Consider the following 57,671-nt stretch of genomic DNA (forward strand, 5'->3'; position numbering starts at 1 on the left):
CCCCCCGGCCCGCGCTGCGAGCCGGGCGGAGCTGGGGCTGCCGTCAGACGGCCAAGCGACCGCTGCGGCGCGGCGGCAGCTGGCCCCCCGGAGGGCAGCCATGCAATCAGGCCGCCGCCCGCTCGTGGCCGGGGCGACGGCGGAGCGTCGACTGCTGAAGGGCCGGGGGGAGGTAGGCGGAGCGGTCGGGGGCGCCGACGTCGGTGCCCGGGGGGACGATCTGGTCGATCCGGTCGAGGATCTCGTCGGTCAGCCGGACCTCGGCGCCCGCGAGCAGGTCGTCGAGATGCTCCATGGTGCGGGGCCCGATGATCGCGCTGGTGACGCCGGGGTGTGCGATCGCGAACGCCACGGCCAGGTGCGTCATCGGCAGGCCGACCTCGTCGGCGAGCGCCGCGATCTGCTCGACGGCGTCGAGCCGGCGCTTGTCGCTGAGGCTCGTGAACATGGCGACGCGGTGGAGGTCGGTCGGCCGCCCCTTGCGGATGCGCCCGGTGAGCATGCCCTTGGCGAGGGGGCTCCAGACCAGCGCGCCCATCCCGTACCGCTGCGCGACGGGAAGCACTTCGTTCTCGATGCCGCGGTTGAGGATCGAGTAGGTCGGCTGTTCGGTGCGGAAGCGTTCGAGACCGCGCCGCTCGGCCACCCACTGCGCCTCGACGATGTCGGAGGCGGGCATCGCGGAGGACCCGATCGCGCGGACCTTTCCGCTGCGCACCAGGTCGGAGAGCGCGGACAGCGTCACCTCGATGTCGGTGTCGGGGTCCGGACGGTGAATCTGGTACAGGTCGATGTAGTCGGTCTGCAGACGACGCAGCGAGTCCTCCACCGCGGTCAGAATCCAGCGCCTCGAGTTGCCTCGCCGGTTGGGGTCGTCCCCCATCGGGAGATGCACCTTGGTCGCAAGGACGACGTCGTCGCGCCGACCTTGCAGCGCCTTCCCCACGATGCGTTCGGACTCGCCGCCTGAGTACGCGTCAGCTGTGTCGATGAAGTTGATGCCGGCGTCCAGCGCCTTGTGGATGATCCGGATCGAGTCGTCGTGGTCGGTGTTGCCGATCGACGCCCCGAACATCATCGCGCCGAGCGCGTAGGGGCTGACCTTGATACCGGTGCGTCCGAGGTTGCGGTACTGCATGTGTCTCCCTGCGCCGTGGTCGAGATGGATCTCCGGTCGTACGTGCCGTACCCTGGACCGAAACGGAAAGCCGTTCCGGTAACTATACGGAACGCCTTTCCGGTTAGCAAGGGAGGGAGCGTCGTGCCCAAGGACACCGCACCGCGGCGACTGCGCGCGGACGCGCAGCGCAACGTCGACGCTCTGCTCGACGCCGCGAAGGCCGTCTTCGCAACCTCGGGCGTGGACGCGCCCGCGAAGGAGATCGCCGACCTCGCGGGCGTCGGCGTCGGAACGCTGTACCGGCACTTCCCGCAGCGCTCCGACCTGGTCAAGGCCGTGGTCCAGAGCGAGATCGACGCCTGCGCCGACGCGGCGCCGAAGCTGAGCGCGAAGCATGAACCGGTCGTGGCGCTCACGAAGTGGCTGCACCGCTACACCCAGTTCCTCGGCACCAAGCGCGGACTCGCGCCGGCGCTCCACTCGGGAGATCCGGCGTTCGACGCCCTGCCCGACTACTTCATGCAGCGACTCGGCCCCGCCCTCGCTGCTCTGCTCGACGCCGCGGCCGCCGACGGCGCGATCGGCGCCGACGTCAGCGCCAAGGACCTGCTGCACGCCGTCGCCAACCTCTGCATGCCCGTGGACGACCTGGGAGTCGCCTACAGCCAGCGCATGGTCGCGCTCCTCGTCGACGGCCTTCGCTACCGCGCGGCGGGAGGATGTCCGGTTCCGGCGCAGTGACTCGTCCTACCAGGGACGAGAAACCGCACCGGTCACGCGAGTGAACGGGCAGATCACGGTGTGCCTACGGCGCCGACGTATCGAGACCCGCGGAGCCAGGGGCGGTGTCCCGGGCGGACGGGTCCGGACGTCCCGGGCCGGCGGGGCCTGCGAAGGCTTGGGCGATCGTCATCCAGGTGGCCGCGGTTTCGCCGACGATCGTCAGACCGGTGTCGGCGAGATGCCGCCGCTGCGTGACGACCAGGCAAAACTCCAAGGCATCGCCGACGACCTGGTCGGCCGCGTCCGCGGGGCCCCAGGTCCACCCGGAGCCGTCCGGCGCTTCGAGTTCCACACGGATCGGATCGCTCGGGACGTCCATACCGCGGACCTGGAAGCTGTACGCCCGGGCCCCGATCCCGATGTGGGCCACGTGCCGCAGCCGACCGGACGGATCGCGGGAGACGCCGAGGGCGTCCGCGATGTCCTGGCCGTGCGCCCACGTCTCCATGATCCGCGCGGTTATCGAGGAGGCGAGACTCATCGGAGGCCCGTACCAGGGAACCCGATCGGCCGGGTTCCCCGCGGCAGCGCGATCGAGCAGTTCGTTGCGAGCACGGCGGAACCACGCGTGCAGGTCGTCGACCGCGATCTCTCGTTGCCGACGAACCATCCGGTCGGCCAGGTCGGGGCTCGCCGCGGTCCGGGCCTCCTCGATGAAGCGCTCGGGATCGGTGAGCGACAGCACCGTCATGTCGTCGAAGTAGGCCAGGTGTGAGATCTGATCCCGGATCAGCCAGCCCTCAGCTGGCGTCGGCAGGTTCCAGTCCTGCTCACTCATCGACTCGAGCATGCGCTCGACCTCGTCCGTCTCCGCACCCAGGTCGGCGGCCAGGGCCGTCATGCTGATCGCCATCGAACTCCCCCTCAGCCTGTGTTCGCGGCCAGGGCCGCGGGGACGGTGACCTCCATGGAGAGCAGGTACTGGGAGAAGGTCTTGCCCTGGGCGTCGAAGCGCAGGGAGTTCGCGCCGCCGCCGCCGAGGCTCTCGTGGAGCAGGAAGTTCAGGGCGAGCAGGTTGGGCAGTTCGAAACGCTCGACCTCGCCGTAGCAGATGTCCTTGAACTGCTGCTTGACGACCTCGCTGGTGATGTTGGCCTGAATCCAGTGATAGATCTCGGGGCTGCGGGCGCGGATGCCGACGTTGCCCGTGTCGCCCTTGTCCCCAGAGCGCCCGATGCACAGCTGCATCAGCGGGACGGTCACGGTCTCCCCCTCTGCGGCCAGCTCCTCCAGCGGGCGGGCGTCGTCGGCCGGGGTGGGCTTGTTCAGCGGCGCCGGTGGGACGCGGACGTCGGTGTAGGCCGCGGCGGCCGAGGACACCGGCTCGGTGTTGCCGTCCACCGTCACGGTGGCCTTGACCGCGTCCCGGGAGATCAGCGCGGGCCAGTGGGCGACGACCTCGGCCACGCGCGGGCGGCCCTGGTCGGCGGGGACGGTCATGCCGGGCAGGGCCTGGAGCATGATGCCGACGACCATCGGGGCGAAGTGCGCCTCGATCTTGGCCTTGTCGCGGTCGCGGACGCCGAACTGGATCAGGACCTCACTGGGCTCGGTCGCGGTCAGCGAGGGGTGGGAGGCGTCCCAGCCGATGAACTGGGTCGAGGCCTCCTCGTAGAGGTCCTGACCGCCCGCGGCGTGCCAGAAGATCTCGGCGACCTTGTTGGCCTTGCGCAGGGTGTCCGGGCCCGAGAGGAGCAGTCGGCCGACCGAGCGGTATCCGTCGGAGTAGGACACGGCGACCTTGAGCAGCTCCGGCGGCGGGGCGCCGACGATGCCGGAGACGCGGACCCGGTCCGGGCCCTGCTGGGTCAGCTCGATCGAGTCGAAGCGGGCGATGCAGTCCGGGGACAGGTAGGCCGGGCCGCCCATCTCGTACAGCAGCTGCTCGGAAACCGTGTGCACCGAGACCAGACCGCCGGTACCGGGGTGCTTGGTCACCACGAACTCACCGTTCGGGTAGACCTCGACCAGCGGATAGCCCATGTTGCGGTGGTCAGGGACCAGGTGCCAGTCGGTGAAGTTCCCGCCCGTGCACTGGCAGCCGCACTCGATGATGTGCCCGGCCACCACACCCGCAGCCAGCTTGTCCCAGTCGTCGCCGGCCCAGCCGAAGCGGTGGATCATCGGCGCCATCGCCACCGAGGTGTCGGTGACCCGGCCGGCGACGATCACGTTCGCACCCAGCTCCAGGGCCCGCACGATCGCCGGCGCCCCGATGTAGACATTCGCCGACTGCACCTGCCCGCGGATGTCCGAGAGCGGCCGGCCGGTCTCCATGTTCGTCAGCGCCTGACCCGCGGCCAGCAGCTCGTCCAGGTCCGAGTACAGGTCGTCCCCGGACACCACACCCAGCTTGACCTTGTCCCGCACCCCGAGCTCCTCCGCGAGCTTCTCGACCGCCGCCGCGCACGCGTGCGGGTTCACCCCACCGGCGTTCGCGATGATCGTGACGCCCTTGTCCATGCAGGACACCAGCACGTCCCGCAACTGGGTCAGGAAATCCCCCGCGTACCCCAGCTCCGGGCGCTTGGCCTTCTGCTTCTGCAGAATCGCCATCGTCACCTCGGCCAGGTAGTCCATGACCAGGTAGTCGATCGGCCCACCCTCGACCTGCCGCCGGGCCGCCGTGGGGTCGTCCCCCCAGAACCCGCCACAGTTGGCGATGACGATCTTCTCGGTCACAGGGGATCTCCGAAGGGTTCGGGGAGAGTCACAGGGCGAACGACGTCGGGTCCGCGAGGAGGCCGCGCGCGATGACCGATCGCACGGTGTGGCGGAGAGCCGCCGGGTCCGGCCCGCCGCGATTCAGCTCATCCAGACTGGCCATCGCGACGCCGCCCATGATCAGCGCCATGACGTCCTCCACGTCGACCGGGATGAAGGTGCCTTCCCGGACGCCGTCCTGCACGATCTCGCGCAACGCACCGAAGACCACTTCCTTGGTCTCGCGGAGCTGCTGGCCGAAGTTCTCGCCCGCGAGATTGGCCCGCAGCAACGCCGAGGCCAGAGCCGGCTGTTCGGTTGTCACCCGCAGGGTGGCGTCCAGGACGGCAACCAGGCGCTCAGTCGGGCCGGTCGCTGCCGAGACCTCCTTCTGCACCGTCTCACCGATGGCCGCGAGTTTGTCGACCAGGAGGAAGCGGGTCAGCTCCTCCGCGCTCTCGAAGTAGTAGTAGAGCGTCGACCGGGAGATCCCGGTCGCGTCGACGACGTCGTTGATCCGCACCGGCCCCCCGGGCTGGACCACCTGTTCGGTCACGGCCAGGAGCTTCTCGGCCATCTGCTTCGGAACCGGCTTCGCCATAAGGCGATTGTGCCCGACGTCTGTACACCAGTTCAAACGAATGTTCAGTCTGATGTATGACATTTGCCGCTCGATGAGCTCAGCCTAAGCGATCCCCGCCTGCTCACCCGCGTGAGCGCACCCAGACACCGACCGATTCGAACTCAAGTCTGTACAGGTGTCCAAACTCATGTGTAGCCTCCGGTCCAACATTCGCCACACGTCAGGACTGGAGGCCGAATGTCGCGTTCGTTTGAAAACCGCGAGCGGCGCCGCGGGGTCTACGCCTTCATCGGCGCCTATCTCGCTTTCATGCTCACGGTCATCGCCCTGCAGGTCGCGCGCAGTCACGACCTCGGCTACGGGTTCTTCTGATCGGAGGTCAGATCGGTGAACAACGACTACCTGCCCTGGCAGGACGGCGCGTGGTACGCGCTGATGATCGGGGCCGACGTGCTCATCTTCGCGTTCTGGTGGTTCGTCATGAGCCGCCTCGGCGATCGCTGACGGGACAGGTGCACGAGATGTATGAGACCGAGAGCAACGCCTCCCCGGACCTGGGTGTCCAGGACCAGCACCGCTGGCGCGACCTCGACCCGCTCGTGAAGTTGGGGGTCGGCCTGGGCGCAGTGCTGTTCTGCGGAGTGATCCTCGAGGGCCTGTTCCTGGTGCCCTACGCCCTGATCGAAAACGGCTGGACGCCCGGGACGAAGTGAGGACGGAAACGTGACCACAACGCTGAACTCACCGGACGCAGCCAGTCCGACTCCTGAGCTCGACGCCGACGACGCCGCCATCAGCAAGGCCGAACGATGGTTCTTCGCCGGCGTGATCATCACCGGGTCGATCCTGGTCGGCCCGATCGGCATCCCGGTTCTCATCTACGGGATCTACCAGCTCCGCAAGATCGAGAAGCTGGGACGCAAGGCCGTTCGGCCCTGGCACGTCTCCGTGATCGGAGCATTCGCGATCATCGACGCCGCGGCGAACTTCGTCGGGTGGTCGTTCTGCACCTTCGCCGGTCGGACCGGCGTCGGCTGGACGATCCTCCGCGACGGCTACGGCTTCGGGTTCGACGGGTTCTACTACTCCGACTACGGCTCGAACTACCTCATCAACGGAGTCTCGGGCCCCGGCGAGCAGTCCTACATCTTCATGGCCATGTTCGTCCTGTGGCCGATGCGCCTGTGCGCGGCGTGGGCGTTCCTCCAGATGAAGCGCTGGGGCTTCCGCTGGATGATCACCACCACCTGGATGCTCGTGCTGTTCTGGGTCGGCTGGACCACCAACGGCCTGATGCACTTCGAGGAGCGCTTCGGCGAGGCCGGCGGGAGCCCGGAGTTCGGGTTCCTCGGATGGTGGCTGTTCAACAGCTTCTACATCCTCGGGCCGGTCGTGATGGTGCCGTACCTGTACACCGTGAACAAGGAGCTGTGGAGCGAGGAATGACCCGCGCGGTCAGCCTCTCCGAGCTCGCGGATGTCGTGGCGGTGCTCGCGCCGGCAATGTCGGCCGGGCGCCGCCACGGCACTCAGATCGTCTCCGGTGAGCGCGCCAACTTCGCCACCGACCTCACGACGGTCTACGTCCCCGCCTCGACGGATCCCTTGCGCTGGACCACCGTCGGGCTCGCACTCCAGTGCTCCCCGACCAAGGAGATGACCACCGGGTTCGATCTGGCTGCGCTCGCGCCGCGGGATCGCCGGGCGCTGCGGATCGTCGAGGGCCGGGCCGCGATGGGGTGGGTCATCGGCGAATGGCCGACCCTGCGTGCCGTCTTCGAGCAACTCGTGCCGGGCCAGGAATCTTGGGCCTGCACGGACGCGGCCGAGCTGGCTTCGCGGGCCGCGGAGCTCGCGGCGAGCGACGCCGTCCTGGACGTCCCGACTCTGTTCGGAGTGCTTCCTGGCGAGCGTCCGTTGAGCGCGCACCGCACCCGCGTGGTCGGGGACGGCCGCCGGCGCAGCCGTGTGTCGTGGTCGATCAAACAGACCAAGGAGAAGTTTCCGCTGGCGATCGCCGTCGGCGGTCCGGACGGTGAGGCACCGCGCCTCGTGCCTGTCGACGAGGTGCCTGACGACGAAGCCGAGACCAGCGACCACGACCGCCGGATCGGCATTCCCTACCCCGAGTGGGACTACCGGACCCAGCGCTATCGAGAGGACTTCGTGACGGTGCTCGAACGCCGGATGTCTCCACGAACGACGGGTGCAACACGCATCGATCCGAAGTTGCGCCGCTGGTTCGCCGCACCCCATCAGGTGGAACGACGCGACCGGCTGGAGGACGGCGACCAGATCGACGTGACTGCCTACGTGGACACCTACGCGCGGGCGCTCGCCGGCGAGCACACCGACGACCGGATCTACCGCGCCCTGATGCCCCGTCAGCGCGATGTCGCGACCGCGATCCTGCTCGACGCCACATCCTCACTGCAGGCCCGCGGCGGAGCGGGGTACCGTCTGCAGCTCGCATGTGCCGAGGCCCTGTCGATCGCCATGGGGTCAACCGGCGAACGGTTCGCTGTCTTCGCCTTCGCGGGCGAGACCCGTCATCGCGTCGAGGTCATGCGGTTGCGGGACTTCTCCCACCCACCCTGGATGCAACCGGCGGGAGCGACGATCCGGCCCTCCGGGTACACACGGCTGGGCGCGGCTCTGCGCCATGTCACCAGCCGCCTGCGGGCAGTTCCGGCTGAGCGCCGCGTGCTGCTCTCGATCGGTGACGCCGCTCCCTCCGACGAGGGATACGAAGGGAAGTACGCCGAGCTGGACGTGCGGCGCGCGACCGACGAGGCGCTCGGCGCCGGCGTCGTCCTTCATCAGATCGCGCTCGGCCGGGTGCACCCGGAACGGCTGGAGCGCTGTTTCGGACCAGGCCGGTTCCACTGCGTGAACCGAGCTGACGACCTCCCGGCCGTACTGAGCCGGGTGCATGAGGAGCTGACGAGGACGTGACGACAGAAGCAACGAGCGAGTCGCCCTATTACCTGGCGGCCGGGTCGGAGCAGAAGGCGATCCGCATCGCGTGCGAACGTGGGCTCGCCGTGATGCTGACCGGCCCGACCGGTTGCGGCAAGACCCGGCTGGTTCGATCCATTGCCGCCGAACTCGACCGCCCCCTGGTCACCGTCTCCTGCCACGACGACCTCACCGCGAGCGATCTGCTCGGGCGGTACCTCGTCGTGGGCGGAGACGTCCGCTGGGTGGACGGGCCGCTCACGACCGCGGTCCGGGAGGGGTCGGTCTGCTATCTCGACGAGGTCGCGGAGGCCCGCCGGGACACCCTCGCCGTGCTGCACTCCCTCCTCGACGACCGACGCGAACTCTTCCTCGACCGGACCGGCGAATCGGTGCCCGCGGCACCCGGATTCGCTTTGCTCGCCTCCTACAACCCGGAGTCGCGCAGTCTCCTCAAGGAACTGAAGCCGTCATTCCGGCAGCGGTTCGTGACGCTGTCCGTCACCTACCTGCCCCCCGAGCAGGAAGCGCTCGTCGTTCAGCACGAGTCCGGCGTTCCCGAGGACGTCGCCACCGCGCTGGTCCGCAGCGCCGTCGCCCTGCGGCGGTCCGAGCACGCCGGGATCGAACCGCCGTCCACCCGGCTCCTGGTCGCCGCCGCCTCACTGGTTGCCGCAGGGCTACCGCTGGAGAGTGCGGTGCGCATCGGGCTGGTCAACCCGCTTTCCGTCGAGGGCGCGGTGGCGCTCGCGCTCGACGAACTTCTCCGCGCCGAGGGAGTACTGACGTGAGCAGCGCAGCGATGTCGAATCCTGAACCCGCCGGCCGACTGGTTGGGCGCCGGATCCTGGTCACCGGGGGCGGCCGCGGGATCGGGCGAGCGATCGCCCTCGCGCTGGCCGCTGAGGGTGCCGACCTCGGTCTGGTGTCCCGGAGCCTGCCCGATCTGGAGGTTGCGGCCAAGGAGGTCCGCGCCCTGGGCCGCACTGCCGTCGTGGCCACCATGGACGTCACCGACCCGGACAGCGTCGAGCACGCCACCGATCAGGTGGTGGCTGAACTCGGCGGAATCGACGTCCTGGTCAACAACTCCGGCGTGATCACCGCGTCCCGACTGTTGGACACCAGCGTCGCGGAGTGGGACCGCGTGATGGACACCAATCTGCGCGGCACGTTCCTGGTCTGCCGGGCGGCCGGACGTCACCTGGTTGCGCAGGAGCACGGCAAGGTCATCAACGTCGCGAGCCACTTCGGGTTGATGGCCGCATCCGGGTTCAGCGCGTACTGCGCGTCCAAGGCCGGGATCCTGCACTTCACCAAGGTGCTGGCTCTGGAGTGGGCCCGGCACAACGTCCAGGTCAACGCCATCGCGCCGGGCTACGTCGCGACCGATCTCAACACCGACCTGCGCGAGGACGAGGCCCGCACCGCGCGGATCGTCAGCCGGATCCCGGCCCGGCGGATGGCCGAGCCGCGCGAGATCGGCCCGCTCGCAGTTCTCCTCGCGTCGCCGGACTCGGACTTCATGACCGGATCCGTCCTGGTCGTCGACGGGGGCGAGGCCACCTGAGCACGGGGTCTTAAAGTCCAACAGTTGACTGCCTGACTAAGAACCAACTAATCTCGGCCCACCAGGGCGCCCTGCCGAAGGAGTTCGCCGCGATGTCAACCACCGTCAGCTCGGAGGAGCTCCGCTCCCAGGTCTTCGCCATGTGGCGGAGCATGTTGCCGGACCGTCCGGACGTCACCATCGAGGAGTTCCGGGCCGGTTACGACCGGATGTTCCGCGACTTCCCGATCGACCCGGGCGCGTCGATCACCGAGGTCGACGCGGGGGGCGTGCGTTCTCTGCTCGTGCAGATCGGTGGCCCCGACCCGGAGCGCTACGTCGTGTACTTCCACGGCGGTGGCCTCATGTGCGGCAATCCGGAGGGAGTGCGCGGCACCGCCGCTCTGCTCGCCCGGGCCGCCGACGCGGCGGTGCTCGTGCCCGACTACCGACTCGCCCCCGAACACGCCTACCCCGCCGCCATCGACGATGCGCTCGCGGCCACCCGCTGGCTGCTGGCCTCACGGGGCGTGGACCCGAGCCGGCTCGCGGTGCTCGGGGACTCTGCCGGCGGTGCGCTCGCGGCGCTCTGCGCGCTCCGTCTCGGCGCCGAGGGACCGGGCGCCCCGGCAGCGCTCGTGGGCTGGTCACCCTGGTTGGACTGGACGGTCTCGGGCGCCACGGTGGAGACGAAAGCGGCTGTCGATCCCATCGCCAGCGGCCCCTCGCTCCTGATGTCGGCTGCCGCGTACCTGCAGGGCCACGACGCCGCCGACCCGGCCGTCTCGGCGCTGTTCGCGGACCTCGCCGAACTCCCTCCCACGTTGCTCGAGGTGGGCAGCGAGGAGGTCCTGCTGGACGACTCGGTCCGATTCGCCGCCAGGGCCGAGGCGGCCGGCGTCGAGGTGACCCTCGAGGTCGCCGACGGACTGCCGCACGTCTACCAGTACTTCGCCTCTTTCCTCGCCGAGGGCCAGGCCTCGATCGATCGCACCGGCAGCTTCATCGTCAAGCACACCGCCTGACGAGCCTCGGTCACACATCGCACCCGGTGCAGCGCTGGACCGGCGTTGCATCTTCATCGGAACGGAAAGACAGGAGGCACGTCGGTGGCCCGACAGTGCGGGATGTTGTTCGAGATGCAGGTCGACCGGGACCCCCGCCCGGGCGAGAAGCACACGGCCTTCGACTCCGAGGGGAAGGCGTACGAGGTCGAGGCGGTCTTCACACCGGAGACCACCCACCGCGCCTTCCACAACGTCGTCGACCAGATCGTGCTGGCCGAGAAGTGTGGGTTCAGCAGCGCCTGGTTCGTCGAGCACCACTTCTACGAGGAAGCCTCGCAGAGCTCGGCGCCGGACGTGATGCTCGCGCACATCGCGGCGAAGACCGACCGGATCCGCCTCGGGCACGGCGTGCGGTTGCTGCCGCACGCCTACAACCACCCGGTGCGCGCAGCCGAATCGGCGGCCGTCCTGGACCTGCTGTCCAACGGGCGCCTGGAGTTCGGAACCGGCCGCAGCCTCAGCCGCCTGGAACTTGAGGGCTTCGGGATCGATCCCGCCACCACCCGCGAGCAGTGGGAGTCGGGGCTGGAGATCATCGTGGACGCGTGGACCAAGGAGGTGCTCGAGCGCCCCGACGGTCCGATCGTCATCCCGCCTCGCTCGGTGGTGCCCAAGCCGCTCCAGCAGCCGCATCCGCCACTGTGGGCCGCCACCACCGGCGCACCCGGTCACGAACTGATGGGCCGTAAGGGTTTGGGGCTTCTCTCGTTCACGCTCCTGCTGCCCGTGGAGGAACTCGCCCGGCGCATCGGCCTGTACCGCGAAGGCATCGCCCAGGCCGAGCCGGTGGGCCACGTCGTCAACAATCAGGTCGCGGCGATGACGATGGTGCACTGCCACGAGGACGGTCAGGTGGCCCGCGAGCGGGCAGGCCAGGCGGTCATGAACTATCTCGAGTGGGCGTTCGGAGCCTTCGTCGGTGCCGCCAAGTGGATGGACCCGCGCGAAGGCACCTACAACTACCTCCAAGAGATGATGGGCTTCGACTTCGAGCAGTTGACGTTCGACTTCGTCAACGACAACGACATGGTCATCGTCGGCACGCCCGACGAGTGCAAGAAGAAGGCCGAGCGCTACTTCGACGCCGGGGTCGACCAGATGCTGTGCCAGATGACGCTGCCCGGCGTTCAGCACGAGCACATCATGGAGTCGATCGAGCTGTTCGGGCGCGAGGTCATCCCCGCGATCACCTGATCCGATCGCCGTGGCGTGAAAAGTGGCAGTCGAGGCGTGAAGGGCTGGGCAGGTGGAGGCGAAGTGACACAGGCTCAGCTGATGGTTGAGGGGCTGGCCGAGCTGTTGAAGGCAGCCGACCGACGCACCCTGGCCGCGGTTGTCACCCACCTGTCCGGCGACCCGGAGGCGATCCGGGATCTGCGTGACCGACCGGCGATCGAGGCGACGGCCGCCCAGGTCCTGCCGCCGTTCATGCTCGGGATGGCCAGTCCGGCCGCCCCCGACGACGAACTGCTGCAGGCGGCGATGGACCTCGCCGTGGGTGCGCCGATCCCACCCGAGTACCGGGACTACGCGCGGGAGCAGACCGGCATCGGACCGGTTCCTCCACTCGCCCCGATCCGGGCACCCGAGGACTTCCGGGTGCTCGTGATCGGGGCCGGCGCCTCCGGAATCATGGTGGCCCGGACCCTGGACAACCGGGGCCTGACCAACTTCCGCATCGCCGAGGCGAACGCGTCCCCCGGGGGCGCGTGGTGGAAGAACACCTATCCAGGCTGTCGTGTCGACACCCCGAGCCTGCTGTACTCCTACTCCTTCGACCAGGACCCGGGCTGGCCGGAACACTTCAGCCCGCAGCCCGCGCTCCTGCAGTACCTGCGCGGCGTCGTCGACGACAGCGGTCTGACCGACCGCCTGGACGTCGACACCCGGGTCACCTCGTTGCGGTGGAACGAGACCGAGGCGGTCTGGCACGTCGAAGCCGCCCACGGCGACGGGTCGACGTCGAGCTCCACCGCCAACGTGGTCATCGCGGCGCCCGGGCTGCTCAGCGTTCCCAAGCTTCCGGACATCCCGGGCCGGGCGTCCTTCGCCGGACCGGCTTTCCACTCGGCCGAGTGGGACCACAGTGTGGACCTGACGGGCAAACGGGTGGCCGTCATCGGCACCGGGGCCAGCGCACAGCAGATCGTCCCCGCGATCGCGCCGATCGCGGGTGAAGTCGTCGTCCACCAGCGCAGCCCGCAGTGGCTGATGCCCCATGAGAAGTACGGGCGCAAGCTCACCGGCCTGGAGCGAGACCTCTACGACCGCATCCCGATGTACCGGGAGTGGAACCGCTTCGCGGAGTCGTGGCGCTTCGGTGACGGGACCACTCCGCTCGTCACCGTTGACCCGGAGTGGGACGATCCCCGTTCGATCAGCGCGGCCAACGACCGCTTGCGGGACGAGCTCGAGAAGTACATCCGCCGGGAGGTGGGCACGCGGCCGGATCTGCTCGAGAAGGTGATGCCGTCCTACCCGCCGTTCACCAAGCGGATGTTGATCGACAACGGCTGGTACCAGGCACTGCTGCGAGACAACGTACGGCTGAACACAGCGGCCGTCATCGAGATGACACCGGACGGCGTGCGGACGACCGACGGCTTCGACGAGGTCGACGTGATCGTCTTCGCCACCGGGTTCCACGCGGACCGCTTCCTCTCCCCCATGCAGGTCACGGGCGTCGGCGGTGTCGACGTGACCGCCGAGTTGGACCGGGACCCGCAGGCGTACCTCGGACTCGCCCTGCCGGACTGCCCGAACTTCTTCCTGACCCCGGGGCCGAACGCCTATCTGGGGCACGCGGGCAACGGCATGTTCTTCGCCGAGTGCCACGCGCGCTACATCTCCGAGTGCCTACGTCTCATGCTCGAGAGCGGATCGCGCGAGATCGTGGTGCGCCCGGAGGCCGTCCGTCGGTACGCGTTGGAGACACGCTCACGGCTCGACTCGTCGGTCTGGAACAACCCCGAGGTGGACAGCTGGTTCAAGGGCGAGCGCAAGCACATCGTCACCGTCGCCGCGGGCAGCGTCCTCGACTTCTGGAACTCCTACCGGCGCGTGGACGTGTCCGCCTACGACTTCGCCCCCCGGGGCTAGCCGGCCTCGTGACGTCGACCGGCAACCGCGCCCCGCTGGAGATCGGGCTGGGTTTCTGGAGCATGCAGTCCACCTACATGCGCCCGATCCCGCGCTCCCGGGTCTACGACGAAGCCGGCCAGGAGGCTCAGCTGGTCGAGGAGCTCGGCTTCGACACGTTGTGGCTGGGCGAGCACCACATGTCCTACGACGGGTACTGCCCGTCGCTCTTCCCGGCGGCCGCCGGGCTGCTCAGCGCCACGAGCACCCTGCGGATCGCGTCCGGGGTGCTGGTCCTGCCGCTCCATCCGGCACCGCGCGTGGCGGAGGGGTGCGCCGCGCTGAACTCCCTCGCTCCGGGGCGATTCCGGCTGGCGGTCGGAATTGGGTACCGCCCGGTCGAGTTCGCCGCCGCCGGGGTCGCGCTGTCCGACCGGGCCGCTCTCACCGACGAACGGCTGGCGCAACTGCGGGGTCCGGATCTGGTGGAGCGGACGGGGCCGACCGACCTGTGGGTCGGCACCGGGGTGTCCGGCGGCGTCGCTCGGGCGGGCCGGTTCGGGGCGTCGGTGCTGCTGATGCCCACGGTCACCAGCCGACGGGTGGCGGCACTGCGCGAGGAGTGGACGGCGGCCCTGGCACAGGCGCCCGCCGCGACACCAGGTCCCCCACGGCGCCTCGGGGTGATGCGCGAGTGCTGGGTCGACACCGACCCGGCGACGGTCGAATGGGCGCGTGGACGACTGATCGAGATGTGGCGGCACTACTCGAACTTCTGGGTCGACGACCCGGTCCCACAGCGCGCCCGACGGGACGAACTCGCCGAACAGATGGGCCGTCAGGCGCTGTTCGGCTCGCCGGACGAGGTGGTCGATCGGCTCAGCCGGCTGATCGCCGCCGGAGCCGACACCATCGCGCTGCGGGTGCGCTTCGACGGCGTCAGCGGTGACGCCCTGCGCCGGTGCCTCCACCTGATCGCCGACCGGGTGCTGCCGCAACTGGGCCGGGTGACCCGGTGAGCGGACCACGGACGGGGATCAGCGCCACCGGGGCGGACGCGGCCGAGATCGTCGAACTCGCCGTGCTGGCCGAAGCGCACAACGTCGACCTGCTCGTGGTCGGCAACGTCCGCGCCGGGCGTCCCAACGGCGACGACACCTACGTGGTGACGGCGGCCGCGGCGGCCGCGGCGCGAACCCGGTACCCGCGCATCGCCGTCGTCCTCGACCTGCGGGGCTCGGCACCGCCGTTGCGGGTCGCCGAGGACCTCGGGGTGCTCGATGTGCTGTCCCACGGCCGACTCGAACTGCTCGTCCGGCAAGGCCCGGACCCGGATCCGTCCCTCACCCGCGACCTCGACTCGGTGCTCGGCGCCTGGACGGCCTGGCCGCTCGACGACGCCGCTCGGCCTGAGCGCTTCCTGCCGGTCACCCCGTCGCCGGTCCAGCCGGAGATCCCCACCTGGCTGGTGGACGCCGCCGACCCGGCGACCGGCCGGTCCTCGTCCCGGGTCGGATCACTGGTCTTTCTGGAGTGGCCGGCCGGCACACCGGTTCCCGACGCGGCCGAACTGCACCGGATCCGCAAGATCCGCGGGGCCGCGGAAGCCACGACGGTGGTGTTCGACCTGGCCGACGTTCCCCGCTCGGACCGGACCGACGCGGTGAAGCTCCTCGGCACCGTCGTCGCGCCGTGTCTGCGTTGCGCAGACGAAGAGGTGGACATCCTCGCGCTCGACTCGGCCGACTGGCTGCTGCGGCGCACCGCCCTGCACGAGCCGCCGAAGCGGAACGACTCACCCGCCAGCTTTGTCAGCCCATCCACCTCGCACCAGAAGGAGACAAGCACATGAGCGCAGTTCAGGCGGCCCAGCAGTTGCTCGACGGATTCGCGGCCGGGGATCTCGCGAAGGCTCTCGGAGCTCTTGATCCGGAACTGGAACTGACCTACTCCGACGCCGTGCCGTGGAAGGGCACCCACCACGGACACCTGGGGTTTCAGACCTTCGCCGGGATGATGCTCGAGCGTTTCGAGGTCGAAGTCGTCGACTACGAGCTCTTCCAGGCGGGAGAGGAACGGGCCGCGAGCCGTGTAGTCACGAAGTTCACCCTGCGGGCCACGGGGGAGAGCGTGACGATGCCGGTCATGGAGTCCTACTGGTCGCGGAACGGCAAGCTCCATCGGATCGAGCCGTTCTACTTCAACCAGACGTTGATCGCCGAGATGTACGCCAAGGGCGGTGCGGCCGGCTGAGCCCGCTGCCGAGGTCAGAAGCTCCGCGGCATGCCCAACGACTCGGCGACGAAGTTGAGCGCCATCTCGTTGGCGATGGGGGCCAACCGGTAGAGCCGGGTCTTCCGCCAGTTCCGGTTGACCCCGCACTCCAGGGTGTATCCGATGCCGCCCATCACCTGCATGCCGAGATCGCACGCGGTGAAGCAGTTCTCGGCGGCGACCGCCTTCGCGGCGGTCGCCTCCGGCCCGCACTCGAGGCCCTGGCTCTGCATCCAGGCGGCGCGGTAGACCATCAGCCGCGCCTGCTCGATCAGAAGGTGCATGCGGGCGACCGAGTGCTGCACCGACTGAAAGCGATCGATCGTGCCGCCGAACGCGTCACGCTGCCCGGCGTAGACGAGCACCTCGTCCAACGCCGCCTGCGCCCACCCGAGGCAGAGCGCAGCGGTGCCGATGCGCTCATGGTTGAGCATCCCGATGAGCTGGTAGAACCCGCGGTCGACCTCACCGATCACGGCGTCGCCGCCCACCCGCACGCCGTCGTAGCTGACGATGTTGGTGTCCTCGCCGGACAGCACCTCGATCGGGTCGATGGCGACACCGGCAGCGTCGGTGTCGACCAGGAACAGCGTGACTCCGTAGGCCTTCTTGCCGTCGCGAGGCGCGCTGGTACGAGCGGCCACGATGAGGTGGTGGGCCGATCGGGCGGCCGAGGTGAAGATCTTGCCGCCCTCGATCACCCAGTCCTCTCCGTCCCGGGTCGCCGTCGTCCGCATGGCGCCGAGCACGTCCGTCCCACCACCGGGTTCGGTGAGCGAGAGCGCAAACCGCCGCCGCCCGGCGACGAGCTCGGGGAGCAGCACCTTCTTCTGCGCCTCGGACCCGGCCGACGCAAGCAGGTGACCGCCGAAGCACATGGTCGGGAACAGCGGGCCGATCACGTCGCCGGCGGCGGACGCCGCCTCCACCACGAGCACCGTGTCGAGCAGATCACCTCCGGAGCCGCCGTACTCCGGGTCGATCCCGATCCCGAGCCACCCCGCACCGGCGAACTTCTGCCAGACGTCCTCGCGGTGCTCCCCCGCCTTCGAGCAGGCAGCGATCTCCTCCGGCGGGCACTCCTTGCGGACGAAGCCGCGAACGGCGTCCTGCAGCATCCGCTGCTCGTCGCTGAGCATGAAGTCCATGCGCTGCCCTTCTCACACTGCCCGACCGATTCGGTCCAATGATATACATCCACGACGACTGTCCGACCTTAACAGGAGACCTCATGCCGGGACCACTCGCAGGGATTCGAGTCGTGGAGATCGCCGGTCTCGGACCGGCACCGTTCGCCGCGATGGTGCTGGCTGATCTCGGCGCCGACGTCATCTCGGTCGACCGGGCGGCCTGGGTCGGCACGGACGAACCGATGGACGTGCTTCGCCGGGGGCGCCGCTCGATCGCGGTCGATCTGAAACACCCTCAGGGAGCGGAGACCGTGCTCCGTCTGATCGAGCACGCCGACGTTGTGCTGGAGGGGTTCCGGCCCGGGGTGGCCGAGCGGCTCGGAATCGGACCGGAGACCTGCCAGACGCGCAATCCCGCTCTCGTCTACGGACGCATGACCGGCTGGGGCCAGGACGGGCCGCTGGCCAAGGTCGCCGGGCACGACATCAACTACATCGCGATCGCCGGCGCGCTCCAGCCCATCGGCCGCGACGGTGAGCCACCGGTGCCGCCGCTCAACCTGCTCGGTGACTTCGGTGGCGGCGGCATGCTGCTCGCGCTCGGGGTACTGGCCGCGTTGCAGGAGCGGAACACCTCCGGGATCGGGCAGGTGGTGGACGCCGCGATGGTCGACGGCACCGCACTGCTGCTCAGCTTCCTGCACGACCAGCGCCACGTCGGCCTGTGGTCGGACGAGCGGTCCAGCAACTACATCGACACCGCTGCCCCCTACTACGACGTGTACGAGACGTCCGACGGGCTCTACATGGCCGTCGGCGCGATCGAGCCGCAGTTCTACGCCGAACTGCTCCGGTTGCTGGAGCTCGACCCGGCGACCCTGCCCGACCAGGAGGACCGATCGGCCTGGCCGGAGCTGAAGAAGCTCTTCGCCGACATCTTCCGGTGCCGCACCCGCGCCCAGTGGTGCTCAGTCTTCGACGGCACCGAGTCCTGCGTGACGCCGGTCCTGGCACCGCGCGAGGTGGCCGACTACCCGCACACGGCCGCGCGCGAGGGAATGATCGCGGTCGGCGACCGGACGCTGCCGGCCCCGGCCCCACGGTTCAGCCGTTCGCGGCCGGGCGTGCCGTCGGCGCCGCCGCGACCCGGTCAGGACACCGTCCGGGTCCTCGCCGAGGCAGGTTTCGACGACAACGCGATCCGCGGGCTGATCGCGTCGGGCGCGGTTGCGGGCTGAGCGAGCGAGCTCAGCGCGGGGCCGGCCGACGCGAGCCCGGGCTACATCCGGAAGACGCCGTAGCCCGGTGCGCCCTTCACCTCGGCCGAGTGGGTCGCCGACAGTGCAACGCCCAGGACGTGCCGGGTGTCGCGGGGGTCGATGATCCCGTCGTCGTAGATCCGCGCGGTGTTCCAGATCGCGGTGGACTCGTTCTCGATCTGCGCCTCGATGGTTTGCTTCATCTGCTCGTCGGCCGCTTCGTCGAACGGCTTGCCCTGCGAGGCCGCCGACTGCCGGGCGACGATCGACAACACCCCGGCGAGCTGGGGCCCGCCCATCACGGCGACCCGGGCGGTCGGCCAGGAGAAGGCGAAGCGGGGGTTGTACGGCCGGCCGGACATGCCGTAGTTGCCCGCCCCGTAGGACGCACCCGCCATGAGGGCGATGTGCGGCACCGTGCTGTTCGCCACCGCGTTGATCATCTTGGCGCCGTCCTTCACGATGCCTTTGCGCTCGTACTCGGCACCGACGATGAACCCCGTGCAGTTGTGGAGGAAGATCAGCGGCTGGTCCATCTGGTTCGCCAACTGGATGAACTGAGCCGCCTTCTCCGCCTCCTCGGAGAACAGCACGCCCGCCTGATTGGCCAGGATGCCGACCAGGTAGCCGTGGATCCGCGCCCATCCGCAGATCAGGGCCGGTCCGTAGTTCGACTTGAACTCGTCGAACTCGCTGCCGTCGACGACCCGCGCCAGTACCTCGCGCACGTCGAACGGCACCTTCGGATCGGCCGAGGCGATACCCAGGAGCTCCTCGGGGTCCTCCAGCGGTTCGGTGACCGGGCCGGGAGCCGGCCCGAGCTTGCGCCAGCCGAGGTGAGCCACGATGTCGCGCGCGATGCGAATGCCGTCCATCTCGTCGACGGCCAGGTAGTCGCAGACGCCGGAGGTCCGGGCGTGCATCTCCGCCCCGCCCAGCGTCTCGTCGTCAGAATCCTCACCGGTGGCCATCTTGACCAGCGGCGGGCCACCGAGGAACACCTTGCTCTGACCCTTGATCAGGATCGTGTAGTCACTCATCCCCGGCACGTAGGCGCCGCCCGCGGTCGCGTTGCCGAAGACGAGGGCGATGCTCGGGACGCCGGCCGCGGACATCTGCGTGAGGTGCCGGAACTGATTGCCGCCGCGCAGATAGAACTCCCCCTGGCTGGGGAGGTCGGCACCACCGGACTCCACCAGGAAGATCAGCGGCAACCGGTTCTCCCGGCAGATGTCCATCGCGCGCAGGATCTTGGTGACCGAGATCGGGTTGATCGCGCCGCCGCGCACGGTCGGGTCATTGGCGATGATCACGCACTCGGCCCCGGAGACGACGCCGATCGCGGTGACCACACTCGCCCCGGTCGGGAACGAGGTGCCCGCCGCCGCCAACGGTGACAGCTCGACCAGCGGACTGCCCAGGTCGACCAGGAGTTCGATGCGCTCGCGGGGCAGCATGCGCCCGCGGGCCCGGTGCCGTTCCACGTACTTCGGTCCCCCACCACCGAGAGCGCCGTCCAGGTGCCCCTGCAGTTCTTTGAGCGCGTGCTCGACCACCTGCCGATTGGCGGCGTAACTGCGCGATCGGGGGTCGACGGTGCTCCTGAGACGCTGCATGGCTCCCCGATCGGTCGTTGCGCGGTCCGGTTCTTGGCAATTCAACCATTGTCCGACATTATGCTGCCAGTCGCCTCTCGTCGGAGTCCATGTGTTTCAGTTCGTTCTGATCGCCAACCGGGGCGAGATCGCGCGCCGCATCGCCCGGACGTGCCGGGAGTTGGGCGTCGGGGTGGGGGCCGTGTACTCGGACCCGGACGCCGACGCGCTGCACGTCCGCGAGGCCGACCTCGCGGTTCGGCTGCCCGGTGCCACCGCGGCCGAGACCTACCTCGACATCGACCTGGTGATCGCGGCCGCGCGACGGATGGGCGCCGACGCCCTGCATCCCGGCTACGGCTTCCTGGCCGAGAACGCCACGTTCGCGCAACGCTGCGCCGACGCGGGCATCACGTTCATCGGCCCCTCCCCCGCCGCGATCGCCTCGATGGGTTCCAAGACCGAGGCCAAGCGCACCATGGCCGACGCCGGCGTTCCGTTGCTCCCCTCCGCCTACCTCAACGACGACGTGGGCGACCCGAGCGAGTTGATCGCCGCGGCCGAGCGCGTCGGCTACCCGCTGCTGGTGAAGGCCAGCGCGGGTGGGGGCGGCAAGGCGATGCGGATCGTCCACGACCCGTCCACGCTGGCCGACGACGTTGCGGCCTGCCGCCGGGAGGCGAGCGGCGCGTTCGGCGACGACACCGTGTTCCTGGAGCGCTACCTCGTCGGCGCCCGGCATGTCGAGATCCAGGTGTTCGGCGATCAGTACGGTCAGGTCGTCCACCTCGGCGAGCGGGAGTGCTCGGTCCAGCGGCGCTACCAGAAGGTGCTGGAGGAGGCCCCGTCCCCGGCCGTCGACACCGAACTACGACAGAACATGGGCGCGGCCGCGGTGGCCGCAGCCAAGGCGATCGACTACGTCGGCGCCGGGACCGTCGAGTTCCTGCTCGACGCCGACGGCCGCTACTACTTCCTCGAGATGAACACCCGGCTCCAGGTTGAGCATCCGGTCACCGAGCTCACCACCGGTCTGGACCTGGTGCGCCTGCAGTTGCTGGTGGCCGCCGGCGAGCGGCTCCCGGAGGACCTGTGGGACCTGACCACCACCGGTCACGCGATCGAGGCCCGGCTCAATGCCGAGGACGTCGAAGCCGGCTTCCTGCCGGCCTCCGGGCACCTGATCCGATTCGCCGTTCCGGAGCGGCCGGGCCTCCGCGTGGACACCGGGGTCGGGTCGGGATCCGAGGTCTCGATCCACTACGACTCGATGCTTGCCAAGGTGATTGTGCACGCCCCGACCCGCGGCGAGGCGGCGGCCGCGCTGGCCAGTGCCCTTCAGCACGCCTGCATCGACGGCGTGACCTCGAACCGGGACCTGCTCGTCGGCGTGCTGCGCGACGCCGACTACCGTGCCGGCGCCACCACCACCGGCTTCCTCGAAGAACACGACCCCGTCCGCCTCTCCCGGCAGGGGCGCGCGCCGCTCGACCGGGCTCGCCCCGCTTATCTCGCCGCCGCCGGCCTCGCCGTGCTGGAGCGCAGCCGCGCCGAGGCGCGGGTGCTCAGCAGCGTCCCGGCCGGCTTCCGCTCGACACCGTCGCAGCCGCAACAGCTCGAGCTGGTGGACGCCGGTACCGCGGTCTCCGTGGAGATCCGCCCGTTGCGCCGGGGGTTCGAGATCGCGCTGGACTCCGAGCCACTCGAGCTCGAGGTGCACCGGAGCACCCCCGCGGGGAGCGAGATCACCCTCGACGAGATCCGACGACGCCTCACCGTGGAGTTCGAGCAATCGCGGATCTACGTCAGCGGGCCGGAAGGCGTCCTGCCGCTCGCTCTGCGCAGCCGCTTCGCCGACCCGCAGGACCAGATAGAGGCCGGCTCGCTGGTCGCCCCGATGCCCGGCACGGCCGTGCGGGTCCTGGCGACCGAGGGGGCACAGGTGGCCGCCGGCGACCCGCTCGTCGTGCTGGAGGCGATGAAGATGGAGCACACCATCCGGGCGACCGCCGCGGCGGTCGTGGCTGCGGTCCGGGTGAAGACCGGTGATCAGGTCAACACCGGCGAGGTGCTGGTCGTCCTGGAGGAGGAGACATGAGCCGAGGAGCGGCCCTGGGCGTACCGTCCGACGAGCTGCTGGGCATGACCCTGGGCGAGGTGCTCGCGGCCCACACCCGGGCGCACCCCGACCTGCCCTATCTCCGCGTCGACGGCGTCGACCACACCTACGCCGAGCTCTGGGCCCGGTCCGGCAGCGTGGCGACCGCGCTGGCTCGCCGCGGGCTGCGCCGGGGCGACCGGGTCACCACATGGCTCCCCAACGGGATCGAGTGGGTGGTCAGCGCGCTGGCCCTGGCGCGACTCGGAGTGGTCAACGTCCTCACCAACTCCCGCTTCCGATCCCGGGAGGTGGGCGCCCTGGTGGCCCGGTCCGGCTCGCGCGGGATGATCACCGAGTTCGCGCCGGACGGGGACTTCGCCGCCGAACTCGGAGACAGTTCCGCATTGGAGTGGACCGTCGCGATCAACACCGATTGGGCTGATCTGACGGCAACTCAGCCGGCCGACGACGAGGTGACCGCCGCGGCCAGCGGCTTGACGCCGCAGGACACGCTGTACGTCATCTACACCTCCGGCACGACGGGGCTGTCCAAGGGCAGCATGACCCGCCAGGGGCCCGCGCTGAAGAACGCCTTCAACAGCGGTGTCCGGATGGGATTCACCGACGACGACCGGCTCCTCTGCTTCCTGCCGATGTCGCACACCTTCGGCGCGGTGAACGCATTCCTGAACACGTTCACCCACGGTGCCCGGCTGGACCTGGAGCGGGACTTCGAGCCGAAGGTGGTGCTCGACGCCATCTCCGACCGCGGCGTCACCGCGATCTTCGGTGTTCCGACGCACTACACGATGCTGGTCAGCGAGTACCGCAGCGCCGGCGGCACCCACGACGTGAGCACCCTGACGAAGGGGTGCATCGCGGGCGGGGTGATCGCACCCGAACTCAGCGAGGCCCTCGAGTCCGAGCTGACGATCACCGGCCTGACCCAGGCCTACGGGATGACCGAGTCCACGGCTCTGATCAGCCAGGCCCGTTGGGACGACCCGATCGAGGTGCGCATCGGCACGACCGGGAAGGCTATGCCCGATGTGCAGGTGCGCCTGGTGGACGGCGAGACCGGCGCCGAGGTGGCCGTGGGCCGGCCTGGTGACATCCTGATCGGCGGCTTCGGCGTGCATGCCGGTTACCTGGGTATGGACCGGGACCCGTCGATGCGTGACGACGGCTGGTGGAGCACCGGCGACATCGGATCTCTCGACGAGGCCGGCAATCTCACGATCCTCGGCCGGTCGAAGGACATGTACAAGACCAGCGGGTTCAACGTCTACCCGGCCGAGGTCGAGGCGTTCCTGGTCCGGCACCCGAGCATTGCCGAAGCAGCGATCGTCGGGATCCCCCACCCGATCAAGTCGGAGACCGGCGTCGCGTTCCTGATCCCGTCGCCCGGGTGCACGATCGACGAAGCGGACGTGCACGCCTTTGCCCGCAGCGGGATGGCCGGCTACAAGGTGCCGGATCATTTCCTGGTGGTCGAGGATTTCCCGCGCAGCTCCGCCACCCTGAAGATTCAGAAGCACGAGTTGCGCGCTCAGGCGATCGACCAGCTGGCGGACCCGAGCAGTCAGTGAGCCGTCGGCCGTGAGCAGGTCGGGTCCGTGCCGAGATCCAGCGAGTGACCCATCCGGTCGCGCTTGGTCCGCAGGTACCTGATGTTGTCGGCCGTCACGACCGGCCGGGTGGACACGCGGTCGACGAGTTCGAGATCGAATCCCGCCAGGCCGCCGTACTTCTGCGGATTGTTCGAGATCAGTCGGATCCGGTGGACGCCGAGATCGGCGAGCATGGCAGCGCCGATGCCGTACTCGCGGGAGTCGACCGGGAGCCCGAGTGCGATGTTGGCGTCCAACGTGTCGTAGCCACGTTCCTGCAGCGCGTAGGCCTGGAGTTTGTGCCCGAGACCGATCCCGCGGCCTTCATGGCCACGGAGGTAGATCACGACCCCGGCGCCTTCGGCCGCGATCAGATCGAGTGCCTGCTGCAACTGCTCACCGCAGTCACAGCGACCCGAGCCGAACACGTCCCCCGTCAGGCACTCACTGTGGACCCGGACGAGCGCTCCCCGCGGATCGGCGTCCGCGACGGCCAGATCGCCCAGCGTCAGGGCGATGTGCTCGATGCCGTCGGCCGCGCTGCGATAGGTGGTGGCGACGAACCGGTTCCCGCCGACCGGCAGTTGCGCACGGCCGGTCCGCGCGATCAAGCCCGCGTTGCGCCGTCGTTCCCGGACGAGGTCGTCGACGTGCACGAAGGTCAACCCGTGGCGCTCGGCAAACTCCCGAGCCTGCACTCCCGCCATGGGGACCCCGTCGTCACCGACCAGCTCGGTGATCACGGCCACCTCACCGGCCCCGGCCAGCGCCAGCAGGTCGACCGCCGCTTCGGTGTGCCCTGCGCGTTTCAGCACTCCGCCGGGCCGGGCGCGAAGGGGAAAGATGTGGCCGGGACGCCGCAGCTCGGCCGGCGAGGTCGCCGGGTCGGCCAGCGCCCGGACCGTTCTCACCCGATCGGCCGCGGAGATGCCCGTCCCCGTGCCGATGTGATCCACCGTCACCGTGAACGCGGTGCCATGGTTGTCCGTGCTGGCGGCCACCATCAACGGTAGGTCGAGTTCGTCCGCCCGCCGGTCGGCCATCGGAGTGCAGACGATGCCGCTGCCGTGACGCAGGAAGAACGTCATCTGCTCGACGGTGATGGCCGACGCCGCCATGATCAGGTCGGCCTCGTTCTCCCGGTCGTGCTCGTCGGCAACGACGACCATCCCGCCCTGAGCAAGCACCGCCACGGCCTGCCGGATCGCGGACGGGCACCCATCCGCACCCTGCGCCGTTGTTGCCACCACGTCAGAGTCCGATCCGCTGGGCCAACTGCTCGCGATGGTGGGTGGCGTCCCCGAACATCACGGCGGTGGTCTTCGCACGCTTCAGGTACAGCTGCGCACTGTGCTCCCACGAGAGACCGATGGCGCCGTGGACGAGGACGTTCTGCTCCGCGGCGTACAGGAATGCATCGCCGCAGTGAGCCTTGGCCAGGCTCGCCGCCGTGGCGCCGACCTCGCCTCCGACCCCGGTTGCGTGCAGCGCGTAGTACGCGGCGCTCCGCGCCGACTCGACCCGGACCAGCACGTCGGCACACAGGTGCTTGATCGCCTGGAACGACCCGATCGGACGGCCGAACTGCTTGCGGATCTTTGCGTGGTCGACCGCCATCTCCAACGTCCGCTGCGCACCGCCGAGGCTCTCCGCTGCCAAAGCCGTCGCCGCGATGTCGAGGACCCGCGCGAACGGCCTCCAACTCGGGGAGATCTGACCGATCAGGCGCGCCGGCACGTCATCGAGGACGATGTGCGCCTGCGGGCGGGTGAGGTCGACGACCTGCAACGCCTCGCGTCGGATCCCGGACGCCGGTGCGTCCACGGCGAACAGGCCGCCGCCCTCGGGAGAGCGGGCGAACACGAGGAGCAGGTCTGCGCCGGCGCCGTCACAGACGTAGGACATCTCGCCATGGAGAATCCAGTCGCGGTCCCCCGGCCGAGCCGTCACCGTCACGCCCGCGCCCTCCCACGTGGCGGTCGTGCCGGTGAGACCGACGGTGGCGAGGAGAGAGCCGTCCACGATCCTCGGCAGGTAGTCGGCGTGTGCCCCAGGGTCGTCGCAGGCCAGGAGGGCGGCCACCGCCAGCACCGCGCTCGAGAAGTACGGCACCGGCAACAAGGCTCGCCCGAACTCCTCCAGGACGACCCCTACCTCGACCCAGCCGCAGCCTGCTCCGCCGAAGAACTCGGGAACCGCCAGTCCGAGCAGCCCCATGCCGGCAACCTGGTCGTACACCTTCGGGTCGAAGCCGCCCGGTAGGTCGGCCACCCGGCGCAGGTCGGTGTCGGCTGCGTGATCCCGGCACAGTTCCCGGACGGCGGCACGGAGGTCCGACTGCTCAGGCGTGAACGCGAGCCGCACGGTTCTCCCCTTCCGCCGCCCACGCGGCCGGGCGACGGTCGCGGAATGCGGCTACGCCTTCCGCGGCCTCCGCGGATCCGAACATCTGCCGGGACAGCACGGTCATCTCTGCGAAGGCGGCGTCCCGTTCGAGCTGTGGCACCCGTCGAATCAACGTCTTGATCTGCATCTGTGCCTGCGGTCCCCCGGCGAGGAGTTCGGCGAGCAGGCCCGCCACCTCCGCGTCGAGTTGATCCATGGGAACCGCGCGGTTCACCAACCCCGTTGACGCCGCCTCCGCGCCGCCGATACGGCGGCCGGTCAGCATCAGTTCAGCCGCGACCGCGCGTCCCAGCTTCGGCAGGACGATTACCGAGATGATGGCGGGGGCCACCCCGAGGCGCACCTCGCTGAAGCCGAAGCGGGCTTCCGCACTGACCACCGAGATGTCGCAGGCGGCGGCCAGACCCACGCCACCACCGAGGCAGTGTCCGGCGATCCGGCCCACGACGGGCTTCGGCGCGTCGAGGATCAACTGGTAGATCTCGGTCGGGCTCCAGCGGGGAGCACCACCCCCGCCCCGAAGGTCGGCCCCCGCGCAGAAGGTGGACCCGGTGTTGGTCAGAACGATCACCCGCACGGACTCGTCCGCGCACGCGCGCGCAAGGCCGTCGCCGAGACCGTTGACGAGGGACTCACTCAGGGCGTTCCGGTTGTCCGGTTCGTCGAGAGTCAGGGTCGCCACGCCGCCGCGGACCTCGGAACGCACACCGCCGCTCATACCGATGTCGTCGAGCCGTCGCCGGTCAGGCGTCGTAGCGGACGTGCAGGGGCACCCAGTTGCGAAGGATGACCTCCGTCAGCTGCGGTGGCTCCTCGTCGGTGTCCAGACGGAGATTCGGCAACCGGTCGAGCAAGGCCTCCACCGCGAGCTTCAGCTCGTTCCGCCCGACCCAGGCTCCGGGACACAGGTGCGGGCCGACGCTGAAGCTCACGTGCTTCCCGCCCGCCCGAGCGATGTCGAAGGTGTCCGGGTCGGCGAACATCTCGGGGTCGCGGTTGGCCGAGGCGATCGACGTGTACAGCTGGGCGTCCTTGGAGATGGGGCAGCCCGAGATCTCGTCGTCGTCGTTGGCCGCCCGCCAGAAGATGTGCACCGGCGGGTCGTACCGCAGCGACTCCTCAAGGAAGTCGGGGATCAGCGTACGGTCGTTCAGCAGACGCTCGTACACACCGGGAAGAGTGAGCATCCGGTACGCCGCGTTCGCGATGCTGCGGGTAGCCGTCTCGCTGCCGGCCATGAGGATGTCGCGAACCGTGACCTGAATCAGGTCCTCCTCGGACAGCAGCTTCCCGTCCTCCTCAACCGTCATGAGGAACTGGAGCAGGTTCTCCTTGGGCGACCGGCGCTGTGCGGCGATGACCTCGCGCATGCGCTCGTCGACCTTGGCCTGCCACTTCTGCGCCTCCTCGAGAGCGGAGAAGTCGTCCGACGGCGCGTTGAAGAAGGCAGCGCGGGCGTTGCGGTAGCGCACCAGGTCCGGGAGATCGTCGTGCTCCATCCCGAAGAGCAGACCGATCACGTTGGCCGGGAACGGGTCGGCGAGGTCGCGGTACAGCTCCGCCTTGCCCACCTCGCCGGCCGCGACGAGACGGTCCATCAGACGGTGCAGTTCCGGTCGGATGATGGTGTCGAGGAACGGCGTGACCGTCTTGAAGTTCAGCAGCTTCCGGAAGGTGACGACGCGGTCCTTGGACTGGTGCTCGTCGTACGCCTCGCCGGGACGCGCCTGCAGGCGGAACCGCTTGGCATTGAACATGACCTCGTACACGTCCTGGTAGCGCGTGATGAACTGCCCCTGCAGGATCGGGTCGAAGTAGACCGGGCAGTTCTCCCGCAGGTCCTTCAGATATTCGTACGGCTCACCCGGCGTCTGGTGGAACAGCGAGCGGGTCGCGTCTGAAACGTTGGTCACGGTGACGTCCTTCCGACGATCCGCGGGGGCTGTCGACGGGCCGATTCAACTCGAGAACAGTCCGACAGTCAACTGTCTGACATTTATGATTGCGCGGTCTGCTCCCGCAGCACGCGCTTGAGCACCTTCATCGAGGCGTTCTTGGGCAGCTCGCCCACGATCCGCACCTCCTTGGGGATCTTGAACCCCGCGAGCCGACCCCGGCAGTGGTCGAGAACGGCCGCGGCGTCCACCTGCGCGTCGGCCCGAGCGACGACGGCGGCGGTCACCCGCTCCCCCCAGGTCTCGTCGGGCACCCCGAAAACGGCGACCTCGCTCACGCCCGGCAGAGCCGAGATCACGATCTCGACCTCTCGCGGATAGACGTTCTCCCCGCCGGTGACCACCATGTCCTTCTTGCGATCGACGATGTAGAACAACCCCTCGTCATCCATCCGCGCAAGGTCGCCGGTCCGCAGCCAGCCGCCGGCGAGCACCTCGGCGGAAGCTTCCGGATTCCGCCAGTAACCCGCCATCACCTGATCACCGCGTACGACGATCTCGCCGATCTCCCCCACCGGTACGTCGTTCAACTCGTCGTCGACGAGCCGGACGGCGGCCAGGCATTCGTTCCGGCCCAGCGCGGCCAGCAGGTGTGGCTCGCCGTCGGCGGCCCGGCGGTGCTCCTCCGGACCGAGCACGAGGACGTTGCCGGACACCTCGGTCTGGCCGAAGTTCTGGACGAAGTCCACGTCGAAGCGCTCCATGCTCCGGCGCAACAGGTCGGGCGGCATCGAGGAGGCGCCGTAGGCAATCATCCGCAGTGAGCTCAAGTCGGCGGTCTCGATCGTGGGGTGCGCCAGCACCATGTTCAACATCGTCGGTGCCAGACCCGTGTGCGTGATGCGGTGCTCCGCGATCGCCGCGAGGAACGCACCGGGCTCGAAGCCGGCCGTGAGGTACACGGTCGCCTGCCGCAGGTGATACTGAAGGGTCATCACGGCGGCGACGTGGGACAGCGGGAAGCTGAACAGCTGCCGGTCGTCCCGACTCGGATGCCACTCGAGCATGACGTTCAGCATCGCGCTGACGAGGCTGCGGTGGGTCAGCATCGCGCCCTTCGGCGCCCCGGTCGTTCCGGAGGTGTAGATCAGCCACGCCGTCTCGGCGTCGCGCTCCGGGTCACCGGCCCCGGGGCCGGACGACCCCGCGGAGTCCGCCGCGGAGGAACCGAGGGCCAGGAACTCGTCGTACGGGGTCAGGCCCGCCGGCGGGTCGGCCTTCCCCAGGACGACCACGCGTTCGATCGATGACACCCGCGACCGGATGTCACTGAGCCGCTCAGCGTGCTCGGCCCCGACCACGAGGACGCGCGGTTCGGCGTCGCGCAGGATCCCGTCGACCTCGTAGGCGGTCAGCCGTTGGTTCACCAGAGTGAGGATCGCCCGACCCTCGGGTACGCCGTAGAGGCAGTCGAAGTACTCGACGCAGTTGTCGGCGACGATCGCGACACGATCGCCCGGAGACGTCGTCGCCGCGACGGCGGCGGCGAGGCGGCGCACTCGACCGGAGAGCTCCGCGTAGGTGTACTGCACCCCGGCGCTTACCAGCGCAGGGTGGTCCGGGCGCTTGAGCGCCGAGCCGTGGAGGATGTCGCTGAGCTGCATGGCAGATCCTTCCTAGCCGCGGGGCATGCCCAACAGGCCCTCGGCGATCGCGTTGCGCTGCATCTGATGGGTGCCGCCGCCCAGGCTCAAGGCGAGAGAACTGACGATCCGTTCGCTGATCGCTGCGACGTCCCGATCGTCATCCGGGAAGGCGAAGGCGCGCGGTCCCAGGAGCCGCGCCCGGAGTTCGTTGAACTGCACATTGATCGTGCCCACCGCGAGCTTGCCCGCGGCGGCAGCGCCCAGCGGAGGTTCGTCGCCCGGTGGGGCGCTCGCCTGCCGGATCGCCCCGAGACGCTGAACGGCCAGTGCCTCCCACAGGGCGAGGAGCTCCGCGCGGTAACGCCCTCCGCCCGGCGGGGCCAGACGGACGAGATCCTCGAACTGCGCGGCCAGACCGGCGTAGGAGGCCATCGACAGCCCACTGCGTTCGGAGGCCAGAACCCGTAGCGCGGCCAGCGCGCCGTCACCGAGCTCACCGACGACATTGCCTCGTGGCACCCGGACGTCGTCGAAGAAGACCTCGGCGAACTCAGCCGGCCCGCCCAGTTGACGGATCGGTCGCACCGTGACACCGGGCGACCGCATGTCGACCACGAAGCAGCCGATGCCCCGGCGACCGGTCGACCCGGGTTCGGTTCGCGCCAACATCAGGCCGAAGTCGGCGTGGTCCGCGGTACTGCTCCAGATCTTCTGACCGTTGACCACGAGTACGTCGCCGTCCGGGACGGCCGTGGTGCGCATGCCGAACAGGTCCGAGCCGGCCTCGGGCTCGCTGAACAATTGACACCAGAGGTGCTCACCGCGCGCGACCGGGGGCAACCACGTCTGCTTCTGCTCCTCGGTGCCGAGGGCCAACAGCAGCGGCGTGAGCATTGCGACACCGACGAGGTTCACGGACGAGTTCGCCCCGACGGCGGCCATCTCCTCGACCTGGACGAGTTGCTCGCCCAGGGAGCGCAACCGGCCGCCGTACTCAGGTGGGCTGACCGGTAAGGCATATCCCGCCGCTGCCAGCCGACCGTGCCAGGCCAGGGTCGGAGGGAGCGAGGCATCCGGGTCGTTGCGGTCGAACGGCGGCGCCGGGTCGGTGGCGAGATGGTCCCGGATGCGGCCGCGGAACTCCTCTTCGGCCTCGTCCGTCACCACGGCTCCTGGGAACCGGGCGAACACGTCCACGCTCATGGTCCGACGTCCAGCAGATCGGACCCGAAGGGTTCATCGCGATGGCGCAGTGCCGCCCGCAGCCCATCGGTCCGTGCGTGCTCGGCGAACGCTTGCGCCGCCGGGCTCCCGTGGGCGATCGCGTCCGCCCGCGCGGCGAAGGCCTGGAGTTCCTCCCGGCCCATCAGATCGAGTCCGTGGTTGATGACCCGCTTGTTGGCGATCAGCATGTCCCTCGCCACCAACGCCATGTGGTGCGCCAGGCGCATCGTCTCGGCCTCCAACTCTGCCGCCGGCACGGACTGCAGTGCGAATCCGATCTCCGCGGCCATGCGGCCGGTCATGGAGTCACCGGTCAGCAACAGTCGCTTCGCCCACTGGGGACCGACGTGGTAGATCCACATCTGGGTCAGCGCAACGCCCATGGAACGGACGGCCGGGAAGCCGATCTTTGCGTCGTCAGCGACCAGAACCAGATCACAGTGCCCGGCGAGGTCGGTGCCGCCGGCGAGGCAGTACCCGTGCACCTGGGCGATCACCGGCAGCGGCGACAGGAGCACCCGCGCCCACCGATTCGACAGCCCCTGCAGATGCTCGACGTTGTCGTCGAGGCTCCGCGTTCCGTAGCTTCCGGTGCCCATGTCGTAACCGGCGCTGAACGACTTGCCAGAGCCGCGGATGACCACGACGTTGACCGACTCGTCATCACCGGCCGCTTCCACGGCAGTCGCAATGGCCTCGGCCACGTCGACGGAGATGGCGTTGTGCACCTCGGGACGGTTCAGAGTCAGGATCAGCACCGCGCCGTCCTGCTCCTGCAGCAGCATGGAAGGCCGGCTCAGGTGTAGGCGCCCTGCGAGAGCAGGCCCCCGTCGATCCCCAGCACCTGGCCGGTGATGAAGCCCGCGTCGTCCGAGGCAAGGAAGGAGATCCCGGCGGCGATCTCGTCGGGCCGGCCGAGTCGGCCCATCGGGGTCTGGTCACGCACCGGGTTGAGGAAGGAATCGGCGCCGGCCAGCATCGGGGTTTCCACGATGCCGGGGGCGACCGCGTTCACCCGGATGTTCTGCCGCGCGTACTCGATCGCCGCTTGCTTGACCAGGCTGATCACGCCGCCCTTGCTCGAGGCGTAGGCGGCCAGGCCCTTGATACCACCGACCGCAGCACCCGAGGTGACCAGGACGCACGAACCGCCACCCTGCGCGATCATCGTCGGCAGCACGGCCTTCATCGCGATCCAGTCCGCGGTGAGGTTGATGGTCAGGACACGCTCGAACTGCTCACGGTTCTGACCGACCACGGTGTCGAGCACCTGGGCGAGGACGCCGTGGACGAGCGCCAGCGAGTCGATCCGGCCGCCCGAGCCGGTGATCTCCTCGACGAGGGCCGTCCAGGCCGTCTCGTCGGAGGCATCCATCGTGTGGGCGATCAGCGCACCGGGCCCGGGGTCCTCCTTGGCCGTGGTGTCGACGTTCGCGACATCGACACAGTGGACGGTCGCCCCCTCGCCGGCGAGCCGAATCGCGGTCGCCCGACCGATCCCGGAACCCGCTCCGGTGACGATGATCGTCCTGCCTGCGTGGTTGTTCACGGGATCCCTCGTTCCTCGTCGGCAACTCGAGGGGACCGTAGTACGTACTTCGCTAACCAGTCAACTGTCGGACTTTTGCCTGATGGCGCGTCAGAGAATCTGGTGCTTCTCCAAGTAGTCCAGATGGGTCAACATGGCTTGCTCCGCGGCCTTGGGGTCGCCGTTCTCGATGGCGCGGACGATCGCCACGTGCTGGCGAACGGTACGACGACCCACCTCGGCGTCGAGGTGGAGGTGGTCGACCGGTTGCGCCACCTGGTGCAGCGCGCTGACGAAGGCAGCGACCACCCGGTTGCCCGAAGCCTCGCTGATCGCCGAATGGAATCGGACGTCCAGGTCGGGCACGGCCGGATCGTCGTGGGAGATCGACTTCTCCTCGGCAATGATCTGGCGCAGCGTCACCAGATGCTCCTCCGTGCGGTTCTGGGCAGCCAGGCGCGCGGCCGGAACCTCGAGGAAGCGCCGAACCTGGCTGGCTTCCTGGTAGCCGAACGAGCCGACCCGGAGCAGGTTCTCCAGATCCTGGCCCAGTTCCTCGCTGAAGGACTCGTGGTTGAGGCTGCGCACGAAGCTGCCGCCGCCGGCCCCCGGAACCTTCTGGACCAGTCCGTCCGCGACCAACGTGCGCAACGCCTCGCGCACCGTCGTGCGAGACACCCCGAAATCCTGCGCCAGAGCCATCTCGCTGGGCAGCTTGTGACCCGGGCCGAGGACCCCTGAGCGAATCGCTTCGCGAATCTGGGTCTCCACCTGCTGCCGCGGCCGCTGCACCGCCATCACCGAGAACGCCTGGTCGGTCGGGGTGCCAGCGAGCCGCTCCTCCGTCGCCACAGAAGGCTCCTTTCGGGGCTCGCCATCGTAGTAAGTCCGACTTTTGAAGTCTCACTTTAGCCTAGACACGCGGGCGCGCCCGACTGGCACGGCGATGGAATTCCTCTACCCCCGCGCCGGGTCCGGCATTCGTCGACAGCCGCCCCGAGCCTCGGCCGGCGCCGGACCGGTGCCGGTCCGACAAATGCAAATGCTGCCGCGGATTGATTGTCTGCTCTCAGTCTGCCACACTAAATGTCCAACACTTAGATTTGGTCGCCGCGTCCGCCGCGCACCGAAAGAGGGGTGAGTGGCCATGCCGGAGCCCACCGGTGAGACTCCGGGGAGTCCGCTGCCCCTGGACGGCATCCGCGTCATCGACCTCACGACGTCCTACGCGGGGCCGACCGCCGCGATGCTGCTGGCGGACATGGGCGCAGACGTCATCAAGGTCGAGACGCCGCGGGGCGACGACACCCGAGCCTGGGGGCCGCCCTTCCTCGAAGGCGAGTCGACGTGGTTCCTGTCCGTGAACCGCAACAAACGCAGCATCTGCCTCGACCTGCACCTCGAGGCCGACCGTGCCACGCTCTTCTCGCTCCTCGAGACCGCCAACGCCCTACTGGTCAGCGTGAACCCGGCAAAGCTCGCGCGCCTCGGGCTCGACCCGGACGACATCGCGGAGCGGTTCCCGGGCCTCATCTTCTGCACGCTCTCCGGGTTCGGCCTGGACGGGCCCCACGCCGCGCTCCCGGGTTACGACCTGATTGCCCAGGCTCGTTCCGGCATGATGAGCGTCACCGGCCCGTCCGCCGATTCACCTCAGCGCATGAGCACGGCTGTGACGGACGTCGTCGCGGGCCTGGTGGCCGCCTTTTCGGTGGCTGCTGCCCTCGTCCGCCAACGGAGCTCAGGGACTGGTGAAGTCATTGACGTCTCGTTGCTGGAGTCCGCACTCCTGCTGATGGCACCACGGATGGCGTCGTTTCTCGCCGGCGGCGACGAACCGGAGCCCTGCAACGCCACCGACTCCGTCCTCACGCCCTATCAGGCCTTCGCCACGGCCGACCGCAAGATCGTGGTGGCTGCGGGCAACGACGCCATGTGGCGGCGGTTGTGCACCGCCATCGGCGGAACCGAACTGCTCACCGACCGCCGCTTCGCCACGACCGCGGGACGGCAGGCCGCACGCGACGAGATCGCCGAGGCCTTGAGTGAACTGCTCCGCCACGGCTCCGCGGACGAGTGGCTGGAGCGACTGGCCGCCAACGGCGTCCCGGCGGCGATGGTGCAGAGCGCGAGCGAGGTCGTGAAGGATCCACAACTCATCGCCCGTGGTGCACTCGTGGAGCAGGACCACCCTGTCGCCGGCCCCCACACGGTCGTGGGTGCACCGTGGCGACTGCGTTCGAACCCGAATCGGGCACCGCGGCGTGCCGCTCCGATGTTGGGCGAGCACACCGAGGAGGTGCTGAAGTCGATCAGCCCGGAGACGCCCGCGTGACAGAGCACGGCGAACCCCTCGTTCGGACCGCCGGCGTCGGCTCGTCGACGTGGCTGACGCTCAACCGACCGGCGTCGTTGAACGCCCTGAACGCGCAACTGCTGGACGAGCTCGAGGCCGGACTCGAGCGCGCGCTCGCCGATCCGGCGGTGCGGGTCGTGGTCCTCGTCGGAGCGGGCGATCGCGCGTTCTCCGCCGGCGCGGATCTCGACGAGCTCACGGGGCTGGACAGCGCAGCTGCCCTCGCGGTGCTCTCACGCGGCCATCGGTTGTTCCGGCGCATCGAGTCCGCACCGAAGCCGGTCGTCGCTGCGGTCGACGGCTACGCGCTCGGGGGCGGCTTCGAGCTCGCGCTGTCGTGCCACCTGATGGTCGCCACGCAACGAGCCCGCTTCGGGCTGCCGGAGGCCACCCTCGGTCTCATCCCCGGTTACGGCGGAACGCAACGGCTGACGGAGGCTGTCGGTCGTCGACTGGCTCTTCAGGTCATGCTGACCGGCGCCAAGCTGACGGCCCAACAGATGTGGGAGGCCGGAGTGCTCGCCGCTGCGCCGGTCGAGCCCGAGGCTCTCGCCGACACCGTCGACACGTTGGTGCACGAGCTCACCCGCGCCGGCGCCGACGCGACGCGGGCTGTCCTCGCCGCCGTCGTCGGGTCGACACCGACCCTGCCGCTGGCGAACGAGGCGGGACTCGGCGCGATCGCCATCTCCTCGGACGCCGGCCAGGCCGGTATCCGGGCGTTCCGCGAGAGGTCCGCGAAGTGAGCGGCGTCGACCCCGCGGTCCTCGACGAGCGCACCAGCGACCTCTCCTGCACGACCGAGGAACTCGAGGTGCGTCAGCGGGTCCGGCGGGTCCTCGCCGAGCACGTGCGTCCGTACGTGCTCGACGCCGACCGAACCGGCGCCTTCCCGCACTCCCAGTACCGCGCTCTGGTCGACGCCGGTCTCGGCGCCCTGCCGGTCGCGAAGTCCGACGGCGGCAACGGGTGCTCGACCGCGGCCTACGCGATCGCGATGGAGGAGATCACCGCGGTGTGCGGGGCCACCTCGCTCGTGTACATGACCCAGATGCACACCGCGTGGCCCATTCTGCGCTGGGGGAACCAGGAGCAGCGCGACCGCTTCGTTCCGGCCCTGTGCAGCGGGGACATCTACGGCGCGATCGCAATCTCTGAACCGTCCGGAGGTTCGGACGTGGCCAGCTTGCGCACGTCAGCCCGGCCCGACGGCGACGGCTACCTCATCAACGGGGCCAAGACGTTCATCACCTCCGGGGACGTGGCCGGGGTGATCGTCGTGTTCGCGACCGTCGACCGCAGCCTCGGCCGGCGGGGAGTGACCGCCTTCCTCGTCGAGCCGGAGCGAGGCGGCGTCACCGCGAGTCGACCGATGTCCAAGATGGGCATGCACGGCTCATCCACCGTGGAGTTGGCGTTCGAGGACTGCCGAGTGCCGGCGTCGGCCGTCCTCGGTGAGGTCGGAGCCGGGTTCCCGATCGCCATGTCCTCCGTCGTCAAGACCAGGATCAGCGCCGCCGGGCAAGGTCTCGGGCTGGCGACGGGAGCGCTCCGCGCCGCCGTGGGGTGGGCCGACGAGCGTGGGCTGCTCGACCCGCGATCCCCGCAGGGTCAGCCGGTGCAGGCCGAACTGGCCACGTTGCGGGCGCAGGTCCTCGCCGGTCGACTCCTGCTGCTGGCGACGGCCCGCCTGGTCGACACCGGCGACGGCAGCGAGGTCGCCGAGGTCTCGATGGCGAAGTTGTCGCTCACCGAGCTCGCTGTCTCGGTGTGCGACCGCGTCGTCGACCTGATGGGCGGCGACGGCGACCGGTGCGGCTTCGAGGCGGAACGGCTGCTGCGGGACGCCCTCGTCACCCGGATCTACGACGGGACCAACCAGATCCAGCAACTGCTGATCGCACGAGACACCCACACGCGCACACGCGCAGCCTCGTCCGGCAGTTCCACCTCAGGAGGAAGGGAAGACCGCGGATGAACGTGGCTGTCATCGGAGCCGGGACCATGGGCTCGGGCATCGCCATCACCACGGTGCTCGGCGGGCACGACATCTGCCTCATCGACGTCGACGAGCCACGCGTCGCGCTCGGGGAGGAACACGTCGCCCGATTCCTCGATCGCAGCATCTCGCTCGGAAAGCTGAGCGCCGACGAGGGGACCGCGGCCCGCGACCGCGTGCGGTACAGCACGACGATGAAGGATGCGTCGGACGCCGACGTGGTGATCGAGGCCGTGTTCGAGGACGTCCCGGTCAAGCAGGCGCTGTTCGCACAGCTCGACGACATCTGCCGACCAGACACCTTGTTCCACTCGAACACCTCGACGCTCTCGGTCACTGCCATCGCCGCCGGTTCGCGGCTCCCGGGCCGGGTCGTCGGCACGCACTACTGCAACCCGGCACCGTTGATGAAACTCGTCGAGGTCGTACCGGCGCGGCAGAGCAGCGACGACGCCGTCGCCCGCACCGTCGAATTCCTGGGTTCGATCCGGAAGTCCGTGGTGATGGCGAAGGACGTCCCGGGATTCATCGTGAACCGGTTCCTTGTCCCGTTCGAGAACGACTGCATCCGCGCCCTCGAAGCGGGCCGGGCCGACGTCGAGACCATCGACGCGGCGGTGACGAAAGCCCTCGGCTACCCGATGGGCCCGTTCACGCTGCTCGACACGGTGGGGCTCGACATCCATTACGCCGTGTCGATGAGCCTGTTCGACCAGCTGCACGATCCGCGGTTCGCGCCACCGCCTTTGGTGAGCCAGATGATCGCCGCCGGTGAACTCGGCCGGAAGACAGGTCGCGGCTTCTACTCCTACGACAAGAAGTTGGCCTTCGGTGCCTGAGGGGGACACGAACGTGCAGACCATCGGTGTCGTGGGCAGCGGCGTCCTGGGAACGGGGATCGCCGAGCTGTGTGCAGAGGCCGGGTACACCGTGATCTCCGTCGGCCCGGACCGAGTACCGGACCTGAGCGCGGTGGCCGCCGCGGACATCGTCATCGAGGCGCTCCCCTCCGACGAGCCGAGCAAGGCGCAAGCCCTGAGCGAGATCGGCCGGCACGTCGGTCCCGACTGCCTGATCGCCACCCACTCGTCCAGCCTGTCGATCACCCGCCTCGCGACCAACGTCCCGCGGCCGGAGCGATTCGCGGGACTTCACTTCTTTCCTCCGCCGAAGAAGCTGCGGGTCGTCGAGGTGGTGCGCCCCCGACTGGCATCGGACGCCACTATGGAGGCTCTGCGCGGGCTGGTCGAGACTCTCGGCAGCCATCCGCTGATGGTCCGCGACCAACCGGGCCTGCTGGTGGATCACCTGCTGTTCCCCTATCTGAACCAGGCAATCGCGGATTACGACGACGGGTTGGCGTCGGCCGAGGACATCCAGACGGCGGTTCAACTCGGGCTCGGCTATCCGATCGGACCGCTGCAGCTCGCCGACCGGATCGGTCTCGACGTCCTGCTCCAGGCGACGGAGAACGTGTACGCGGCGACGCGGGAACAGCGATTCGCCCCGCCGCCGCTGCTCCGCGAGCTCGTCGATGCCGGACACCTGGGCAACAGGACCGGTGCAGGTCTCGTCGTCGGGACAGACCGGTGAGCGAGGGCTACGAGGACCTCATCGTCGCCACCGACGGCCCGACGCTGCGCGTCACGATCAACCGTCCCGAGGCCGGTAACAAGTTCCGGGTCCGGACGGCCGTCGAGCTGGCCGACGTCTTTCGCGCCTTCCGCGCGAGCCGCGACCTGCGGGTAGCCGTCCTGACCGGTGCGGGCGAGAAGTTCTTCTGCATCGGCGGTGAGCACGACCCGTTCGACACCTATGACTACGGCAACGTCATGCCGATCGTCGACGTGTACGAGCTGATCGACTCGGTGCCCAAGCCGATCGTCGCCGCCGTCAACGGCTTCGCCGTCGGCGGGGGCAACGTCCTGCACACGGTGTGCGACCTCAGCATCGCCGCGGACAACGCGGTCTTCCGCCAGGTCGGGCCGTCCGTCGGCAGCTTCGACGCCGGCTACGGCACGGCGTACCTCGAGGAGACCGTCGGGCGGAAGCGCGCCAAGGAGATGTGGTTCCTGAACCGCAAGTACTCGGCGCAGCAGGCGCTCGACATGGGCCTGGTCAACGAGGTCGTCCCCGCCGCCGAGCTGAGCGGCCGGGTCGACGCCGTGGTCGCCGAACTGCTCGCCCGAGGTCCGCAGGCCCTGGCGGGCCTGAAGGCCGCGTTCTCCGGACGCCACACCGGTGTCGTGGGCCAGGCACGGATGGCGCACGACCTCCTGCTGACGCAGTACCTCTGCACGGAGGAGGCGCGCGAGATGTCAGCCTCGTTCGCCGAGCGGCGTACACCGGACGAGAAGAAGTTCTGGCGATGACCGACCTGCTGCTCCAGACCGTCGACGCTTTCGCGGCGCGGCAGCTCTACCCGGCGGCCGCACTCATCGACGCGACCGACGAGGTACCCGCGAGCATCGTCGACACCATGCGGGAGATCGGCATTGTCGGGTTGGGCGACGACGACGCCGATCTGCCCGATGTGCTGCGAGTCGTCGAGGCCTTGGGCGCAGGCAGTGCCGCGGTGGCGCTGCTCGTGGTGGCCCCGGCAGCGACCACCGGAACGGCCCGCGCACGGACCGGGCTCCGCGGACTGCGATCGGGCGTTCAGACCGGCTGCGACTTCCCGGCCGAGCACCGTCGGCTCGCTCTCGCGGCCGGCGCCGCCGCAATCGGCGCCGCGCGGCATGCGTTGAAGGAGACCGCCCGCTACCTCGAACAGCGTCGCGCCTTCGGGCAGGTTCTCATCGACGTCCCGGTCCTGGCGGCGGCCTTGCGCGGTCGCGAAGCCGACCTGGACGACGCGGCCTCCGCCCTGTGGGGGTGCGCCCGCGATCCTCTGCTGGGGCGAGCGCCGGACGTCGCCCGTCGGGCGACTCGTGCGGCAGTGGGCGCGACCTTCGATGCGATCCAACTGCACGGCGGGTACGGCTACACCACGGAGTATCAGGTCGAGCGCATCGCACGGGACTGCATCTCCCTCCGGGCGTTGCTCGCCGAGCTCGACGACGTCGCGGCTGCCCGGGCGAGCTGACATGGCCAGCGACCGGATGCGGCGGCTCCTCGAGCAGTTGCGGGCCGTGCCGATTCGGCCGGACACGAGTCTGGAGCTCCAGCGCGCCGCGTTCGATCAGATGGCGCAGACGTTCCCGGTGCCGGACGACGTGAACGTGCAGGCTGTCGAGGCCGACGGCGTCCCGTGCGAGTGGGTGAACGCCAACGGCCCGGCCGATCCCGCCGGGGACGACGCCCGTCCCGTGCTGGTCTACCTGCACGGCGGCGGCTACGTCATCGGCAGCGCCCGAAGCCACCGGGAGACCGTCGCACGCTTCAGCCGTGCCTCCGGTGCCCGGGCCCTCTTCGTCGATTACCGCCTCGCGCCGGAACATTCGTGCCCCGCCCAGGTCGCCGACGTCGTCACCGTCTACCGATGGCTGCTCGACCAGGGCGTCGCCGGACGGGACGTGGTCCTGACCGGCGAGAGCGCCGGCGGCGGTCTGACGATCGCGACGCTTGTCCACCTGCGCGAGTCCGGACTGCCGCGCCCGGCCGCGGCCGCGGTGGTGTCGCCCTGGGTCGACCTGACCCTCACGAACCGCAGCCACGTCGACAACCTCGACGACCCGCTGTCCACGCCCGAGGTGATGGACACCTATCGCCGGTGGTTCAACCCCGCCCGCACTTTCGACGATCCCCGCGTCTCTCCGGTGTTCGCGGATCTGCACGGCCTGCCGCCGGTCTACGTGACCGCCAGCCGGACCGAACGCTTGCGCGACGACGCCGTCCGGCTCGTCGAGCGCCTGCGCGCCGCCGGGGTGGAGTCAGATCTCGACCTGCTGCCGGACGCGGTGCACGCCTGGACCTTGTTCCCCCACCTGCCCGAGACCACGGAGACCGTTGCGCGGATCGCTGACTTCCTCACCGCACGCCTCTCCCCCGGCGCACGACCCACCCAGGAAGCACGATGACCGAGTCGAGTGAGAAGCGGGCGTTCCGCGAGAGCGTGCGCCGCACGATCGAGCGCCACATCCTCCCGTTCGTCGAGGAATGGGAGGAGAAGGGCATCTTCCCCGCCCACGACCTGTTCCCGATCCTCGGTGAGGCGGGCCTGCTCGGCCTGGAGTACGCGCCCGAGTACGGCGGTCAGGGCGCCGACCACACCTGGACGGTGATACTCGGCGAGGAGCTCGGACGGATCCCGTCGATGGGCCTGTTCACCGCCATCGCGGTGCAGACCGACATGGCGACGCCGTCGCTGCACACCTACGGCTCCCACGATCTGAAGGAGCGTTACCTTCGCCCCGCGATCGAGGGGCGACAGGTCGCCGCGATCGCCGTCACCGAACCTGACGCCGGATCCGACGTCGCCAACATCCGAACCCGTGCGGAGCGTGACGGGGACGAGTGGGTCATCAACGGCAGCAAGCTCTACATCACCAACGGCGTGCAGGCCGACTGGCTGTGCCTGCTCGCCGTGACCGGCGAGCCCGGGCCCCGCGGCATGTCCCAGATCGTCGTTCCGACCGATGTCCCCGGCGTGGTCGTCAGCCGTTCGCTCCGCAAGCTGGGGAACAAGGCCTCCGACACCGCCGAGATAGCCCTCGCGGACGTCCGGGTTCCGGTCTCCAACACGATCGGCACCGTCGACCGCGGGTTCCACCAGCAGATGCAACAGTTCCAGCACGAGCGGATGATCGGCGCCTACATGGCCGTCGGCAGCATGCTGATGGCCCTGGCGCAGACCCGACAGTTCGTCCTCGAGCGGCACGCCTTCGGCGCACCGCTCGCGAACAACCAGTACATCCAGTTCCGGCTCGCCGAACTGTCCGCCGAGCTCGACCTGCTCCGCACGTACACGCACGCCTGCGCCGAATCCTTCGTCCGCGGCGAGAACACCCAGCGCCAGACGTCGATCAGCAAGCTCAAGGCCGCCCGGCTCCAGCGTGAGATCGCGGACTGGTGCCTGCAGTTCCACGGCGGCCAGGGCTACATGGAGGAGACCTGGACCGCCCGGTACTTCCGCGACGCGCGCCTGCTCTCGATCGGCGGCGGGGCCGACGAAGTGATGCTCCGCGTGCTGGCCCGGCTGGACGGGCTGCCGGCCTGAGCGACAGCCCGCCGGACACGACTGCCCCGCCGACCGCGCGGACGCAGACCGAACCTCACAGAAGTGGGACCGACATGGCCACCGACGAGTTCGATGTGATCGTGGTTGGCGCCGGGATGGCGGGCCTGGGCTGCGCCGGGGAGCTCGTCCTGCGCGGGGCCCGTCCGCTCCTGATCTGCGAGACCGCCGAGGTGGGCTCGCTGTTCCGGGCGACCTGGATCGGCAAGAATCGCGCCTTCGGTCAGTTCCCCACCCGGCAGCACGGCTACGACTGGTGGTTCCGACTCGCCCGCGCCCTCAACGTGCCGCTGAACCTGTATCCCGGTCCGGACGTCGAGGCCACCGTGCGCGGTTCCGGCGCCTTCCACCCGTTGCACCGCGCGGTGTCGAGCGCGGCGCTGACCGAGACCGTCGCGAAGATCGTCGGCCTGCCGGTCGAGCACCTGCGACCGTCCTTCGAGGACGTGATGCACCGAGCCCTGGCGATCCCGTTCGACGATCTGATGCAGCTTCACGACGTCCCGCTGGGGCAGTGGGTGGAGGACCAGAAGGCCGACGAGTTGGCGGCGCAGATCGTGCTCACGCTGTGTGCGAACGTCAACGCGGTCAGCGTCGAGGAGGCCCGGGAACACCTGTCCGTGTTCGGGGCCTTCGGCTACCTACGGGGGTTCCTCTGCGGCGAGGCCGACATGGTGATCATGAATCCCGATCCCCGCGAGGCACTGGCGATCCCGCTGGCCCGGGCGATCGAGGCCCGGGGCGGCACGGTCTGGCGGGGGCGGAAGGTGACCGAGGTACCCGTCGCGAACGGACGCGCCGGCACGGTCGTGCTGGAGGACGGGACCGAGGTGAGTGCGCCCGCGGTCGCCCTCGCGTGCGGCCCCAGCCGGATCGGCGCGTTGCTGAACCCGGTTCCCGACGAGCTCCACGCACCCTTGGCGAACTACGACCGCATGGTGCCGAAGAACGAGTTCAGCACGATCGCCGTCCTGGACCGGCAGGTCGTCAAGCCCGACCCGAACCTGGTGATGGTCTTCAACACCGATGGCTCGAACCTGCAGTGGATGTGGCCGCAGGAGGTCCTCGCGCCGTGGACCGCGGAACCCGGCAAGCAGATCGTCGTCACGGTGGCGACCGTGAACGACGAGCGCATCGCCGCCGAGGGTGGTCGCGACGGCGTGCATCAGCGGATGCACGCCGTGAACGACGAACTCTTCCCTGGCTACACCGACGCGATCGTCGGCACGGCCACGGTGAACCACAAATATCTGTGGTTCACCACCGGTTGGGTCGGTCCGAAACTCCAGCGGGCGGTCGAGGAGGTCGACGGGCTGTGGCTCGTCGGCGACAGCACCTTCCCCGCCGCCGGGATGAGCAGCATGGACGCCGCGTGCGGCGCAGGAGTGTTGGGCGCGCGTGCCATCCACGCCCGGCGCCAGGCAACCGCCTGACGCCGACACCTACCGCGCGGCCGAATCGCCGCGCAGTTTGGCCAGCACGACCGCGAGATTGTCGAGAATCTCGGGCCAGACCGCCAGGGGCACGGTGGGCGAGCCGATGCAGATCCGGTCTGCCCCGGCCGCGTGCAGTTCCTCGATCAGGTCGACGGAGACCTCGCGCGGCTTGATCATCACCGTGACCTCGAACGGCTCGTCGGCGCGCCCGTACTCCGTCAGCAACTCCTCGAGTCGCGTGACGTAGGCACGGGTGGACGTCGGGGTGCACCAGGTCCCCAGCCAGCCGTCCCCGAGCCGGGCGGCGCGCCGTAGCGCGGGCTCGCTGTCGCCCCCGAAGACGATCGGCAGGCTCGCGCCCTGCGGCGGCTTCGGGTAGAAGTACAAGGGCTCGAAGTTGATGTGGCGTCCGGACGCGCGGGTCAGTTCCTGCGACCACAGCGACCGCAGGACCGGCACGATCTCGTCGCTGCGCGAGGCCCGCGTACGGAAGTCGATACCGGCGGCGTCGAACTCCTCCTTCATCCAGCCCAGACCCGCGCCGAGGATCGCGCGGCCGTTCGAGAGGACGTCCAGGGTTGCGACCGCGCGAGCCGTCACCAGCGGGTCGCGCAGCGGCAGGACGTAGACACACGTACCGAGCCGGATGGTCGTGGTCACAGCCGCCACAGCCGACAGCAGCGCCCACGGGTCGTACAGGTTCACACTGCTCGGGACGGGCGGCCCGCCGCCGTCCTTGTACGGGTACGGCGAGGTGATCGTCGCCGGCCAGATCAGGTGCTCCGGCACCCACACCGAGTCGCACCCGGCCGTCTCCGCCCGCCGCGCGAAGTCGACGAGGGAGTCCGGCTCCACGACAGCCATCCAGACCCCGACGGCGACGTCAGGGTACGGCCGAGTTCTGCGAGACACCTCTGCTCCTATCGTGCGGCCCGGACCGGCGGCCGAGGCAGTTCGACCTTGGTCATCTGGTGCTCGACCAGACCGAGCTGCGCCTGACTGGTCCATATCCGGCCCGTCCCGCCCCGGTCGAGCGCCTCGAGAAGGTGCGACGCGGTGTCCTCGGGACCGAGCAGATCCAGGCCGGCGGCCAGGACCGCGGTCCGCACGGCCTCGGGCACGAGCGGAGTGTCGATCACTCCCGGGCAGAAGATCGTCACGCGGACGGAACGGGCCGCCAGCGGGCGCGCCACGCTGAGGCCGAGACCGACCACCGCGTGCTTGGTCATCGCGTAGTACGGGTCGTCCGGGTACGACATGAGCCCGGCCAGGCTCGCGACGACGACGAGGTCACCGCCGCCGTCCTCCAGCAGCGGCACTCCGGCGCGGAGTCCGTGAACCACGCCCTCGACGTTCACCGCGTAGGCCCGGGCGATCCGCTCGTACGGCGCCGCCAGCGGGTCCGGTTCGAGGACAGGAATACCGGCGTTGAGCACGACCAGGTCGAGGCCGCCCAGGTCGTCCGCCGCGATCTGCACGACCCGGTCCCAGTCGGTGGGGCTCGACACGTCCGCGAGCACGAACCGGCCACCGACCGCTGCGACCGAGTCCGCCCGCCCCGCATCGACGTCGACGGCGAGCACTGACGCTCCGTCCGCCACCAGCCGCTCGGTGAGAGCCAGGCCGATTCCGGAACCGCCGCCGGTCACGACCGCGCGCCGCCGCCGGAACTCCGGCAAGGAGGTGGCTCCGAGTGCCGGCGTCACGCCTTCCACGGCATGCACTTGAACTTCGGGCCAGGAAGTTCGATGCCCTTCGTGCTGATCTTGAAGGTGGTGAAGCAGGGGATGATGCCCGAGCCTTGGCCCTTGACGAACTTCAGGGGCGGCGAGAGCCCACCGAGCGTCGGGTCCTTCAGCTGGTACAGGCCCTCGTACACCATCGCGGTGGTGATCGGGCCCTGGACCGCCGCCAGATCGAGCGAATCGATCGCCGCCTTGAACAGGATGCCCGCCGTCCAGCCGATCACCGAGGGCTGGTCCGGGACTGCCGACCCGGTGTGTGTCTTGAACGCGGCGTGCAGGGCGTCCAGGGCCGGGGTGCCGGTCGCGGTGTACGGCGCGTTGATGTTGCCGACGTACTCCGTCAGCGTCCTGATGTTCGCGTCGTTGATGACGGTGGGACTGACCGAGAGCCCGCCGGTCTCCAGCACCGGCTTGTACCCGATGCTGATGCAGGATCGCGCAATCCGTTGCTGCGACGCTGCGTCCACGTAGAGACCGACGATCTGCGCGCCGGCGTTCTTGAGGTTCTGGCACTCCGCGGTGTAGTCGCTCTGCGTCAGCGAAACGCCCTGTTGGAAGGCGATCTGGGTCCCCGTGGCGGCCGCGACCTTGTCGAACTCCTTGTGCATCTGAGCACACGGGGTCGCTTCGATGCAGTAGATCAGGCCCAGCTTCTTGAACCCGGTCTCCCGCACGGCATCCACGAACCCACCGGCCGAGGCCGGCGTGAAGCTGCCGCCGGACTGGAAGGCGTTCGGGTCGGTGTTCCAAGCGTTGTCCCCGCCGTCGCCTCCGACCAGCGGCACCCCGAGCCGGTTCGCGGCCGAGCGGGCAGCACCCATGGTGATCGGGATGTTGGCACCGACGATGGCGATCGCCTTCTTGTTGGTCACCATGTCGTTGATGTTCGACGCCGTCTTCGACGGGTCGGACCCGTCGTCCATCTGGTACAGCTTCACCGGGTGGCACCGGATGCCGCCGTTGGCATTCACCCAGTTGCCCCACACGCTCAGGCCGAGCCGTTGAAGGCCCATCGATCCGCCGAGCAGGCCGCTGAAGGCTCCCGTCTGGCCGATGACGATCGGTGCGAGCGGCTTGGTGCACGGGGCATCGCCCGTGCCGGTGGCACCGGCACCTTTCGTCGTGGTCTTCGATCCGGCCGGCGTGGTTCCGGCACTGGTGCCCGCGCTGCTACTGCCGGTCTTCCCTCCGGAACCCTTGGCGGGGTTGGTCGCCGCCGCGGTGCCACCGTCGGCCGCCGCACCGGTGTCCACCGCCGTAGAGCCACCGGTGTCCAACGGCATCGCCCCGTTGGCCACCGGCAGGTCGCCCGATCCGGACTGCTCGGCGCCGGGCGCCACCACCGCGCCGGTGACGGCGATCGCCTGATCCTCAGCGATCTCGTTGTCCGTCAACCGCGTGCCGCACGCGGATGTTGCGACCAGACACAGCAACGAGGCCAGCGCCACGGCCGTCCTCGCCGATCGTGCGGCGGGCAGCATCCTTGTCATCAGTTCCTCTTCCAGCTGTTGATGCACCGAAACTTGGCACCGGGGGTCTGGATGCCCTGGGTCGTGATCTTGAAGTACGTGTAACAGGGGATGACGCCGGACGGCTGACCGCGCTTGAACACCAGCGGCGGGGCCAACCCACCGAGGGTCTTGTCCTTGAGGCTGTACAGGCCGTCGTAGACCATCGCCGTGGTGACCGCGCCCTTGACGCGCTCAACGTCGAGCGAATCGATCGCTCCCTTGAAGAGCATCCCCGCCGCCCAGCCGATCAATGACGGTGCGTCAGGGACATCGGCTCCGGTGTGGGTCCGGAACGCCGTGTGCAGCGTGTCGAGGCCCGGAGTGCCCGTTGCCGTGTATGGCGCGTTCGGGCTGCCGACGTAGAGGGTGAAGGCCTGAATGTCCGGGTCCTTCGGCACTCCGGGGCTGATGGCCAGGCCGCCGGTCTCCATCACCGGTCGGTAGTCGATGCTCTTGCACGACCTCACGAAACGCTGGATGGACGCCGCGTCGACGTACACCGCCATGATCTGGACACCGGCGTTCTTGGCATTCTGACATTCCGCGGTGTAGTCGCTCTGGGTCAGGGAGACCGACTGCCGGAACACGTCCTGCGCACCGGCGGCCTCCACGGTCTGCGCGAAGTACTGGTTCATCTGCTGACAGGGCGATGCCTCGATGCAGTAGATGAGACCCAGCTTCGTGAACCCGGTCTCACGGGCGGCCTCCACGATGCCGCCGCTCCAGGCCGCGGCCGAGCTCCCGCCGGACAGGAACAGGTTCGGGTCGGTGTTCCAGGCCGCATCGCCGGCGTCGCCGCCGACGATCGGGACGCCCAGCCGTGCTGCGGCGGAGCGGGCCGCCCCCATCGTGATGGGAACGTTCACCCCCACCAACGCGATGGCCTTCTTGGTGGTGACGAGTTCGTTGACGTTGGCTGCGGTCCGCGACGGGTCCGAGCCGTCGTCCATCTGGTACAGCTTGACCGGATGGCACCGGATGCCGCCGTTCGCGTTGACCCAGTTCGACCAGACGCTCATTCCAAGCCGCTGGTTGCCCGTCGACTGACCGACCAGACCGCTGAAGACCCCGGTCTGTCCGAGGATGATCGGCTCCAGGGCCCGCGTGCACCGCTCCCCCGCCGCCGCACCCGCCGCAGCGGCCTTCGACGTTCCGGGCTTCGCACCCGTGACGCTCGCGGTCGTCGATCCGCCGGAGACGCCGGCGGCGGAGACCGCCGCTGGGCCCGCGGCTCCGCTCGCGGCCGCCGCTTCCCCGCTGCCCGGCTGTGGCACGACCTCGGCCGAGCCCGCAGCACCGGCGACGTTTCCGGCTCCGGCGGCTGTCCCGCCGCCCGCTTCGGCGCCCGGAAGGGCGGTCGCGGGGTTCGTCACGGTCACGGTGGCCGCCTGCACCTGTCCGATCTCCGCGTCCGACAGCCGGGTACCGCAGGCGCTGGTCGCCAGAACGCACAGCACCGCCGCCAGTGCCACGGCACCACGGGCCGAGCGGGCGGGCGTCCTGCGAGTCATGTGCGTTCGTCCTCCGGGTGAGTGGAATGAGCGGGCGGTCCGGTCAGTGCACCGCGGTGCCGAGGTAGGTCTCGAAGATGTCGGCGTCCTGCAGTTCGCTCGGCTCGCCGGCGAAGACGACCTCGCCGCGGTTGAGCACGTAGACGTAGTCGGCCAGGTCGAGCGCACGCGAGATGTACTGCTCGACGAGCAACAGGCTCGCGCCATCTCGTGCGAGCAGACCCAGGAACTCGAAGATGTCGTCGACGATCTTCGGTGCCAGACCCATCGACACCTCGTCGAGGAGCACGAACCGCGGCGACTGGACATACGCCCGCGCCAGCGCGAGCATCTGCTGCTCTCCACCGCTCATGGTGCCCGCGACCTGGCTCAACCGCTGACCGAGGCGTGGGAACGCCTGGTTGGCTCGTTCGATCGCAGCCGTCTCCGAACCGGCAAATGCCTGCAGCGCGAGATTCTCACGAACCGTCAGGTTCGGGAACACCCCGCGCCCCTCCGGAACATGGCACAGGCCACGCTTCACCAACGCGTTGGGTGTGGCTCCGGTCAAGTCGGCTCCGTCGAGCAGAACCCGCCCCGAGGTGGGCCGCAACAGCCCCGACGCAACCCGCAGCAGTGTCGTCTTGCCGGCGCCGTTGGCACCGAGCAACGCGACCACACTTCCGGGCGGCACCGCCAGCGTGACGTCGTGCAGGACCGGAGAGCCCTCGTAACCGGCGCAGAGACGATCGAGCAGCAGCATCAGAGTGCTCCCGCCGTCAGGCCGGCGACGTCGTCCACGGCTTCACTGCCGAGGTAGGCCGCACGCACGATCGGGCTGGCCGCCACCTCGGCGGTGGAACCCTCGAAGATCGGCTCGCCGAAGTCGAGGACATAGATGTAGTTGCACACGCCCATCACCAGGGCCATGTCGTGTTCGACGCACAGGATGCCGACGCCGCGTTCGGCGACGAGGTGTCGCAGCAGTTGCCCGAACCGCTCAGTCTCCGTCTTGTCCAGCCCGCTGCTCGGTTCGTCCAGCAACAGGATCCGGAAGTCGCCGGACACCACGCGGGCGAGTTCGACCAGACGCCGCTGGCCGGTCGAGAGGTCCGCCGGCCGTTGGTTCCGCAGATCACCGATGCCCACCAGCTCGAGCGCCTGTTCAGCGTTCCGACGAATCATGCCGGTCTCGCGGCGGCTCCCGCGCAGGTGCCGGAGGGGGTGTGAGCCCGCGAACCCGGCCTCCCTCCCCAGTGCGACGTTCTCCCCCACCGTGAGCGAGTCGAACAACTCCATCCGCTGGAACGTCCGGCCCAGGCCGCGCAACGCCCGCCCGTGCGGACTCAAGCCCGTGACGTCCTGCCCGAACAGCGTGATCTGGCCCGACGTCGGTCGGTTGAGTCCGCTGATCGCGTTGAAGGTCGTGGTCTTGCCCGCACCGTTGGGTCCGATCAGGCCGGTGATCCGTCCCGTCGGGACGTCCAGCGACAATCCGTTGACGGCGAGGAGCCCACCGAATCGGATCTTCAGGTCGGTGACGACCAGACCGCCCTCGTGGGGTGCGTCCGTGTGCTGTCTCATGCGACACCTACCGGCTCGTTCTGCTTCGCGGGAGCACGGACCGGTTCCGGCCGTTCGCCGACGAGCACCGGATCGACGATCCGGTCGGCGGAGGCCACGGCGTGCCGGGCCACGAACTTGTGGAAGGAGCCCTGGGACACCGCTGCGGCGACCACGGCCGCGAACCCGAACCCGACCTGCAGCCAGAGCGTGGCGTCGGGGTTCGAGATGTAGCCCGGGACGACGATGAGCAGGATCGGCGCCACGACGGCGATGGTCACCGTGCGCCGACCCGAGATCGCCATCACGGCCAGAGCGACCAGGGACTGCATGTAGTTGAAGCTGTCCTGGTTCACCGAGCCGAACAGCGAGGCGAAGACCGCTCCGCTGATCCCGGCGAGGAAGGTCGACAGACAGAACACCAGGACGCGCGAGACGTTGACGTTCGTGCCGAGCGTCGACAGGGCCACCGGCGAGTCGGCCAGGCCACGCAGCAGTCGGCCCAACCGCGACCTCTCCACCATCAGCACGACGAGCACTGCAGCGACGGCGACCGCCAGCAGCAGATAGTACATGCGGGTGTCGGAGTCGAACCCGCCCGGGCGCGCGGTCTGGATCTGCCCGAACCCGAACATCCACTCCTTGTTGTAGGCGTACTGCGCGAGCAGCACCCCGAAGCCGAAGGTCGCGAGCCCCAGGTACAGGCCCGAGAGGCGGATGGCCGGGATGGCGATCAGAGCTCCGGCCGGCACGGCGAACAAGCCACCGAGCAGGACGGCCACACCCCAGGGAACGCCGTTCCCGATCATGTGCCCGAAGGCGGCGGCCCCGATCGCGGCAAATCCGATGTGGCAGAGCGAGATCTGCCCGGAGGTGCGGACGAGCAGAGCCAACGACGCGAACAGAATCACCTGCGTCAGCGCCGTGTTCCAGATCGGGAGCCGCACGCCGACCACGTGCGGCACCAGCAGCGCACCGACGGCCAGGAGGCCGAAGCCGGAGGCGCGGACGCGCGGGGAGAAGGGGCTCGGCGGCACCGCACGCGCCTTCACGTGCCGACCGACCTCGACCAACCGGCCGCGCGGCATGAGGAGCAGGACGAGGAACAGGACGATGAACGGTGTGTTGGTGTCCAGCCCCTGGAGGAAGTCGACCGTGCCCACCTCTTTGGAGATGAGCTTCTGGAGAAGGCCGACGATGATGCCGCCGACGAAACACATCGGCAGGTTCTTGAACTGTGCGATGGCGGCAGCACCGAACGCCTGGACGACGAGCAGGGACAGCACATTGACGTCGAGCTGCTGCTGGGCGGCTGCGAACAGCACGCCGGACGCCGCCGCGAAACCACTCCCGATGATCCAGGCGCTACGCCGCACCCGGGCCGGCGAGACGCCCGTCATGTCGAGCAACTGTGGGTCGTCGACGACGCCCCGCATCGCGGTTCCGAGCAACGTGTACTTGAAGAAGACGTACAGCCCGACGGCCGCGCCGACACCGAGTCCGAGTTGGAGGACCTGGTCCCAGCTGATGGAGACGCCATTGATCTCGAACGCGGTACCGCCCGGGAGCACGGGCTTGAACGGTTTGGCGTCCACACCGAACACGAGGCTGATCAGCGCCCGCATCCCGACGAGGATCCCGACCGTTCCCACGATCTTGTAGGAGATGTGCACACCGGCGAGCAGCAGACCGACGCGTTCGAAGATCAGGCCCGTGACGAAACCGAACACCACGATCGCGATCAGAGCGGCCAGCGGCCAGGGCAGACCTTGCGTCTCCCGAAGTTCGTAGAACGTGTACGCGGCCGCCGCGCAGACCGCACCGTGACCGAAGTTGAGGAGTCCGCTCGTCTTGTAGGTCAGGACCAGGCCCATGGCCGAGAGTCCGTACACGGAGCCGGTGGTGATGCCGAAGATGATGTACGGCAGGTACTCGTTCATGCGCAGCACACCCCACACCGCGCGAGCCCGCGGGCCGCGATCTCCGAATCGGACACGGGCGAGACCACCTTGCCGGCGACCAGGGCGCAGCTCGCGACATGAACCCGCGTCATCGTCGGTCCGCTGACGTACCCGAACGGGCCGCTCGGATCGACCGGCGCCTCACGCTCGACCGCGCCACCTCGCGCCGCGCCGGCGTCACCGAGACCCGTGCCGTCGTTGAACTGCTGCTGGATGCGCAACTGAGCCATGACGTCGTGCGCCTCAAGATGCACGGCGCGGCTCGCCGCCATCAACCAGCCGGCGGTGCCGAGACCGGAGACACCCACCGCGACCGAGCCCACGATGATCCACCGGATCTGGTCGTGCCAGTCGCCTTCGCCGCTGATCTGGAACCAGGAGACTCCGATGCCGACCAGCCCGACGGCCATCCACACACCCAGCCGAACCAGGTGCCGGCGCTCCCACGGGGCGTCGGTCGGGATCAACCGGGGCGACCAGTCCGCGGCGTGACCGCGCGAGCCGTCGCGGATCAATCCGTGCCGCGCCGGGCGGGCACGCGGGGGCGCTGTCACGGACATCACTGCGGCGTCGAGAGCAGTTCGGCAGTCGACGACACCATCGCGTCGGAGGCGGTGAGCCCGTTCGCCGGCACGAGCGACCGATCCAGTTGTTCGCGCAACGCCAACCGGATGCCGTGCAGCTCACGCCACTCGTCCCGCAGGTCGGCGGACAGCCACAGGGTCGCGGCGACGCCCATCAGGAAGATTCCCAGCAGGCCGCCCGACACCACGTACGGCAGTGCCTTGGCGAGGTTGCCGTTGTTGCTGACGCCGAGCCAGCCCAGCAGGAGAGCAATCAGGCCGGCAGTCAGGACTGCCAGCGCGGCCGCCCGGTCCCACTGTGTCCGTGCCCAGGTCAGGAGCCCCACAGGAAGCGCACCACCCTCAGTCGAAGGAAGGACGCGGCAAGGAGGACCAATGCCGCGAGGATCAAACACGCCACGTAGATGTCGGACAGATCGCCGGTGGACGCAGCACTCACCGCGTAGGAGGCCGGCCCGGTCAGATCGGATCCGACGGCCGCACCTGCCACCGGGGCGGTGCCCGGCAGCCCCCCGAGGGCGGGGGTCGTCAGGCTGGGCAGCCCCGCGGAGTCGACGGCGCCCACGCTTCCCCCGGGGAGCACGCCGTTCGCGATCCCCGGCGACAGACCGCCGCTCGGGCCGAGACCAAAGGCGGACTGCGCCGGGTTCAGCGTCACGCTGGCGGTCGCCCGACCGAGGGTGAAGTTGATGTCCGTCGGGCCGTTGAAGTACTGATTCGGCGGCGGCGCGGCGGCGGCGTACTTGAACGTGATCGCCGGCGCCACGACACCCGTCGTCAGTTCCTGGGCGGCCTGGTAGGTGATGAGGATCCCCTGCTGCTCGAAGGCTTTGAGCACCGAGTCCGCAGGGACGGCGTACGTCGTCGGCTTGCCGTCACCGCCCGGCATGACGACCGTGAAGGTGCCGTCCCGGAATCCGAGGTCCGGGGCGATCAGCGTCGTTCCGCCGGAGGGAATCGGCAGCGTCGGGAACTCGATCGGGGGGAGCTGTGCCACACCCGGGATCGGGATCGGAATCGGCACCGTGCCCGGTGTCGACTCCGGAATGGCGATCGCGAGACCAGGGACCGAGATCCGCCCGATCGACGTGTGCGCGATCCGCACCAGCTCGCCGGTCGTGGAGTCGGCGGTGACCTCGGCGTTCGAGACGACACCCGACAGGTCGAGGAAGTTGAGGACGTTGAACCCCGCCTTGCTGCGGGCCAGGGCACGGACGCTCTGGTCGGCGAGCGCCTCGACGCGCGCCTCGGACAACAGTCCGGCACCGTCGCTACCGGCGCTTGCGCGACCGTACGCGTTGCTCGCGCCGCTCTCGGCGTGCAGCCCGACGCCCGGGATCTCTTGATCCTTCGGGTAGTCGCCGGCCTGCGTCGCCACGATGGCCGGGTAGGCCGGGATCGGCACGCCGAACACAGCGCCCGCGGTCCCGGGCAGGCCGGCCGCGGTGTCCCCGGGGTAGGGGTAGGCGGCAAAGGCGTCGGAGTTGCCGAGGTTGTTGAGCCGCGCCTCCGCGGTCGGCCCGGCGAACTGGGGGGTCAAACCCAGCGGGATGGAGGCATTGCTGAAGTTCGCGTCCATGCCGTACGCGCTCGCGAAGCCCTCGAAGGACGGCTTCGCGTCCTGCGCGCCGGCGCGGGCCGCATAGAACGTGGGCGGGGTGACGATCATCGCCGCCATTCCCAGCGTCACCGCGAATGCCTTCACCGCGGACGCTCGACGTCGCCTCATCACACTCCCTGGGGCCGTTTTGGGGGCGCCGGGACCGAGTCCCGGCCGATCACGCACTCGCCTCGCACGACGAAACCGCGACAGACTGTGGTGGCCGTCACGTCGACGCTCGTAATTTAGCGGGCTTTAGCTAGGTGGTCAACTGTCGGACCTTTAGCTTTTTGCGCGTTCGGCCCGCCGGTCAGACGGTCCCGCCGAATGCCTCCAGGTAGTCGCCGAAGGCCTGCGCGACGTCGTCCTCGGTCAGGCCGAACGCCGCCAGCACCTCGGCCGGTGGGCCCGGCCGAGAACGCTCCCGGTCCAGCACGAGAGTCATCCGAGACCGTGCCTGGTCGCTCCACCGCCAGCCGAAGTGGTCGTAGATCGACCCGACCGTTCCCATCGGGTCCTTCACGTAGTGCTCGAAGTGGATGTCCAGAACCTGGTCCGGCGCGAAGGCCGCTCGTTCGACGACGCAACGCCGCAACCCCGTGGCCCACAGCGCCAGATGTCGCCGGCCCAGCTCCCGCCGATCCGTCTCCATCCCGAAGACGCGACCGACGTACATCATCAAGCTGCAGATGGACGCGATCGCTGCGATCGGATTCCGATGCAGGTGGAGAATCCGCGCGTCCGGATAGACCGTGGAAATCGCACCGGCTCCGTACACATGCGTCGGATCCTTGAGGACCCAGCGACGGTCGTCGCCCACGCCGATGAGCTTCAGGACGTCCCGGTGGCGCCGGTATCCCGGGACCAGGTCGACACCGCGAAGCCACTCCGAGTACGCAGGCACGTTCGCGATCGCCTCGAACAACGGACTGCGGAACGTCTGGAAGATCAGATTCCAGCACTCGTCGACCAGGTGCGCGTCCGTGTCGTGGATCAGGGACAGGGCGGGGATCGCCTGCTGGAGCGCCTCGTTCGCCTGGCGGCACGCGACGAAGTCCGGATGAGCCGGCCACTCCGAACGTGGGGGCCGCGGTTGGGGCCGCTGCAGCAGCCATTGCGGTGCGCCCTGGTGGGCGGGATCCGCGTCGAGCAACTGGTGCAGCACCGTCGTGGCCGTCCGCGGAATGCCGACGATGAAGATCGGCTCGGTGACGGAGGTCTGTTCCCAGCCCGGCGTCTCCCGCCAACCGCGCTCGGTGACGAGGCGCCCGACAAGGGACGCACTGGCGTAGACCCCCACGGGCGTCCGGAGGAATCCCTCCGGACCACCGACGTCCAACGCCGCCGAGACGAGGGCAGTGAGCCCGTCGAGATAGTCGGTCTCGTCGCCGAAGTCGTCGAGACCGGTCGCGGCGCGCGCCTGGTCCCGCAACTGGCCGATGACGACCCCGACGTCGGGTCGGATCACCGCCGGTACCGCCGGGAGAATCCCCGGTTGCGCCGCCGCAACTCCGCCTCCCGCTCGGCGGACGTCACCCGGGCCGCGCCGGGCAGCTCCGCATCCACCCGGTCGACCGGGACCAGCCGGGTGCGCGGGGTCGTCATCCGCGACGCCCCCATCGTCCGGTACCACAGCGTGGTCTCCGGCAGCCCACGGTTGTCGATCCAGTTGTGCACACCGGGGTCCTCTCCCGACACCACCATCCGCACCACTCCGTCCGCGTCGACCACGGCCTGACGGGCATTCAGACCGGACTGGGCGACGGCCGGGTCCAACGTCACGCCCTGCCGCGAGTACGCCTGGAGCGACCAGTACTCGGAATCGGGGAGGTCGAACTCGACGATCAGGGCATCACCGTCGCCGAGACTGGCCCAGCCCGCCGAGTACCGGATCAGACCGGTGGAGCCGTGGGCCACCGATCCTGGGTCGGAGAAGGTGTTCGGCTTCTCCCCGCGCCAGTGGTCCGCGTAACCGGACCAGAACGCGACGGTCTCGGTGAAGTGGCTGGTCGCCCGGTGCAGCCGCGGCAGGACGTCCGCCGCCAGGGCGTCGGCGTCGCGCCGCGGCGGCGGATCGAGCACCTCCAGGTGGAACCAACTCGGGTCGGCGTCCCAGTCCAACCAGTAGTCGCGGATGTGGAAGTTCGTCGCCTCCGGGCTCAGCGCGAACCAATTCCCTTCCTGCGGGTCGACGCTCAACAGCACCTCGAAGTCACCGTCGGCATCGCAGCACACGGTCGCCGACGAGTACTCGGCGAGCTCGCGGAAGCCCCACAACCCGTAGTTCCCCGCGCCGACGCTGAGGATCCACGGTCGGCCGCGCGCGTTGCCGGAGAGCCGATAGGTCCGTGAGGGGTCGACCAGCACCGTGTAGTAGCAGTTGTCGGCGTTGGGCAGTCCGTACGGGGTGAGCTCGTCGATCAACGGATACAGGTGCGGGCGCTCGAGGTCTGCAGGCCCGACGTGGGTGCGCACGCTGTCGGCGAGCATCCGCACGGTGAACCGGATCTCGTCGAGCAACTCCCGTTCGCCCAGATCGGGGCGCTTCGCGATGCTCGCCGCGCCCGCTGCCTTGATGCGGTCGCAGAACGAGTTCCACTCGTCCACCGCGTCGTCGAGTGTCATCGACAGCTCCTTCGCCGCCTCGTCCGCGGTCATACGACCGACCCCGTCAGTCGGTCGGCCGCCAGTTGCCCCGCCAGGTCCCAGGTCTGATCGAAGGAGTCCGTGAGGAACTCGACGACGACCTCGTCGCAGCCGGCGTCCTCGTACTCGGCCACGCGAGCGGCGACGTCGATGTCGGGCGGAACAACCAGGCGGACCACGCGCGGGATCCGCCGCCCGGCCCGCTGGTCCAGTTCGGCTCCGAGCCGGACCACCTCCGCCGGTTCGATCACCGCCGGGTACCACGCGTCCGCGTGCCTGGCCGCCCGTCGCAGCGCCGCGGGTGAGTGCCCTCCGACGTAGAGCGGCGGATGGGGCCGCTGTACCGGGGTGGGCTCGAAGGTGATCGGTGCGTCGAACCCGTAGTGCGCACCTGGCCAGCTGAACTCCCCACCGGTCCAGCACCGCTTGATCAGGTCGATGGCCTCGTCGGTGGCCGCACCCCGGTCCTTGAACAGGGCCCCCCTGCCCACGACGGCGTACTCGTCCTGCAGGTATCCCACCCCGATGCCGACAGCGAGCCGGCCGCCGCTGAGCCGGTCGACGGTCGTCAGGGCCCGGGCCGTGAGCACCGGGTCCCGCAGCGCCAGGACCAGCACACCCGGGCCGATGGTGATCGTTCGCGTCGTGGCGGCGCAGAACGCAAGGCAGGAGAGCACGTCGTCCCAGAGGGCACCGTGGTAGGGCAGCTCCGCCATGCCGCGACTCCAGACGGAGTGGTCGGTGAACCACACGGAGCTGTAGCCCCAGTCCTCCGCCGCGGCCGGTAACCGCTGCACCATCTGCAGGCTGTCCGGCCCCGAGTTCCGCACACTCAGACCTGTTCGCACACCGCTCTCCCGTCAGTACGGCGCCATTCCGCCGTCGATCGAAATCTGGGCACCCGTCACCGAGGCGCCCGCCGGCGACGCCAGGTACACCGCCAGTGCTCCGATCTCCTCCACCGTCACGGGCCGACGGGTGGCCGACATCGCCAGGTACATCGCCAGCATCTGCTCCGGGGTGAGCCCCATCGCCGCAGCAGCGTCGTCCTCGTAACGCCGGACGAAATCGGTCAGAACCAGGCCGGGGCACAGCG

55 protein-coding genes (1 of these 55 running past the window's edge) are annotated in these 57,671 nt (G+C 69.3%); 26 read left to right on the plus strand and 29 right to left on the minus strand.

The annotated features are described in order from the left end of the window. Nucleotides 1-106: 106 nt before the first annotated feature. The gene (locus ABD401_RS14195) at nucleotides 107-1,138 is read right to left on the minus strand and encodes an aldo/keto reductase (protein WP_344605795.1); all 1,032 of its coding nucleotides are present in this window, start codon (nucleotides 1,136-1,138) and stop codon (nucleotides 107-109) included. Between the two features lie 123 nt (nucleotides 1,139-1,261). On the opposite strand from ABD401_RS14195, the gene ABD401_RS14200 reads away from it, so the two are divergent. Next, a complete protein-coding gene (locus ABD401_RS14200) occupies nucleotides 1,262-1,861 on the plus strand; it encodes a TetR/AcrR family transcriptional regulator (protein ID WP_344605797.1) in 600 nt (199 codons plus the stop codon). A gap of 64 nt (nucleotides 1,862-1,925) precedes the next feature. On the opposite strand, the gene ABD401_RS14205 is transcribed toward ABD401_RS14200, so the two are convergent. The 3 genes from ABD401_RS14205 to ABD401_RS14215 are packed head-to-tail and all read right to left on the minus strand — an operon-like array spanning nucleotide 1,926 to nucleotide 5,207. Continuing rightward, a complete protein-coding gene (locus ABD401_RS14205; RefSeq protein WP_344605799.1) occupies nucleotides 1,926-2,756 on the minus strand; it encodes a TIGR03084 family metal-binding protein in 831 nt (276 codons plus the stop codon). Nucleotides 2,757-2,767: 11 nt separating this feature from the next. After that, nucleotides 2,768-4,585: an acyclic terpene utilization AtuA family protein gene (locus tag ABD401_RS14210; protein ID WP_344605801.1), complete on the minus strand. Its 1,818-nt coding sequence runs from the start codon at nucleotides 4,583-4,585 to the stop codon at nucleotides 2,768-2,770. Between the two features lie 28 nt (nucleotides 4,586-4,613). Then, nucleotides 4,614-5,207 (minus strand): TetR/AcrR family transcriptional regulator, encoded by a 594-nt coding sequence (locus ABD401_RS14215; protein WP_344605803.1) that lies wholly within the window; start codon nucleotides 5,205-5,207, stop codon nucleotides 4,614-4,616. A 219-nt stretch (nucleotides 5,208-5,426) separates the two neighbouring features. Here ABD401_RS14215 and ABD401_RS14220 point away from each other — a divergent pair, with 219 nt between their 5' ends. The 12 genes from ABD401_RS14220 (at nucleotide 5,427) to ABD401_RS14275 (ending at nucleotide 16,093) form a co-directional block, all read left to right on the plus strand. Next, nucleotides 5,427-5,561 (plus strand): hypothetical protein, encoded by a 135-nt coding sequence (locus ABD401_RS14220; protein ID WP_344605805.1) that lies wholly within the window; start codon nucleotides 5,427-5,429, stop codon nucleotides 5,559-5,561. Between the two features lie 149 nt (nucleotides 5,562-5,710). Then, nucleotides 5,711-5,902, plus strand: coding sequence for a hypothetical protein (locus tag ABD401_RS14225; RefSeq protein WP_344605807.1), 192 nt, complete (start codon nucleotides 5,711-5,713; stop codon nucleotides 5,900-5,902). Between the two features lie 10 nt (nucleotides 5,903-5,912). Beyond that, nucleotides 5,913-6,635 (plus strand): hypothetical protein, encoded by a 723-nt coding sequence (locus ABD401_RS14230; RefSeq protein ID WP_344605809.1) that lies wholly within the window; start codon nucleotides 5,913-5,915, stop codon nucleotides 6,633-6,635. Beyond that, nucleotides 6,632-8,143 (plus strand): nitric oxide reductase activation protein NorD, encoded by a 1,512-nt coding sequence (locus ABD401_RS14235; protein ID WP_344605811.1) that lies wholly within the window; start codon nucleotides 6,632-6,634, stop codon nucleotides 8,141-8,143. The genes ABD401_RS14230 and ABD401_RS14235 overlap by 4 nt, the downstream gene beginning before the upstream one ends. Then, nucleotides 8,140-8,937, plus strand: a complete 798-nt coding sequence (locus tag ABD401_RS14240; protein WP_425566150.1) for an AAA family ATPase — start codon at nucleotides 8,140-8,142, stop codon at nucleotides 8,935-8,937. Before ABD401_RS14235 ends, ABD401_RS14240 begins: the two co-directional genes overlap by 4 nt. Continuing rightward, a complete protein-coding gene (locus ABD401_RS14245; RefSeq protein WP_344605813.1) occupies nucleotides 8,934-9,716 on the plus strand; it encodes an SDR family NAD(P)-dependent oxidoreductase in 783 nt (260 codons plus the stop codon). The genes ABD401_RS14240 and ABD401_RS14245 overlap by 4 nt, the downstream gene beginning before the upstream one ends. A gap of 92 nt (nucleotides 9,717-9,808) precedes the next feature. Continuing rightward, nucleotides 9,809-10,720 (plus strand): alpha/beta hydrolase fold domain-containing protein, encoded by a 912-nt coding sequence (locus ABD401_RS14250; RefSeq protein WP_344605815.1) that lies wholly within the window; start codon nucleotides 9,809-9,811, stop codon nucleotides 10,718-10,720. Between the two features lie 84 nt (nucleotides 10,721-10,804). After that, nucleotides 10,805-11,956: an LLM class flavin-dependent oxidoreductase gene (locus ABD401_RS14255; protein WP_344605817.1), complete on the plus strand. Its 1,152-nt coding sequence runs from the start codon at nucleotides 10,805-10,807 to the stop codon at nucleotides 11,954-11,956. An 81-nt stretch (nucleotides 11,957-12,037) separates the two neighbouring features. Beyond that, complete coding sequence (locus ABD401_RS14260; protein ID WP_344605819.1) at nucleotides 12,038-13,861, plus strand: flavin-containing monooxygenase; 1,824 nt, start codon at nucleotides 12,038-12,040, stop codon at nucleotides 13,859-13,861. An 8-nt stretch (nucleotides 13,862-13,869) separates the two neighbouring features. After that, nucleotides 13,870-14,859, plus strand: a complete 990-nt coding sequence (locus ABD401_RS14265) for an LLM class flavin-dependent oxidoreductase (RefSeq protein WP_344605821.1) — start codon at nucleotides 13,870-13,872, stop codon at nucleotides 14,857-14,859. Next, entirely contained in the window at nucleotides 14,856-15,692 is an 837-nt protein-coding gene (locus ABD401_RS14270) for an LLM class flavin-dependent oxidoreductase (RefSeq protein ID WP_344605823.1), read from the plus strand. The genes ABD401_RS14265 and ABD401_RS14270 overlap by 4 nt, the downstream gene beginning before the upstream one ends. Then, complete coding sequence (locus tag ABD401_RS14275; protein WP_344605825.1) at nucleotides 15,689-16,093, plus strand: nuclear transport factor 2 family protein; 405 nt, start codon at nucleotides 15,689-15,691, stop codon at nucleotides 16,091-16,093. The genes ABD401_RS14270 and ABD401_RS14275 overlap by 4 nt, the downstream gene beginning before the upstream one ends. A gap of 14 nt (nucleotides 16,094-16,107) precedes the next feature. Here ABD401_RS14275 and ABD401_RS14280 read toward each other — a convergent pair whose 3' ends face one another. Beyond that, nucleotides 16,108-17,262, minus strand: a complete 1,155-nt coding sequence (locus ABD401_RS14280; protein ID WP_344605826.1) for an acyl-CoA dehydrogenase family protein — start codon at nucleotides 17,260-17,262, stop codon at nucleotides 16,108-16,110. Nucleotides 17,263-17,345: 83 nt separating this feature from the next. Here ABD401_RS14280 and ABD401_RS14285 point away from each other — a divergent pair, with 83 nt between their 5' ends. Next, complete coding sequence (locus ABD401_RS14285) at nucleotides 17,346-18,482, plus strand: CaiB/BaiF CoA transferase family protein (RefSeq protein ID WP_344605828.1); 1,137 nt, start codon at nucleotides 17,346-17,348, stop codon at nucleotides 18,480-18,482. Between the two features lie 41 nt (nucleotides 18,483-18,523). Here the strand turns inward: ABD401_RS14285 and ABD401_RS14290 are convergent, their stop codons facing one another. Continuing rightward, complete coding sequence (locus ABD401_RS14290) at nucleotides 18,524-20,119, minus strand: acyl-CoA carboxylase subunit beta (protein ID WP_344605830.1); 1,596 nt, start codon at nucleotides 20,117-20,119, stop codon at nucleotides 18,524-18,526. A gap of 91 nt (nucleotides 20,120-20,210) precedes the next feature. Here ABD401_RS14290 and ABD401_RS14295 point away from each other — a divergent pair, with 91 nt between their 5' ends. Next, a complete protein-coding gene (locus ABD401_RS14295) occupies nucleotides 20,211-22,196 on the plus strand; it encodes an ATP-binding protein (RefSeq protein ID WP_344605832.1) in 1,986 nt (661 codons plus the stop codon). Further along, nucleotides 22,193-23,788 (plus strand): class I adenylate-forming enzyme family protein, encoded by a 1,596-nt coding sequence (locus ABD401_RS14300; protein ID WP_344605834.1) that lies wholly within the window; start codon nucleotides 22,193-22,195, stop codon nucleotides 23,786-23,788. The genes ABD401_RS14295 and ABD401_RS14300 overlap by 4 nt, the downstream gene beginning before the upstream one ends. Here ABD401_RS14300 and ribB read toward each other — a convergent pair. The 9 genes from ribB to ABD401_RS14345 all read right to left on the minus strand — a co-directional run bounded on the left by ribB (nucleotide 23,782) and on the right by ABD401_RS14345 (nucleotide 33,360). Further along, a complete protein-coding gene (gene ribB / locus ABD401_RS14305) occupies nucleotides 23,782-25,002 on the minus strand; it encodes a 3,4-dihydroxy-2-butanone-4-phosphate synthase (protein WP_425566151.1) in 1,221 nt (406 codons plus the stop codon). The genes ABD401_RS14300 and ribB overlap by 7 nt on opposite strands. Nucleotides 25,003-25,060: 58 nt before the next feature. After that, the gene (locus ABD401_RS14310) at nucleotides 25,061-26,173 is read right to left on the minus strand and encodes an acyl-CoA dehydrogenase family protein (RefSeq protein WP_344605838.1); all 1,113 of its coding nucleotides are present in this window, start codon (nucleotides 26,171-26,173) and stop codon (nucleotides 25,061-25,063) included. Beyond that, the gene (locus ABD401_RS14315; protein ID WP_344605840.1) at nucleotides 26,151-26,933 is read right to left on the minus strand and encodes an enoyl-CoA hydratase-related protein; all 783 of its coding nucleotides are present in this window, start codon (nucleotides 26,931-26,933) and stop codon (nucleotides 26,151-26,153) included. Before ABD401_RS14315 ends, ABD401_RS14310 begins: the two co-directional genes overlap by 23 nt. A gap of 25 nt (nucleotides 26,934-26,958) precedes the next feature. Then, entirely contained in the window at nucleotides 26,959-28,128 is a 1,170-nt protein-coding gene (locus ABD401_RS14320) for a cytochrome P450 (RefSeq protein ID WP_344605842.1), read from the minus strand. A gap of 83 nt (nucleotides 28,129-28,211) precedes the next feature. After that, complete coding sequence (locus tag ABD401_RS14325; RefSeq protein ID WP_344605844.1) at nucleotides 28,212-29,774, minus strand: AMP-binding protein; 1,563 nt, start codon at nucleotides 29,772-29,774, stop codon at nucleotides 28,212-28,214. A gap of 12 nt (nucleotides 29,775-29,786) precedes the next feature. After that, nucleotides 29,787-30,959 (minus strand): acyl-CoA dehydrogenase family protein, encoded by a 1,173-nt coding sequence (locus tag ABD401_RS14330; RefSeq protein WP_344605846.1) that lies wholly within the window; start codon nucleotides 30,957-30,959, stop codon nucleotides 29,787-29,789. Further along, on the minus strand, nucleotides 30,956-31,765 hold the full coding sequence (locus ABD401_RS14335) for an enoyl-CoA hydratase-related protein (RefSeq protein WP_344605848.1): 810 nt from the start codon (nucleotides 31,763-31,765) through the stop codon (nucleotides 30,956-30,958). Before ABD401_RS14335 ends, ABD401_RS14330 begins: the two co-directional genes overlap by 4 nt. An 11-nt stretch (nucleotides 31,766-31,776) precedes the next feature. Beyond that, nucleotides 31,777-32,529, minus strand: a complete 753-nt coding sequence (locus tag ABD401_RS14340) for an SDR family NAD(P)-dependent oxidoreductase (RefSeq protein WP_344605850.1) — start codon at nucleotides 32,527-32,529, stop codon at nucleotides 31,777-31,779. A 90-nt stretch (nucleotides 32,530-32,619) separates the two neighbouring features. Then, entirely contained in the window at nucleotides 32,620-33,360 is a 741-nt protein-coding gene (locus ABD401_RS14345) for a FadR/GntR family transcriptional regulator (RefSeq protein WP_344605852.1), read from the minus strand. A 295-nt stretch (nucleotides 33,361-33,655) separates the two neighbouring features. On the opposite strand from ABD401_RS14345, the gene ABD401_RS14350 reads away from it, so the two are divergent. From ABD401_RS14350 to ABD401_RS14395, 10 genes are all read left to right on the plus strand, one after another. Further along, a complete protein-coding gene (locus ABD401_RS14350; RefSeq protein WP_344605854.1) occupies nucleotides 33,656-34,843 on the plus strand; it encodes a CaiB/BaiF CoA transferase family protein in 1,188 nt (395 codons plus the stop codon). Continuing rightward, a complete protein-coding gene (locus tag ABD401_RS14355; protein WP_344605856.1) occupies nucleotides 34,840-35,610 on the plus strand; it encodes an enoyl-CoA hydratase/isomerase family protein in 771 nt (256 codons plus the stop codon). Before ABD401_RS14350 ends, ABD401_RS14355 begins: the two co-directional genes overlap by 4 nt. Continuing rightward, a complete protein-coding gene (locus tag ABD401_RS14360) occupies nucleotides 35,607-36,842 on the plus strand; it encodes an acyl-CoA dehydrogenase family protein (protein ID WP_344605858.1) in 1,236 nt (411 codons plus the stop codon). Before ABD401_RS14355 ends, ABD401_RS14360 begins: the two co-directional genes overlap by 4 nt. Then, nucleotides 36,839-37,702: a 3-hydroxyacyl-CoA dehydrogenase family protein gene (locus tag ABD401_RS14365; protein ID WP_344605860.1), complete on the plus strand. Its 864-nt coding sequence runs from the start codon at nucleotides 36,839-36,841 to the stop codon at nucleotides 37,700-37,702. Before ABD401_RS14360 ends, ABD401_RS14365 begins: the two co-directional genes overlap by 4 nt. Further along, nucleotides 37,695-38,456 carry a 3-hydroxyacyl-CoA dehydrogenase family protein gene (locus ABD401_RS14370; protein WP_344605862.1) on the plus strand — a complete coding sequence of 254 codons (762 nt, stop codon included), beginning with the start codon at nucleotides 37,695-37,697 and terminating at the stop codon, nucleotides 38,454-38,456. The genes ABD401_RS14365 and ABD401_RS14370 overlap by 8 nt, the downstream gene beginning before the upstream one ends. After that, entirely contained in the window at nucleotides 38,453-39,235 is a 783-nt protein-coding gene (locus ABD401_RS14375) for an enoyl-CoA hydratase-related protein (protein ID WP_344605864.1), read from the plus strand. The genes ABD401_RS14370 and ABD401_RS14375 overlap by 4 nt, the downstream gene beginning before the upstream one ends. Continuing rightward, the gene (locus ABD401_RS14380; RefSeq protein ID WP_344605866.1) at nucleotides 39,232-39,948 is read left to right on the plus strand and encodes an acyl-CoA dehydrogenase family protein; all 717 of its coding nucleotides are present in this window, start codon (nucleotides 39,232-39,234) and stop codon (nucleotides 39,946-39,948) included. The genes ABD401_RS14375 and ABD401_RS14380 overlap by 4 nt, the downstream gene beginning before the upstream one ends. A 1-nt stretch (nucleotide 39,949) precedes the next feature. Then, entirely contained in the window at nucleotides 39,950-40,882 is a 933-nt protein-coding gene (locus ABD401_RS14385) for an alpha/beta hydrolase (protein WP_344605868.1), read from the plus strand. Then, nucleotides 40,879-42,021 (plus strand): acyl-CoA dehydrogenase family protein, encoded by a 1,143-nt coding sequence (locus ABD401_RS14390; protein ID WP_344605870.1) that lies wholly within the window; start codon nucleotides 40,879-40,881, stop codon nucleotides 42,019-42,021. The genes ABD401_RS14385 and ABD401_RS14390 overlap by 4 nt, the downstream gene beginning before the upstream one ends. A gap of 74 nt (nucleotides 42,022-42,095) precedes the next feature. Next, a complete protein-coding gene (locus tag ABD401_RS14395) occupies nucleotides 42,096-43,472 on the plus strand; it encodes an FAD-dependent oxidoreductase (protein WP_344605872.1) in 1,377 nt (458 codons plus the stop codon). Nucleotides 43,473-43,481: 9 nt separating this feature from the next. Here ABD401_RS14395 and ABD401_RS14400 read toward each other — a convergent pair whose 3' ends face one another. From ABD401_RS14400 to ABD401_RS14465, 14 genes are all read right to left on the minus strand, one after another. Beyond that, nucleotides 43,482-44,387 carry an LLM class F420-dependent oxidoreductase gene (locus ABD401_RS14400; RefSeq protein ID WP_344605874.1) on the minus strand — a complete coding sequence of 302 codons (906 nt, stop codon included), beginning with the start codon at nucleotides 44,385-44,387 and terminating at the stop codon, nucleotides 43,482-43,484. An 8-nt stretch (nucleotides 44,388-44,395) separates the two neighbouring features. Beyond that, nucleotides 44,396-45,181: an SDR family oxidoreductase gene (locus ABD401_RS14405; RefSeq protein WP_344605876.1), complete on the minus strand. Its 786-nt coding sequence runs from the start codon at nucleotides 45,179-45,181 to the stop codon at nucleotides 44,396-44,398. Continuing rightward, a complete protein-coding gene (locus ABD401_RS14410; RefSeq protein ID WP_344605878.1) occupies nucleotides 45,178-46,710 on the minus strand; it encodes an ABC transporter substrate-binding protein in 1,533 nt (510 codons plus the stop codon). Before ABD401_RS14410 ends, ABD401_RS14405 begins: the two co-directional genes overlap by 4 nt. Then, the gene (locus ABD401_RS14415) at nucleotides 46,710-48,242 is read right to left on the minus strand and encodes an ABC transporter substrate-binding protein (protein WP_344605880.1); all 1,533 of its coding nucleotides are present in this window, start codon (nucleotides 48,240-48,242) and stop codon (nucleotides 46,710-46,712) included. Before ABD401_RS14415 ends, ABD401_RS14410 begins: the two co-directional genes overlap by 1 nt. 43 nt (nucleotides 48,243-48,285) lie before the next feature. Continuing rightward, on the minus strand, nucleotides 48,286-48,984 hold the full coding sequence (locus ABD401_RS14420; RefSeq protein WP_344605882.1) for an ABC transporter ATP-binding protein: 699 nt from the start codon (nucleotides 48,982-48,984) through the stop codon (nucleotides 48,286-48,288). After that, complete coding sequence (locus ABD401_RS14425; RefSeq protein ID WP_344605884.1) at nucleotides 48,984-49,805, minus strand: ABC transporter ATP-binding protein; 822 nt, start codon at nucleotides 49,803-49,805, stop codon at nucleotides 48,984-48,986. The genes ABD401_RS14420 and ABD401_RS14425 overlap by 1 nt, the downstream gene beginning before the upstream one ends. Next, nucleotides 49,802-51,724, minus strand: a complete 1,923-nt coding sequence (locus ABD401_RS14430; protein WP_344605886.1) for a branched-chain amino acid ABC transporter permease — start codon at nucleotides 51,722-51,724, stop codon at nucleotides 49,802-49,804. The genes ABD401_RS14425 and ABD401_RS14430 overlap by 4 nt, the downstream gene beginning before the upstream one ends. After that, entirely contained in the window at nucleotides 51,721-52,299 is a 579-nt protein-coding gene (locus tag ABD401_RS14435) for a hypothetical protein (protein WP_344605888.1), read from the minus strand. The genes ABD401_RS14430 and ABD401_RS14435 overlap by 4 nt, the downstream gene beginning before the upstream one ends. Before the next feature lie 5 nt (nucleotides 52,300-52,304). After that, on the minus strand, nucleotides 52,305-52,655 hold the full coding sequence (locus tag ABD401_RS14440) for a hypothetical protein (protein ID WP_344605890.1): 351 nt from the start codon (nucleotides 52,653-52,655) through the stop codon (nucleotides 52,305-52,307). Beyond that, complete coding sequence (locus ABD401_RS14445) at nucleotides 52,643-54,058, minus strand: hypothetical protein (RefSeq protein ID WP_344605893.1); 1,416 nt, start codon at nucleotides 54,056-54,058, stop codon at nucleotides 52,643-52,645. Before ABD401_RS14445 ends, ABD401_RS14440 begins: the two co-directional genes overlap by 13 nt. Nucleotides 54,059-54,239: 181 nt before the next feature. After that, nucleotides 54,240-55,397, minus strand: a complete 1,158-nt coding sequence (locus ABD401_RS14450; protein WP_344605895.1) for a sulfotransferase family protein — start codon at nucleotides 55,395-55,397, stop codon at nucleotides 54,240-54,242. Then, nucleotides 55,394-56,587: a DUF1214 domain-containing protein gene (locus ABD401_RS14455; protein WP_344605897.1), complete on the minus strand. Its 1,194-nt coding sequence runs from the start codon at nucleotides 56,585-56,587 to the stop codon at nucleotides 55,394-55,396. The genes ABD401_RS14450 and ABD401_RS14455 overlap by 4 nt, the downstream gene beginning before the upstream one ends. Then, nucleotides 56,584-57,405, minus strand: coding sequence for a TIGR03619 family F420-dependent LLM class oxidoreductase (locus ABD401_RS14460; protein ID WP_344605899.1), 822 nt, complete (start codon nucleotides 57,403-57,405; stop codon nucleotides 56,584-56,586). Before ABD401_RS14460 ends, ABD401_RS14455 begins: the two co-directional genes overlap by 4 nt. A 30-nt stretch (nucleotides 57,406-57,435) precedes the next feature. Next, nucleotides 57,436-57,671, minus strand: the final stretch of a protein-coding gene (locus tag ABD401_RS14465; protein ID WP_344605901.1) for an SDR family NAD(P)-dependent oxidoreductase. Its footprint extends 553 nt past the window's final position; 236 of the gene's 789 nt are visible here — the last part of the coding sequence; the start codon falls outside the window, past its right edge; it ends in the stop codon at nucleotides 57,436-57,438.

Origin of the sequence: Sporichthya brevicatena, from assembly GCF_039525035.1 — a bacterium.
GTDB classification, from domain to species: Bacteria; Actinomycetota; Actinomycetes; order Sporichthyales; family Sporichthyaceae; genus Sporichthya; species Sporichthya brevicatena.

Coding starts and splice junctions, on each gene's coding strand:
- ABD401_RS14195 (WP_344605795.1), bottom strand. CDS start 1,138: ATGCAGTACCGCAACCTCGGACGCACCGGTATCAAGGTCAGCCCCTAC.
- ABD401_RS14205 (WP_344605799.1), bottom strand. CDS start 2,756: ATGGCGATCAGCATGACGGCCCTGGCCGCCGACCTGGGTGCGGAGACG.
- ABD401_RS14215 (WP_344605803.1), bottom strand. CDS start 5,207: ATGGCGAAGCCGGTTCCGAAGCAGATGGCCGAGAAGCTCCTGGCCGTG.
- ABD401_RS14220 (WP_344605805.1), top strand. CDS start 5,427: ATGTCGCGTTCGTTTGAAAACCGCGAGCGGCGCCGCGGGGTCTACGCC.
- ABD401_RS14225 (WP_344605807.1), top strand. CDS start 5,711: ATGTATGAGACCGAGAGCAACGCCTCCCCGGACCTGGGTGTCCAGGAC.
- ABD401_RS14235 (WP_344605811.1), top strand. CDS start 6,632: ATGACCCGCGCGGTCAGCCTCTCCGAGCTCGCGGATGTCGTGGCGGTG.
- ABD401_RS14250 (WP_344605815.1), top strand. CDS start 9,809: ATGTCAACCACCGTCAGCTCGGAGGAGCTCCGCTCCCAGGTCTTCGCC.
- ABD401_RS14260 (WP_344605819.1), top strand. CDS start 12,038: ATGGTTGAGGGGCTGGCCGAGCTGTTGAAGGCAGCCGACCGACGCACC.
- ABD401_RS14275 (WP_344605825.1), top strand. CDS start 15,689: ATGAGCGCAGTTCAGGCGGCCCAGCAGTTGCTCGACGGATTCGCGGCC.
- ABD401_RS14280 (WP_344605826.1), bottom strand. CDS start 17,262: ATGGACTTCATGCTCAGCGACGAGCAGCGGATGCTGCAGGACGCCGTT.
- ABD401_RS14285 (WP_344605828.1), top strand. CDS start 17,346: ATGCCGGGACCACTCGCAGGGATTCGAGTCGTGGAGATCGCCGGTCTC.
- ABD401_RS14290 (WP_344605830.1), bottom strand. CDS start 20,119: ATGCAGCGTCTCAGGAGCACCGTCGACCCCCGATCGCGCAGTTACGCC.
- ABD401_RS14300 (WP_344605834.1), top strand. CDS start 22,193: ATGAGCCGAGGAGCGGCCCTGGGCGTACCGTCCGACGAGCTGCTGGGC.
- ABD401_RS14315 (WP_344605840.1), bottom strand. CDS start 26,933: ATGAGCGGCGGTGTGCGTTCCGAGGTCCGCGGCGGCGTGGCGACCCTG.
- ABD401_RS14325 (WP_344605844.1), bottom strand. CDS start 29,774: ATGCAGCTCAGCGACATCCTCCACGGCTCGGCGCTCAAGCGCCCGGAC.
- ABD401_RS14330 (WP_344605846.1), bottom strand. CDS start 30,959: ATGAGCGTGGACGTGTTCGCCCGGTTCCCAGGAGCCGTGGTGACGGAC.
- ABD401_RS14335 (WP_344605848.1), bottom strand. CDS start 31,765: ATGCTGCTGCAGGAGCAGGACGGCGCGGTGCTGATCCTGACTCTGAAC.
- ABD401_RS14350 (WP_344605854.1), top strand. CDS start 33,656: ATGCCGGAGCCCACCGGTGAGACTCCGGGGAGTCCGCTGCCCCTGGAC.
- ABD401_RS14365 (WP_344605860.1), top strand. CDS start 36,839: ATGAACGTGGCTGTCATCGGAGCCGGGACCATGGGCTCGGGCATCGCC.
- ABD401_RS14380 (WP_344605866.1), top strand. CDS start 39,232: ATGACCGACCTGCTGCTCCAGACCGTCGACGCTTTCGCGGCGCGGCAG.
- ABD401_RS14385 (WP_344605868.1), top strand. CDS start 39,950: ATGGCCAGCGACCGGATGCGGCGGCTCCTCGAGCAGTTGCGGGCCGTG.
- ABD401_RS14390 (WP_344605870.1), top strand. CDS start 40,879: ATGACCGAGTCGAGTGAGAAGCGGGCGTTCCGCGAGAGCGTGCGCCGC.
- ABD401_RS14395 (WP_344605872.1), top strand. CDS start 42,096: ATGGCCACCGACGAGTTCGATGTGATCGTGGTTGGCGCCGGGATGGCG.
- ABD401_RS14410 (WP_344605878.1), bottom strand. CDS start 46,710: ATGACAAGGATGCTGCCCGCCGCACGATCGGCGAGGACGGCCGTGGCG.
- ABD401_RS14415 (WP_344605880.1), bottom strand. CDS start 48,242: ATGACTCGCAGGACGCCCGCCCGCTCGGCCCGTGGTGCCGTGGCACTG.
- ABD401_RS14420 (WP_344605882.1), bottom strand. CDS start 48,984: ATGCTGCTGCTCGATCGTCTCTGCGCCGGTTACGAGGGCTCTCCGGTC.
- ABD401_RS14425 (WP_344605884.1), bottom strand. CDS start 49,805: ATGAGACAGCACACGGACGCACCCCACGAGGGCGGTCTGGTCGTCACC.
- ABD401_RS14430 (WP_344605886.1), bottom strand. CDS start 51,724: ATGAACGAGTACCTGCCGTACATCATCTTCGGCATCACCACCGGCTCC.
- ABD401_RS14445 (WP_344605893.1), bottom strand. CDS start 54,058: ATGAGGCGACGTCGAGCGTCCGCGGTGAAGGCATTCGCGGTGACGCTG.
- ABD401_RS14455 (WP_344605897.1), bottom strand. CDS start 56,587: ATGACCGCGGACGAGGCGGCGAAGGAGCTGTCGATGACACTCGACGAC.